A 57671-nucleotide genomic window follows, 5' to 3' on the forward strand; every position below is an offset into this window, starting at 1 on the left:
TCTAAGTCCAGGGTCTTCATGAGTGACTCGGCAGCTTCGCGGATCCTCTCAGGTTCCTCGACGCACATGGACATAAATTGTGTCCCCAATCGTTTGTTCTCGATCGCTCAGCTACCGGTCACTTACATGTATTAAAAGTTGCTGATATCGACACACTGGTGAATGGGGGTGGACTATTGAGGCCTTTCTTGAGGCCCATCGTAGTAGAGCTAGTCCAGGGAACGGCAGAGCTCAAACCGGAACGCGTACTCTCGTGTGTTTTTGGAGTCAAGGAAGACGAAGCAGAGCTGTACTTAAAACTGCTCGAAAACTCGGAGGAAGCACCATTTACCGTCGAGGACGTAGCCGAGATCATCAACAGGAGCAGGAGCACGGCTCAGAAGATGTTACAAAGCCTCGTTCGGGTTGGGATGGTAGAGCGGGAGCGCGAGACGTTGCCCGGAGGCGGTAGACGTTATCTGTACCGTCCCGCACCATGGGAGAAAGTAAAAGAACTCGGACTCGGAAACCTCAGGATAGTCCATGAGGAGGTAGAGAAGTGGTTCCGGGAATTCACACCGCACCGAGGGGGAAGATGAGATGTCCGAGGAGAGGAGACCGTTCAAAGCCGAGAAAGTCGAGACTAGGGACGGAGAGATACTCCTCAGATGCCCACGCTGCGGTGCGTTGTTCCGCGACCAGAAGTCGTACTCTAGGCACGTGAATAAGTCCCACCTGTACAAGAAGAACCGTCCGAAGCGGATACTCAAGAAAATGAAGCGTCGCGGGGACGCGTTAGTTCAGGACTGATGCTAACCTGTGATGGGGAACAGGCTGAGCGCCGAGGCCTCAGGCCCGTGACGAGAGAACCCGGAGCCGACTACACGCTACACACGTAACTCACCGCGCTTCCACAGCTCGATCACGCGCTTCACGATCTTTATGGTGCTGTCCAACGGACACCGTTCGTACTTCTCGATCCGACGAACCTCACAATCGACACCGACGCGTTCGGCCCAACGTTCGACTTCCTTCTCATCGATGTCCTGATCGGGTCCTAGGACGACGACATCCGGTTTCACCGCCTTCAGGGTGATGGAGAAGTCCCGTGGATGGCCTAAGATCGCTCGATCAACGGGTTTCAGCGCCGAAACCATCCGTACACGCTGTTCCTCCGGCACGATCGGGGTTCTCTTCAGGCGTTGCACGGTTTCGTCTCGGGCGACCACGACTACGAGTTCGCCGTCCTTTCCGGCTATTTTCCGGGCTTCCTCAAGGAACGCGGCGTGTCCTGGATGGAGGATATCGAACACACCTCCCGCAAGCACACGCTTACCCACGTGAATGCTCCCCCGGGTGCGACCGAAGTTTGATTAACTCCGAACTGCCGGGTGTCCTGACGGCGCGGGGTGTTAGTATTGGCCAGGGTGTTCATCCACCCTCCTAACAGTCTGATTCTCCACGATCTAGTCGAGAGGTTCGGGCACGAGCCGCTCTCACTACCGAAAGAGATAGGCAAGCGGGTACGGGACCCAGAGATCGACTCACCTCCGATGAACGTGACCCCGCAGGACGCGAAACGTGGTCTAAAGTACGCGGCCGTGGAGGTACCTTCGGGTGTCAGAGGCAGGATGGCTCTGATCGGTCCACTTATAGAGAAGGCCGACGCCGCCATCGTAGTCACGGGCATCGAAGACATCTCCTTCGGCTGCTTAGGCTGCGATAGAACGAACGAGTTCGTGACGTACCTAGTTCGACGTCAGGGTATACCGGTGCTGGAGCTGGAGTACCCGAGATCGGAAGAGGAAGCGAAAGTGTTCGTCCGTGAGATTCGAGACTTCTTGGAGTCGTTATAGGGGTGACCCCCGTTTGGCAGTCCATATCGCTCAACTCTCGTGCGGCACGGAGTACAGTGGTGTTCAACCCGAGATAGAGCGCGCTGCCGAACGGGTCGGAGCCGAGATCGTACTCCCCGAGGTAGACATCGATATCGTAGAGGAAGCTTGCGAGGAGGTAGGGTACACCCCGAAGAGCGCGAACTTGAGGGTACTCCTTGCCCGTGCTTACGCGCTCGCGAACGGGTACGCGGAAGCCGACGCAGCCATTATCCTTACATGCTTCAGGTGTGCCGAAGGTGCCCTCGTGCGTAACGAGGCCCGACGGTACCTTCAGGAGAACACCGATCTCCCCGTCGTCACCTACTCGTTCACTGAAGACCTCGACGCTAGCGAGTTACTCACGCGTATGGAGGCACTAGTCACGATAGTGGAGCGGAAGGGGCTGCTAGCCCGGAAGAGGCAGGAGGGGCTCACCCTCGGTATCGACTCTGGTTCCACCACCACCAAAGCCGTGGTGATGGAAGACGACGAGGTGATCGGAACCGGATGGGTGCGGACAACGAAAGTGGTCGAATCCGCGGAAAAGGCCGTGGAAAGAGCGTTAGAAGAGGCAGGATACGAGCTCAATGACATCGAGGCGATAGGCGTGACCGGATACGGCAGGTACACCCTCGGCCGCCACTTCGACGCCGACCTGGTGCAGGAGGAGCTCACTGTCAACTCTAAGGGAACGGTATACCTGGGTGATAAGCAGGAAGGTGGAGCGACCGTAATCGACGTTGGCGGGATGGATAACAAGGCGATCACCGTTTGGGACGGAATTCCGGATAACTTCACGATGGGCGGAGTGTGCGCGGGAGCGTCAGGCCGCTTCCTCGAAGTAGCCGCGGACCGTATCGGCGTGGACCTGGACGAGTTCGGTAAGATCGCTCTGGATGGAAATCCAGAAGCCGTGCGACTGGACAGTTACTGCATCGTATTCGGGATCCAGGACTTGGTGACCGCGCTGGCCGAGGGTGCGGATCCCGAGGATGCCGCCGCTGCCGCATGTCGGAGTGTCGCAGAGCAGATCTACGAGCAGCAACTCCAAGAGATCGACATCCGAGAGCCGGTGTTCTTCGTAGGAGGAGCCTCGCTAGTCGAAGGCATGGTGAAGGCGTTAGAGGACGTGATCGGCGTCGAAGTAGTTGTGCCCGAGTATCCCCAGTACATCGGGGCCGTCGGTGCCGCTCTCCTGGCCTCCAACTACGTGTGAGGGGATCTGGTTGTGTACGAACACATGGGAAAGAGGATCCTCGTAAGGGCGTCCGAAAAGGAAGCGGCCGAGCTGTATTACGATATCGCTAGGCACGCGGCCACCGATCTGGGACTGGCGAGGACGATCACCGCAGCCGTGTTCCACCTAGACATCGAAGCCCCGCTCTACGCCGCCGCAGTGCGAACGCGTCCCATGCTCAGGCCGGTGACGCTGGGAAAGGTCTCGCACCTTGAACTCGACGATGAAGAGGGCACTCTCAAGGTATCTGTCGCGGTGGAGCGCTACTTCCCCGATGTGATCCGAACGTTGCAGGATGTATTCGGAGAGGATCGGGTCCGGCACGAAGAGCGCCTCAAAATCACGGTCGAGCCACCCGAGGGGATGAGTTCAGAACATCTCGAAAAACTCGAAGAGCTCGTCGTCCACGATCCTCGGAAGAAGCTCGCCCATAGAGTGTACGACCTCATCGAACGGGTGAGACCGGAAGGGTTCCGAGTGGCCCGATACGCGCGCTTCGATCGGGACTTTCTATACCTGGCCAGTGAAGGCGTGCTCAAGGACGAGTGGACCGACTTACTTTTCGAGCTGCCGGGGGATCTAGATCGTGTCGGAGAGCGCCGGGGGCCGAGTGAGTGAGAGGATCGTGTCCGAACGACCACCCGTGTTACGTCGGTGAGCACGGGAAATTCGTTAAGGTGCACCTACCCGTGGGCGGACGGTGTAACATCCACTGCCGTTTCTGCGAATCCGGACTCGAGCACGAGGGAGTACGGGTGGATTATCCTGGGCGTACCGTCCGCACGATCACCGGAGGTGAGGCCAAGACGGTCCTCGAGAGGGTAAAAGAGCGCTGCGGACGCGTCGACGTCGTCGGGATCGCCGGACCCGGTGACCCACTGGCGAACTGGGAGGACGTGAAGGAGACCTTCGATATCGTCGCCGAAACAGTACCGGAGGCAAAACGCTGCCTGTCCACCAACGGCGTGTGGCTACCCGGGCTGATCGATGAGGTGACGGAGCTCGTGCACTCGGTAACGATAACCATCAACGCGCTGGATCCTGAAGCCGCAGCCGAGATCTACGATCGGGCACTGACACCCGAGGGCGAGGTGCTGACCGGTAAGGAAGCCGCCCGATGGATCGTCGACAGGCAGAAAGAAGCCATGGACGCGCTGGAGAAGGAGCGCTACATACTCAAGAAGGTCAACTTCGTGCTCGTCCCCGGTGTGAACGAGGATGAGGTCGAACGTGTCGCGAAGCGCGCCGCCGACGCAGGGTTTCACGCCATGAACGTAATCCCTCTCATCCCAGGCGGCGATATGAAGGATCACCGACCGCCGACGTGCCGGGAACTCTCGAAGGCACGGGACCTGGCTGAGGAACACATCACCGTGATGCGCCGATGTATGCAGTGTCGCGCCGACGTGATCCACTGCCGCGGCAGACCTCGGCTGATCTGGGAGATGCTAGAAGAGGAATGAATCCGGGGGTCACGAGCGTGTTCGAAACCGTGATCTATGAAGGGGGCGTGTATAAGGCCGATGAGATGCGCGACCTGGTCGAGGACCTCGGAGGGTTCATCCTGTCCGAGCACAAGATGCAGTTGGAAGTTCACATGGTTCTAGCCGTACCAGTCGATGACCTGGATGTCGTGGAGCGGAAGGCGGAGGAGCTCCTCGGAGAGATCAGGAGGATGCCGCTGGCTGGCACCGAGATCGCAGTCGTGGGAATGAGCCTGGCCCGTCATCATATGCCACATCCCGTGTGCGATATCGCCGAGTACCTCAGGCGCCACGGCGCCAAGTCCAACGTGATTGGATTGGCAAGAGGTTACGGACGCGAGCTGGCCCAGCTGCGCGCCCGAGAGAAACGCCTCCTTGAGGAACACGACTTGGTAATATTCGTCGTAGGGAACTTCAAAGACTGTATCGAGAAGTACAAGCTTCCGCTGGTACGACGGATAGAACGTGTGCCGGTCGTCGTAGTGGGAGGTCCGGAGGGGATCGACGCCGACGACGTGGTGTACGTAGGAGGAGTAGGTAGGAAGCCATACCGGTTCAGGAAGGGTCGCGAGATCACGAAGCTCGACGAGATCGTCGACGTCGTCTCGAAGATTATCGAAGAGCGACGACAGGAGTTGGCCGAGGACCCGCCCGCCGTCCCGCCGATGGTAGTGAAGGATCGGATCAACCGGGAGCTTAAGATCGAAGAGAGGTTCACCTCTCCCATGCCGATCACACTCCAGCTCGACGGTCTTCGGGTGAAGGCACCGTACGACGAGTGGGCGGACCGAGTGGCTGAGGTCAAGGTCTTCGGGTGGAAGCTCCGGGAAATCGCGGATATCAGGCAGTCTGAGATGGACGATCACATACTAGTGAAAATCAAACCTAAGAGCGCGGTGACCGGATGATCACACCACCCAGACGACGATGACCAACGACTCCCCCACTACCACGTGATCACCTAAGGGCTTTCCGAACACTGTTTTCCTGCAACCCAGGTAGTCTAGACGGTCACATAACTCGCGGACTTACACCACGACCGATCACGAGCCGATGGACCGTCGGTCTCCACACCATTCCACCTCGGAAGTATCCTACGTCACCAGCGCTAGATCGTCAGGCGGCCTCCCGCTGTTTCACCCTGTCGTATAGGCCTATCCGCTCCCGCCAGTAGCGACGAGCTTCTTTCTCACCCCTCCAGAGACGCACGATGTGAAGGCCGTACCAAGCCGGCCACGGAGCCAACACGTCCGCTAGGATGTCTCGAACTGTTCCGGGTAACCCTCTGAGCACGCTATCGATTATTACTCTTCCGCCACCTGGCCGCCCAAGCCGACGCAACGGATTGAACTCGACAGACCTTAGGATCGAGTGAATCCGACTGACTCCTTCTCTCACTATCTCCTCAAGCTTTCGGAGCACCTCCGCACGGTGCTTGGCGGACATTTGCGTGAGTCGCCTCAGCACCGGTACGAGGGCCCTACGGACCGCCTTAGCCACGAACCACTTCGCCTTCCTATGCTCCGACAACCTCGGGGCCGCGAGTCTGATTGTTTCGAGCCATTCTCGGAGAAACCGAACTGATTCGTTGTCTTCTCTGCCTAAGTAGATGGTGCGGCCACGCTCGCCCTTCCGCGGCTTCCACCTGGCCTCGTAGTACGGCCCATACACCTTCCCGTTCACCGACCGGTACGACGCACCCAAGAACGGGAGGATTCCACGCCTCAACGTTTCCATCAACACCCGGAACACCCGAATCAACTCCACAGGGTCCTTCGGGACCTCCATCGGGATACCCAACCGGACCGGGTCGAGTATCGGCGGTCCTCCAGGTCTGACGTTCATTCGATACCCCCCACTCCTGGCGCCGAGCGCATTTAAAATTCTTCCGATTACAGACGCACAATATTGGCGTTGAGCTTAAGTTTGTGCGAACGTCTAATTCTCCCAACAGAACCACCGGGACCGTCAGAACCACGGCATCCGTGTGTGGTGTGTGAGGGGAGTAAATGATTTAACTGACCCGGTCGAGTCCACGGTCAGACCAACGCTCGCACAAATGGGAATGGTTGGAGAGGAGGGCAAGAGGGAGGCTCCCACCGGTCGGGGGTCGAGGCCCATGAGCCGCGGCACCAAGGCCGGCATCTACCGAGATGTACTCGTTATTGAAGTTTTCCCCGGTGCAGTCCCTGACACCGGAACGCTCCGAGCCTTGAGCGATAGAGATCGTAGGCTACTCCTAGCAGCGGCCGGATACGACGTAACCGAGTTCTGGGCTAGGAGTTTCATAGGACTGCTCTTCGATCACCCGACGCCTCTCGTTAGGGCATCCGAGAGGCACGAGAAATTGCTACCGGAGGCGACGGTGGTAGCGGTCCGCGAGTTGTGCGATCGTATTGAGCCCGAGAAGCTACTGGAAATCCGTAACCGTGTGGCTTCAGGAGAGACTCCGAGGGAAGCCGTACGCCGTGTCCTCGGATCCAAGATGGCCGGAGCCGTTTCCAGACTGCTCGGACGTGTGATGGGTTACGTACAGTCCGACCCGCTCTCCGTGTCCATCACCCTCCAGGTGTTAGGCGCTATGATTGCAGCGGGTAAACGCCTTGAAGATGTGTCATCGGTCTTAGTCGTTATCCCGGACTTAGAGCACGTACGCATCGACGGATACCGGTTAGCACGTCGAGTTTACTCCAACCTCCTAAGGGCGATGAAGTCCCTCAGGCACCACTTCAACCCACGAGTTAGGGTGCGAGTGTACGTAGCCACTGGTGATAAATTGGAACACCCAGCAGGAAATTCTATAGAAGAAGAGCTGATCGAGGCGTACGAGGAGCTCTCAAGAAAGCCCACCGTTAGACGCTTCTTCCCGGAGCGTGGTTACTTCACCGAGGTGCCTTGGGACCGTGCGCTTGCCGAGTTTTTTGTGCGAGTCATCCGAAGGGAGCTTCACCGTAGATCTCTGAAGGTCGCCCGAGCCGCGAAGCGTGAGGGTACCTCGGGGAGAGAACTGTCTGAGGTGTACGGTAGGGAGTACGGCAAGTGGTTGAGTAGGTGGTTCAAACGAGGTCGTCGGTGGTTGAGTTTTCACAGACCTAGCCCGGCACTCTCCGATATCTCCTGCTACTTCGTAGCGTCAGAGGCGGGAGTGGAGGGTTATCACGAAAAGTTCCTGATAAAGATACTTAGGAAGGTCGTAAGGGAAGTCGTCGAACGTGGGGTAACGGGACGGCGACTTGTGCGAAGGATAGTCAGAAAGGTCGCCAGAGCCATGAGGAAGAACTTCAGGGTTAAAGGGGAAACACGTGAAAGTATCCTCCACATGGCTAAGCTACTCAGCGGTAGACGCAGATCCGCGTTAGGCGGTAAGACTCTACTAGAAGCGTTCGGAGCTCCTCCACCGAATTGAAAGTACCTTTGGGCGGTAACCCCCACAACCGCAGTGGTGGAGGTGCCGGTAATTGTTACGATTTCAATAACATTTGGGCACCGTAACGAAAAGACCTTTACCTACAGTTAATTTCAGATCTAGTATGCAACTTTCGCTAAATTAATTAATCTAATTTCGTTGAGCGAACAAAGGTGGTCGCAGACGGCCACGGCACCTCGGTAGTAGATAAGTAACCATATAGTAACCCTCTCTATTTGGTTTTCTATCCGCCGGATTACTGTCAAGAGTGTAAGGACTGCGGGTGCGAGAGGAATGGATGTGAAGACGCTAGTAAGAGAGTACTACGCCTCACTTCCCAAAGGGGTGTTGCGAGAGTTCGTAGAGGACCCAAAATCCCGCGAGTGGGCGTACACATTCATAAAGGGACAGGACATCGTGTTCACCCGAAAGCGAAGGCTGGATGAGGTCTCAGGGTTCTTAGAGCTGTACCATTCGACTGGGAAGTTCAAGAACCCGAAATCGTGGGAGGGACTTCTCGGCTGGGATCTGGTGATCGATGTGGACGCGGAGCTTCCGGAGGAACCCGAAGCATTCCTAAGATCACTGGGGACACTACTCAAGGATGTAGTGATAGCATGCGATGAGTTACGCCGGGCATTGGGATTCCCGCGACCGGACGTGGTTAATTTCTCTGGATCCAAGGGGTTTCACGTGAGGTACTTCGACGGTTCCGTGCGACGGTGGCTGAGGTGGGATCTACACGAGCGTCGGGGTATAGAGTCCGGAGAGATCATCCAGCGAGTAGGTCGTGGGATCGTGTGGTTGGCGCGTGAGGGTTTCGTGGCTGGGGACAGGGTGCGTGTACTCCGCGAGGGGCTCTTGGATGATTCGATGTACGATCTTAAGCGACTGATCCGGTGCGTCGGATCGATGAACGTCAAGTCGCTACTCCCCGCCGTACCGGTGTGGTCACGAGAGGAGGGTCGGTGGTCGGACTTCCGGGACGAGGTCCTAGGGATGGACGATTTGGAGCTGGGATGCCTGGTCGCCCACCGCGTGTTGGCCTGGCCCGGCCGCGGGGGATTGGGAGAAGTACTTTCCCGAGTACTCGACTTGGACACGGATGCGGATCCGGAGGATCCAAGCGACTTCATCGAGGTATGGGGGAACGTGATGTCGGTGCTGGGGGCGCTTAATCCGTGAGGTTCGTGGTACCGTTCGCGGATAGGAGGGACCGAAAGACCAGGCTGTCCTCGTGCATGGACGAGGAAATGCGTGAGAAGTTCGCGTTGGCGATGTTAAGGCACGTGGTAGATGTGCTCTCCAAGTTTGGCGAGGTAGAAGTAGTGACTCCGGACACACGTCTGTCGGTGCCTGGGGCGAAGGTACGATTGAGTAACGCGAGTCTCGACGAGCTACCGCTCCCGGACGGCGAATTCGGGCTGGTGATGTCGGATCTACCGTTGCTGTCCGAAGAAGACGTCGAGCGGGCGTTGGAAGGGTTGGAAGATGCGGATGTCGTTCTCTGTCCGTCCCGACGAGGTGGTACGAGTGGGGTGTTTGTCGGGGAGGGTGTGCGGTTCAGGCCGACGTTCGGTGGTGTGAGCTTCCCTAGGAACTTGAAACGGGCGGAAGAGCGAGGGATGGAAGTCACTGTGGTGAAATCGTTGGGGTTCTTCGCCGATGTGGACGAGCCGGAGGATCTGCTCGACGCAGCGCTGTTGGGGAAGGAGGAAGTGGCGAGGATCGCGCGCTCCGTCATCAACGTTTGACGGCACCTTTTGTGCGACTTTTATTAGAGAGTCCCGCGAGACGACACGCGCCGGAAGGGGGCCGGATTAAAGAAGTATGGAGCGCGCCTGGGCGGGGGGCTGCCATTGTTATCTCGGGAGGAAATCCTCGAGGTCCTCTCGGAGTACGATCTTAAGGATCTGTCCATAGCTACGCTCGGAAGCCATACCGCACTCCACATTCTAAAGGGCGCCAAAGAAGAAGGGTTGCGCTCCGTGGTAGTCTGCGAAGAAGGCCGCACAACACCTTATGAGCGACTCGGGGTCGCCGATGAGATCATCGTGGTGGAGAGCTTCCAAGACATGCTCGACGAGGAAGTTCAAGAGCGTCTTCGGGAGTTGAACGCTATCGTCGTGCCGCACGGGTCCTTCGTCGCTTACGTCGGCCTGGACGGGATAGAAAACGAGTTTTGCGTACCAATGTTCGGAAACAGACGGTTACTACGCTGGGAAAGCGAGCGTTATCTGGAGCGAAAGCTTTTGGAGCGGGCGGGTGTGAAGGTACCGAAGGTATTCGACTCACCTGAAGACATCGATCGCCCGGTCATCGTCAAGTTCCCCGGGGCCAGAGGGGGGCGTGGGTACTTCATCTGCTCCGACTCGGAAGAGTTCGAGGAGAAGGCGGAGCGGCTGATCGAAGACGGTGTTATCGACGAAGAAGATCTCGAGCAGGCACACATAGAGGAGTATGTGGTCGGGACCAACTTCTGCGTCCATTACTTCCGGTCGGTCGTGGAGGATACCGTCGAGGTCCTGGGGATGGATCGACGTTACGAGACCAACATCGACGGCCTCGTCCGGATGCCGGCGAGCGATCAACTGGAAGCGGGATTGGAACCTTCGTACGTCATCTCGGGTAACATCCCCGTGGTCGTGAGGGAGTCCCTACTGGTGCAGCTGTACGAGATGGGCGATCGCGTGGTACGTGCGTCCGAGGATATCGAGGAACCCGGCTTCATCGGGCCGTTCTGCCTCCAAACTCTGTGCACCGAGAACCTCGAGTTCTACGTCTTCGAGCTTTCCGCCAGGATAGACGGTGGTACCAACGTGACCTTCCTGCCGTACGCGTACCTGAAGTTCGGCGAAATCGTGACCATGGGTCGCAGGATAGCCAAGGAGGTACGCGAGGCTCGGGACAAGGGGCTCCTCGAAGACGTCGTAACCTGATCTCTCCGTGCGAAAACCGTTTTCCAAGTCGTCGGTACGGCCGCCGCCGGTGTTACCTTTCACCTAAACGTTCATCCTAAACGTTACGAGTATTATAACGTTGGGGGTGCTCGGATATGCTCCTGATAGTCGCTGGACACGATCCTACGGGAGCCGGTCTCAGGGCGGACGTGGTGACGGCCGGAGTCCTCGGGATACCAGCGATTTCTCTCCCGACGTTGCTATCGCTCCAGGATGAGGGCGTCGAGTTAGTCGAGCCCGTTGACTCGCAGTTCTTATCGGATTGCTTGGCTCGATACGTCCCGAGGTGCGAAGTCGTCAAAGTCGGGGCCGTCCCCACTTTAGAGATCTTCGAGATACTGGCGAAACGGCTCCGTAACCTGACGGTAGTATGGGATCCTGTGTTCAGAGCCGAGGCCGGAGGGGTGTTATCTGAAGCGACTCCTGAAGAGGCGTTGGAAACGTTCGGTGAGACGGTCGATATCATAACTCCCAATACGGAAGAGTTGAGCCAGCTGGTCGGTAGGAGGATACGCACTACGGTGGAGGCTGAGCTCGCAGCCCGTGAGCTGGTGGAGGAGTACAGCTTGACGGGCGTCCTCGTCACGGGGGGGCACTCCGCCGACAGACTCGATGTATGGGTGCCGGCCGAGGGGGACACCATCGCGTGGGAGATGCCTCCGGGTGAAGGCGCTCACGGATCCGGGTGCGTGCTCTCCACGGCTCTCGCGTGCTTCTTGGCCCGAGGGTTGGGCCCAGAGACTGCCGTAGAACGAGCCGTTCGGTTCGCGAGAGCGGCGGTCCGAAAGGCTCGAAACACGCCCTTCGGTCGTGTGGTAGATCCCGCCGCACAAATCAGACGTGACGCGGCGTTGGGGAGGGCAATGCAGCACGTGATCCGGGCACTCGAGATCATCGAGTCGGATCCGACCTTCGCGAGGGCAATTCCACAGGTTGGAATGAACGTAGCGGAAGTCTTCGATCCCTCAATGGGTCTCGAGGGTGTGATTGGACTTTCGGGTCGAATCGTCCTCGACGGTGATGAACCTAGCGTGGTCGGCTACCCGGTTCCGGGCGGTTCCAAGCACGTCGGCACCGTGGCTCTGACGGCCCATCGGCTTGATCCCTCGGTCCGGGCCGCGGTAAACGCTAGTTATAACGGGGAGTTCATCGAGAGGGCTCGTGATCTCGGGTTCGTGGTGTCTTCGTTCGACCGGTCGGAGGAGCCGGAGGAAATCGACTCCACGATGGAATGGGGTACCGAGGTAGCGTTTCGAAAATCGGACGACACCCCCGACGTTATCTACGACGAGGGCGATGTAGGCAAGGAACCGATGATACGCGTGCTCGGTAGGAGCGCCGTGGAGGCCGTGACCAAGCTGAGGATGTTGTTGGGGTGAGGTAAGTGGGTCGGTTCGAACGAATGCTGTACCTCGATACGATTTCTCGAAGCCATGCGGATTTCGCCAAGAGGGTGATCAGAAGGTTAGAGCCGAAGGTCGAGGTGAGGATAGAGTGTCTATCGAAGTACGAGCAGGAGGATGACGCACTGACGTACGACGGTCGTCTCAAGGACGAAAAACCCTGGAAGGAGTTCCTGCGACGGCTGAGGAGTGAGAGTTCGAATACTGTGGTGGCTACCGCGCTGAACGTGCCACCCGACGTGCCGGACGTGTCCCCGGATCCGACCGTGGTCGTCGGTGTGAACACAGGTGACCATCCCAAAACACTTGAAGTAGCTAGACTTGCGGACGTTGTCGTCGTCGGTCGTCGCCTGTACTCTCCCGGTACGGGCCCTCGCGAGTTCGATCGTGTACGTTCGGCGAAGCTTCGGGACGGTACGGTGATAGTGGATGTCGAGGATCTAGGCCTCAGATACGCCAGCGAAGCGGTGCCAGTGATCGCTGTTTTGGTGGCGGAGAACGGCGTTGAAGGGTTGGTTCGGGACCTCAAACGCAACCGCGTAAGGACCCTGGCAGAAGAAGCTCTCCGTGGTCTATCGCTCTCCCGGGTGTAAGATCGCACGACGGAAAAACAGCTTCATCCGGGGCTGCGAGGATCGGCGGCTGCTATGGGAGCGGCCTGGAGTTTTCCAGCGCCTTCCGTTACCCTTTGGATCGCGTAGGTCCGGCTGACCCGCCGGTGAGAGCTCTTTCGCCGATCACAAACCTCCGGAAACGTTATTCGTACCGTAACGTTTCGCGGTGTGGGGGGTCGCTTGCGTCGGTACACGATCCGCCCCGCGGACTTTGTCACCGTCGTGTCCTACTTCGAGGCCAAGGAACTGTTACGCGTCATAGAGAAGGGCGAAGAGGAAGCTGAAATCCGATTAGACCTGGGCTTGCGCTCTGGGAAAGTCTGGATTGACGGTGATGCAGTCATCGTCGAGGGCGTGGAGTTAACTCGGGACGACCTTGAGTCTATGACGGAGTGGAAGGGCGCTTACGGGCTGACTACCGATAGCATATACAAAATCGAGATCCGGGCCGAGCACTACTACAAACTCCTCCCGGTAAGACCCGGCGAAGCGCCGACTATCGAGATCGACGGCATCAGGATGCACCGCACTAAGTGGACTGATCCTTGGACCGATGCCGGCGTTAAGGTGGGTAGAATCGGGGTGTCCGGTGGGGATCGCGTCCTCGACATATGCACTGGATTAGGCTACACCGCACTGCGGGCCGTGGAACGCGGTGCGGATGTCATCTCCGTCGAAAAGGACAGGAACGTCCTCGAAATCGCCGGTGCGAACCCTTGGTCGCGAGGGTTAGAGGGGGTTGATATTCTGTTAGGTCCCGCGGAGGAAGTGGTTCCGTCCCTCGATGACGAATTCGACGCTATCGTCCACGACCCCCCTAGATTGGCTAGAGCCGGTGAACTGTACTCCGAGAATTTTTATCGCGAGTTACTGAGGCTTCTACGGCCCGGCGGCCGGCTCGTCCATTACGTCGGAGCTCCTGGGAGCCGGTATCGTGGGAAGGACGTGCTCGCTGGGGTATCCCGTCGTCTCACACGCGTGGGGTTCGAGGTGGTAGACGTGGACCGGAAGTGGGGGTTAATCACCGCTGAGAAACCCAGTGCTCGAGTGTAGGGGTGGGTAAGAACGTCCCACCACCGACCCGTCTGACGGCTTCCGCCGTCTCGGCGATCCCTGCGCGGAATAGGTGGGTTTCACAGTGGCAATCTGAGCATCCGAATCCTCGAATCCCGGACACCATACCCGACAGTGCTGCCGCCAGCTCACATTCACGGTCGCCTTCCATTATCCAAGCGCCCTCGACCTCCGGTCGTGCCTGGGAAAGCAAGTAATCGATATGCCAGTGTGGTTGCTCCGCTCCCTCCCGAGCCGATTTTAAGTGACGCCCAAGGCGACCCCTTAGCCCGGAGGGACCCCGTCCCATACCAGACCCGATGTAGGTCCAGCTCCCGGCCTCCACGATCACGTCTCCCAAGCTTCCTGCGTTCACCTCGACACGTCTGTTCACGCGGAAGACGAGAGCGTACGAACCGTGATCCGGCAGCACGGGGGAGTACCCCCAAATTGTCTGGCCACGGTCGTTTGGTCCTGGCGTTACTCGTGATCCTGGTGGGTGCGGTAGTAGCCAACGCGGGGAACCTGATGCACCCACTTTTAAGCAGAGACTCGCGCGCTCACGTGCTCAAGATCTGGTACACATACCACATGCTCGCCGACGGTCGATGGGACCCGTGGTGTCCGATGTGGTACTCGGGATTCCCGTACCTCACGTACTACGGGTCTTTGGGGTACCTAATCGGCGCCGCCGTAAACGCGGTGGTCAAGGATCCGGTACGGACGTTTGTTGTCTGCCTGGTTGCCGCCTCCGCGTTAATCGGAGTGGGCGTCTACGCGCTCGTTCGGGCTCGGGGGTACGCTAGAAAGATAGCCGTAATCTGCGCGCTTCTGGGCCTCACTTCCGGAGGGTTCATGAAAGCGCTGAACTGGGAGGGCGTTTACCCGACGATCCTATCCCTTGGGTTCGGGTTCCTGGCGCTTTCCTGCTATGAACGGTGGTTACGGGGTGAGAGGTGTCATCTGGCCTATGCGACGTTATTCCTGGTGCCCGCCTATTACTCCCATCCGCTCGGCGGTCTACTTTCCGGAGGATTAATCCTGACCCGTTGGGTCGCCGAAGCCCTGTTCCGGGAGGAGTTCCGAACTCCCGGGTTCCTGTTGCGATCCACGGCACCCGTTGTCGTCGGGTTCGCGATCGCGTTCCCGCACTACGCGGCAGCGATCTACTACAAGAGGTTCCTATCGGAGCTGTGGTTGTACCCGCCTGGTTCCGTTGCGGGAGTTCTGAAAGACCTGGCCGTGGGTGGCAAATGGTCCACCGGACTGCTCGTAACGGCGACCGGCATCGTGGGCGTCACCTACGAGATTCGACGTCGCACCGGGTTCGGCTTGTTCGCGCTGTTCTGGGGCGTGATCTCGATCGTGGTGGCCTTCGCCTTCGTTCTAGGGTACTGGAAGTATCTCCCCCTAGGTAAGAACATGCTCGCGGAGCGTTACACGACGGTCCTCATGCCGATGCTGCTAGCGGTGGCGGCGGCCCCAGTCGTTCGTCAATTGCTCCGGTCGATAAGAGCTGCTTGGGTGGTTCCTCTAGGAGTTGCGGGTTTGCTCCTCTCCGGTAGCATCGGGGCTCTGACGTACGTTCCTCCGGAGCCTCCACACGTCACTCCTTCGGCCGTGAAGTTATGGAAATGGATGAAGGACAGCTGGCCGGACGACTCGTACACCGCCCGTTGCGATGCTGACCCTTACACGCATCTTTTCGACGCGAGCGTCCCGATTTCACCGATGTACTCCGGACACCCGACGATCATGGGGTGGTTCTCTCAAGGAGATCCGATGTTCTTTTCCCTAGCTGCTCGCTGGGAGTGGGAGCTCGGTTGGGTATACGATACCAACGCACTCAAAACCTCGCTCTGGGCGACCAACACCCGGTACTTATTGACGAAATCCTCGCTGCTATCGAAGAAGTTGTCCCGGGAGCCGGGTTTCGTGCTACGGAAGAAGGCCGGTGACTACAGTGTGTTCGAGTTCTTAGGCCATGGTGGTTCCGCGTGCGTCGTCCCACACCCGATAGCGGTAGTGGATCGTCGCTTGGGCCTTAGGACCGAGAACGCGTATTACACTACGCTCCTCAACTTCGTCGCGACTCCCGGTAACCGGTACGTGTTCGTCGACGCCACGTTTCGCGACGCGAGGAAGTTCGACAGAGTGATCGTGAGACCTCTGACACCGGGCGACGTGGACCGGGCGGTGAAGTTAGCTCGTGAGGGTCGTAGGGTACTGCTCATCCTACCGGTCTTCGACCCTCGGGTCGCCCGTGCCGTTGAACGTCTCGGTGTCAAGGTAAGTCCGGCCAGTCCACCTTCTTTCGTTCCACTCAGGAAGTACCTGCCGTTCGCGTACCGAGTGGATGGCAGATGGTGGAAGGACGTGCGCGTCGGTCACGGGCTCGTCCGCGTATGTGGTGTGGACGTGGTATACTTCGTCATGCGATTCCACAGGCTCATCAAGGAGGTGCAAACCGAAGGGTACCGCATGCCTAGGTTACCGACGGATAAGGAGCGGAAATTCGTCAATGGGGTCTTGCGAGGGTTCGATTCCGGGAAACCCACTCGAGTTCACCTGGAGTACCGTGGTGATCCGACCATGATGCGAGTGCGTGGTAATGGTTGGGTGTACTTGAAGGTCAAGTACTTTCCCGCGTGGCGGTCTTCCGACGGTCCCGTTTATCCTGCCTCATGTGGACAGATGCTGGTGCGAGCCCACGGAGACACCATACTGAGGTACGAACTACCACAGCTCCTGTCCTACGGCTCTTACGCTGCGGCCGTACTAGGCATTCTGGCGCTCGGGGCGATGCTATTATGGATGTGATCAGGGCCGTGCTGGTTACACTGTCACTGCTGTACGGGATTGGATGGACGTCGACCGTGGTGAACTGGGGTATCCCACACGAGATGGTCCGGATGAGCGCAGGGATTTACCAGTCGACGGGAACCACCACGCAGCTGACGTTGAACCCGTACCGGGGAAGGGCGACCTTGACAGTGGCCTACGACCCCGCCGTTCTGGTAAAGTTAGGAGATCGAGGGAAACCTGTGCGCCTCTCACCGAGTTCGCTGCGTGTCGGTAGGGTCAAGGTGAAGTCGTACGGCGACGCGGTCGTGATTCACGGCCCGTGTTCCGTCCGTCCTTACGTATCTGCACACGGTGTCATGTACTCCTTCGATATCATCGATACACCCGGGTTCTCCGCATATTTCAACAGATCCGGTTACCTGGTGCTCGTCAGTCACGGTAGGACGACAAAGATACGCGTTCTTCCGCTGATGCCGCTGATCTGAGGGGTCTCAATCGTGCCCGAACTCCCCTACGTCGCAGTCCCCAAATACATGGCGGAACGCGCTAGAAGGGCACTGTCTAGGGAGGATCTTCTCGCCAGGAACGCCAAGGTGCGACGGGAGGAGGACATGGTGCTTTTTCCAGTACGCGATGTCAGACGTGCGTGCAGTGTGCTTGAGGAGCTCGGGGTACCTTACGAAGCTGGTGAAGCCGAGTTCGAACGGACCGTCGAACACCGGAGCGTAGAGGATGTCCTCGAGGACAGCCTCGGATGGTCCGTGCCCGTACCTTACGACGTGATCGGCGACGTGGCCGTGGTTCAGATTCCCGACGAGTTGCGTGGGCATGAACGCGAAGTCGGCCGAGCGATCATGAAGGTTCACCGACGGGTCAGGGCGGTCTTCGAGCGCGGTCCCGTCCGGGGGATCTTCCGCGTTCGAGACCTTCGCCGTATAGCCGGAAAGGGCCCCGCGATGACCGAACATCGAGAACACGGGTGCAGGTTCCGGGTCGATCTGGCTCGGTGCTACTTCAACCCGAGGCTGGCCACCGAGCGTCGGTTGCTCGCCGAGGACGTTGTGAAGGAAGGATCCACAGTACTCGATCTCTTCGCCGGCGTGGGCCCCATCACGGTGATCTTGAAACGGTTCGTCCCGAGCGTAGATGTCACCGCCTGCGAACTGAACCCCGTCGCATACAGGTATCTCCTGAAGAATCTCCGGTTGAATAGGGTCAAGGCGAGGGCTTTCCTGGGCGATGCACGCGAAGTGTCACGGCTGGTGGGGAAGTTCGACTACGTGATAATGAATGTACCCAAGATGGCGCATCGGTTCGTCGAAACCGCGGTACGGTGTGTACGGCCCGAAGGTAGGTTGATTTACTATCGGATCGTCCCGAACGCCGAAGAAGCGTTCGAAGAGCTCCGGAGGAAAATCGATAGACCAGTGGAACTCGAGTCTCACCGGGAAGTGAAGCCGTACTCTCCGGAGGAGTCGCTATACCGGCTTGTGGTCCGCGTTCACTGATTCAGACGCTTCCTCAGTTCGTGAAGCAGGATAGCCACGGCACCAACTTCACCCACGTTACGCTCCGTACCCACGTACACGGCCTCGTCACCGAGCTCGAGCTCCTGTTTCGTCAATCCCGGCCTGGCGCTACCGAAGACGAAACAGACCTCTTTCTCCCGAATCTCCTCGGCTACGGCGTCGAAGTCAAGTGGCTTCGCTCCACCGTGCTCGGCGTCCTCGGCCATGTACGTCACATCCGGGGAAAGCACCTCCAGTGCCTCCTTCAGATCCCGGAAGAACAGGAGCTCGATCCCGGCCTCCAGGCAGATCTTTTGAGCTTTGGGCACCCCTTCCTGGGCCGCACTACCGAGTGCTCTGCTGATAACGAACCGCTTCACTCCGAAACCGGCTACAGTCCTGGCTATCTCCTCCACTTTTCTGGGACTGTGCACGTTGTGGTACACTACAGTCACGGGAATCACATGGAAACCCCCAAATATTAAGTACGAGAGTGGACTCTGGGGGGTGGTCTTGTGAAGAAGGTGGTAGCGCTAGGCATAGTCATCGTGGCGGTCCTCGGCGGTGCGCTAGGATATTACTATTACACGACGACGTCTAACGTAGTCCGGATCGGTTATCAACCCAGTGACCACCATGCGGCTCTCTTCGTGGCCATGGCCAAGAAAATGTTCGAGAAGGAAGGAATCAAGGTGGAGACGTACGAGTTCAAGGCCGGACCGCCGGAGACGCAGGCGCTGGCGGCAGGTAAGATCGACGTCGCTTACATCGGGTGCGTTCCTGCGATCACGGCGTACTCCAAAGGTGTGCCGATCAAGATTGTGGCGGGAGTGAACCAAGAGGGTTCCGCGATCGTGGTGCGTAAGGATGAGGCCGGCGAGATCAAAGGCATCAAGGACTTGAAGGGTAAGCGGGTCGCGGAGCTCATGAAGGGATCCATCCAGGATTGTATGTTGAGAATCGCGCTGAAGCGGGCGGGCCTGGACCCCGATAAGGACGTGGATATCGTCGAGATGAAGACGGCCGACGCCGTGAACGCACTCGGGGCGAAGCAGATCGATGCGTTCATCGAGCCCGAGCCGGGTCCGGCGATGGCAGTCAAGAAGGGGTTCGGCGTCCGGCTCATGGACACAGGTAAGATATGGCCCCACCACCAGTGTTGCGTGCTCGTGATGCGGAAGGACTTCATCGAGCGCCATCCGGACCTCGCTAGGAAGGTACTTCGGGTCCACGTGATGGCCACGAAGTACGTGCAGGAGCATCCCGACGAGGCCGCCAAGATCACGGCGAATCAGCTAAAAGTGCCAGAGGAAGTGGAGAGAGAGGCGATGCAACACGTTCGCTACTCCGTGGACTTGGACGTGGATAGCATCAAGATGTTCGCCAGGTTCCTCAAGCAACTCGGTTACATCAAAAAACTACCGGACTGGTCCGATTTCATCGACCTGAAACTGCTCAAGGAGGTGGCCGGTTAAGTGATACGGAACTACGATGAGCGGCTCGAAACCCTGCTGAAGGTGTCGGCGCCGGTAGCCGTGCTCGCAATCTGGCAGGCTGTGAGCGGACTCGGTTTGATCAATCCGGTCCTCCTTCCCCCTCCCTCCCAAGTTTTCTCGGTGTTCGTCGATATGCCTGGGGAGATACTGAAACATGCGATAACCAGCCTCTACCGGGTGGCTGTCGGGTACTCGATCGCGGCGGTCGCGGGGGTCTCGCTGGGCGTCCTGATGGGGACGTACCGTACGGCTCACGCAGCGATGGACCTCCTGATCGAGATCGTCCGTCCGATACCGCCGATAGCGTGGATACCACTGGCCATCGTGTGGTTCGGGATCGGCGACCCGTCCGCGTTCTTCATCATCTTCGTGGGTTCGTTCTTCCCGATACTGATCAACACTATCTCCGGTATCAAGGGTGTCGACAGAATCTACATCGAGGCGGCCCTCAACCTGGGTGCTGACGACACTGCGCTGATCCGGCACGTACTGGTGCCCGGGGCGCTACCCAGCATCTTCACCGGCCTGCGGGTGGGACTGGGAGTCGGCTGGATGTGCGTCGTGGCTGCCGAGATGATCGCGGCGAAGTCCGGACTCGGATACATGATCATCGAGGCACAGCGTATACTGGCGACCGACCAGGTTATCGCGGGCATGATCACGATCGGTCTCTTGGGCCTCGTGATGGACCGCGGGTTCAGATACTTCGAGAGGAGGGCGCTCGCATGGAAGTGATCCTGAAGGTTGAAGACCTGCACAAGAGCTACGACGACCTGAAGGTGCTGGACGGCATCACGTTCGAGGCCTCGGAAGGTGAGTTCTTCGCGATCGTGGGTCCCAGCGGGTGCGGTAAGACTACTCTCCTCAAGATAATCGCCGGACTGGAGGACTACGACGCGGGCAAGGTTCTGGTGGATGGAAAGGAGGTTCGGGAGCCCGGACCCGACCGCGCTCTGGTCTTCCAAGAGTACGCCATCTTCCCGTGGAAAACCGTGTTGGAGAACGTCATGTTCGCCCCACTGATGCAAGGAAAGGACCCGGAGGAGGCTGAGCGCATCGCTCGGGAGTGCCTCAAGGTCGTCCCGGGACTCGAAGGGTTCGAGGACGCCTATCCCAAGCAACTTTCCGGCGGCATGAAGCAACGCGTCGCCATCGCCAGAGCACTTGCGGCCGAGCCCAGGATCCTGCTCATGGACGAGCCGTTCGCTGCCGTGGACGCCCAGACGCGCAACAAGATGCAGGAGGAGCTTCTGAAAATATGGGAGAGAACGGGGCGAACCATCCTCCTAGTGACGCATAACGTCGAGGAGGCGGTGTTCCTGGCCGACCGCGTGATGGTGCTCTCACCCAGGCCCGCCGAGGTAGTCGATATAGTCGATATCGACCTACCACGACCCAGGGACAGGACCGACCCGGAGTTCGTCGAGCTGCGGGCCCGAATACTCGACATGATCGGAAGCCGATGATGACGAGAGGGTTAGCCGAACCGTGACGAGCGTTTGCCGGTCCGAGGCTCTCAGGTTCTGGAAACGGCTGGGCTGCCCCTCGCTCACGTTCAACGCCCCAATGTCGGGTCACACGGGGCCAGATCTGGCGCCCGAGCTGGAGCGCCACGGCGTGGGGATGGTGATACTCGGCGGTTACCCCGGCGACGACGCCACTTACCGGGCCTCGAAGCTGGTGGCACGCCGACGGGACGAGTTCGCGGTGCCGCCCGACCGTCTGCCGGAAGAACTATCGCGCGTCGACGTGGAGGTACCGGTGGCCGTGAACGTAAGGTTCACGGATTCCCATGGGGCAGAGAAGCTCTCTGGTGAACTTGCGGACCTCGTGGATATCATCGAAATCAACACTCACTGTCGACAACCCGAGGTCGTCCGAGTGGGTGCGGGCGAGGCGCTGCTCGAGGATCGGACACGGCTGGTCGAGATAGTTGAAGCGGTTGCGGAGCACGATGTGTACGTCTCAGTGAAGCTTCGTGGACCACATCCAGCGTTCGAAGACGCGCTAGAGGCCCTGCGGGACTCGTCGGTGGACATCCTACACGTGGACGCCATGAAACCAGGCGAACCGACGTACGAGCTGGAGTACGTCCGGGCGGCGGCTCGGGTTGGGGTTCCGGTGATAGGAAACAACTCGATCCGCTCACCGAAAGACGTACGCGCCATGTTCGAGGCCGGCGCTTCCGCCGTGTCTATAGGCCGACCGATCCTAGAGGGAGATTGGGACGTCTTCGAACGACTCGCTCAGTATACCGCACTTGAAGAGTAGAGGAAGAAACGGTAGCGGGACACGTGACGCACCGCTCCCGGAATGGAGCGAAGGGGCAGGACTTGCCCGCACGTGAGGACGGTCGTTAACCCACGGCTCATAAGAGTCGCCGATTCAGGGTCGCTGTCCGACTGGCCATCCCTCCGATCGTGCGGTGAACCCGATTATTACTTACTCCGGAGGGTAGGCTCCGAGCACGCTAATGAGCTCAGTCCTCGGCTTGTACTCTCTCGCTTCCGCGTTCCATGACGTTGAAAGCCACCGTGACGTCCGCCTTCATCGCCACGCCGCAGTGCGGGCAGACGAACAATCCACGAGACCTGCAGCCTTCTTGTGGCTTCTCGCTACACAACTGGCATGATCGAAGTGTACAGTGGAACCTCCACCACTTTAATTCTAGAACTAGTTTGTCGGCGTTCTCGCTCTTAGATGCATGACTGGGTCGCCTGAGAAACCATCTTGAGAACTCGAGCCGGGTCCCACGGGCCTTCCCATGCTTAAACCCTATTCCGGTAAGATCGCTAACGACACTGCTGAATCCGGAGAAGTGGACAACGCCACGGTCCTGGTTGGCCAGAAAGGCTATCCCGAGTTCCCGACCCCGTGCGTGCTTTCAGTACCGAGGTGATTGACGGGAAACATCTGCGCCCGGTTAGCTGTGACATATAGGATCGCCGGGCTACAGTGCTCTTTGTTCGATTCGCAGTTGCTGTTTGCGTCCCGAGGTCAGACCCGTAATTCTAGTACACGCACTTAAAGGTCGGATCGGACTTCGAGTGCGACAGTTTTGATAACGTTATCACAGAAGAATGCGCGATGTTCCAGGTAATTTAACTCATTGTAAGCTGTAATACACATATTAGCCAAGAAGTCCAAATCAGATGATTTTTTCCATGATCAGTCAGTACTCTCGGTCTTACCGAGTGATATTCATATTTTGACTACGAAATTTAATTCCCTTTGATTATAATTTAGACCTTAAGTATTCTCCTACTATGTATGCGGTATGTGTCGTACTCGCGTCCATTGTTGAACGTATCGATAATCTTCGGCTCTCGGTTCACGATAGCGTATGAGAGAAAGTTTTTTAGCGTCGTAATACTCATCCGGGGCTGGGAGAGGTGCGGGGGCGCCCGAGCCTGGTCGAAGGGGCGGGACTTAAGATCCCGTGGCCGTAGGGCCGTCCCGGGTTCAAATCCCGGCCCCCGCACCAACCGGAAATCGTTACGAAGATAATAACGATTGCTCGGACTCTTGAAGCGACGTTCCCCGCGACCGTCCACGCCGTACGCCGACGTCGGGTCCGGAGGTAGTCGGGCGGTTTCCCGGGACTTCAAGGGCACCCGAGGAGCGGCGGGGGATCGTGACACCGTGACGGTTGGACGCGGCCGTTCCTTGGTATCCGTCCTGCGTACCCTACTGAGGATCCCCGCGGTGCGACGATCTCTGGCCGCGCTGTCATCGATCCTCCTGGTGTCTACGGTCGTCTTCCACTTCCTGGAGGGATGGCCGCTGCTGACCTGCCTGTACTTCACTGCGGCCACGATCACAACCGTGGGGTACGGCGACGTCGTTCCCACCACGGAAGTGGGTCGCCTGCTTTCCGTCGTCGTCATGTTCTCCGGGATCGGCGTGGCCTCGTACGCCCTGGGAGATATCATCCAGCTCGTCTTACGAGGGGAGCTCCCCTTGGCGATCAAGGAGGACGTTCTCCGGAGGAGGATAAAGGAGGTCGAGAACCACATCATCGTGTGCGGGTTCGGCAGGACGGGTAGCCGCGTCGCCAGGTTACTCTCGGAACGGTACAAGTTCGACATTGTGGTGGTGGATAAAGACGAGGAGGCCTACGAGCGAGCCGTGTACCAAGGGTTCCCCGCGGTCCTGGGCGACGCGACGAGGGAAAACACGCTACGAGAGGCCAACGTCGAGGGCGCCCGCGGCATAGTTGTGGCGACGGGTGACGACCGCACTAACGTCTTCGTGACTCTACTCGCGAAGAACTTCAGGCGGGATCTCCACGTCGTCGCCGTCGCCAACAGCCGTGAGGGCGCCAAGATGATGGAGCGTGCCGGGGCTGATGAGGTACTCTTCCTGTACGACTGCGCGTCCCGTCATATAGTGCGGGCGGCTCTCCCCCACGATGTTCAGAGTGACGGTGCGGCACTCCGTGGACGAGATCTCTGACGTCATGTGGATCATAATCGGCAACGGCGGTGTGGTGCAGTGCGTAGAGTACTACACTCCGCCGTTGAAGTCACCGATCCGTAGGGATGTCGTGATAAGCTCAATGGACGAGGTGATGAAGTTCATCAAAAGTCTAGAGAAGTACCCAGAAAGGAAGCGAACCCTGGAGGATCTCTACAAGGTCTCTGAGAACGTCCACACCTACTACGTCATCGTCCATAACGAAGAGGAGCGCGAGCGCATCCTCCGGGAGCTCGACCGACGCGGCTATCTCGTCGGTGTCGACCTCACCACCGACGAGATCTTCAAAGAGATCGAGCGGCTCCGAGGCGAGTGACTCCCGTGCCTACTACCGAGCTGCCCCCGCACTCCGTTGCCGGTCCTGTACTCACCGTCACGCTCCTCGGGCCCACTCTTCTGTAATCGTCTTCGATCGATGTTCAGGTGATGCTCAAGTCTCAGATTCTCCCCTATCTTTGAGATGTACTGTAAGTCTGGAATATCTATCATCTCGCAACGATTTACAAAAGGACGGCAGCGGATCCATCCGGGGTACAGGCGTATACCACAGCAGGACGTTCCGCTACCTGCCGATCCGGTGGAGCGAATTCGGTGCATGCGGATCCTTCGAAAGTGCACCGACGTGATGTCAAGCCGAGGCTGCGGAAGACGTGTTGTAAGGTTTCGGGTGGATGTGTGACCTGTACTACGTCGCGTATTTCGAGCGGACGAAGCGATACCGACGGGTTCGGCCAATCTACCTGTGGAATGGTAACTCGAGCGTGGAGTTCGTCGACTGGCCGAACAGCCGAGGGAGCGCGTGCTCAAACTCGCCCGAATCGCCGCCCGGCACCTTCGCACAGCGCTCGGGATATCACGCGAGGCTTGCGCCGTACGCCGACTGATCGTCCGGACCCAGGCACTCGCCTTCGACCTCGAGCCCGCGTGCTCGACTGGGCTACGGGGTCAGCTCGAGCGCGCCCAGAGATTCGTGAAGACCGTGCTCGGACTCTGGAAGGTCTGGAAAACGGTAAACTCCTATCTCTAGGCGATAGTGATGGGATGGCAAACGCCGGGCAACGTGTGGTCACCAGGTACCTCGGGAGCACGGTCACCACGTCCACCTGATAATTCGGCGTGGGGCTTCCGATTCTCAGCGGCCTCGGAAGCGGTGTGAAACGAGTGGGCCAGCGGATCGAGGGAACGGTGACTAGTTCTCCCTGGACCTCACGACGCTAGCTAAAAGACCGCGTCGACCGGATCAACTCCTCGGACGGACTCGACGTAACCTTAGGGGAGGGTTTAGCAGGACGCACTTGGGGACGTCCCACCAATCTCCGCCCATAGAGGGCACACCTCGTCCAGCACTCACTGAACGAGCCGTCGAAGACCTCCGGCCAGCGGTAAAGGCAGGCCCGTGCCGGCCGCTACGAGTCGGAGCCACAGAGTTCCAGCGGGAGCGCCCCCCATCACACCTTCCTCGACGTACATACTGGTGTAGGCGAGCTGGTCGAAGTAACACCGGTTGGCTACCATGGCGAGGCAGAGGATAAGCCGGAGGAGCGCGTCCTCGGGCTGTAGCCTCAGCGGGGTGATCAGGATGTTATCGACGAACGAGCGCGAGAGCTAGAGCGCGCCGTTCAGGACTCGCATGAGGCATCCGATGGGGAATCCTATTACGGTTCCATAACGTCATTTTCCGGTGGGAAAGCCTCAGGCGGCGGGTCCGGGTGAGGTGAGCGTCACTTCGTATTTCTTGGTTAGCTCCGTATGTGTCGGTGCCAATGCGAGCTCATTAAGAGCGTTCGGATTTCCTTCACAGTTCACTGCTGTCCCTGGCTCTCCCTCCGCAGCGACACTTCGGGCCACCCCCTTTCCTGGTCGTTCATCGGAGTTAGATCGGCGCAGAATGCCGTGGCAGTTGCTGCTCGGGAGACGTAGAGTCGATGTTAACGCTAAGAGACGTCACGATGTAACCGTCCTGGAAAACCCACCACGTCGCTGTGTTATGCCAACCTGCTAATCATCGGCTAGCCAGGCGACGGAAAAGTTATTAGTGGCTAGCTTCGTGGTTAATCGTTGGAGAAAGCCGGGGCGGCCGAGCCCGGTCTAAGGCGCGGGACTTGAGATCCCGTGGCCCGTATGGGCCGCCCGGGTTCAAATCCCGGCCCCGGCGCCAATTCGAAATTGTTATGAGTACCGTAACGTTATTCATACCGAGCTCGTGTGTCCCTAACGACTCTAACCCCATCGCCTTCCGTCACCCTCCCGATCGTCGTCAGATCGAACTCCTCAATCACGTCCTCTGGACCGCAGATCAAAAACTCGTAATCTTCTCCGCCCTCGAGCGCTAGATCCACCGGGTTCACACCCAACCTTCTCGCGATCTCCCTCACGCCTTCATCCACCGGTACTTCCCACGCGTAGATCTCGATCGCCACCCCGGATCGTCTCGCGATCGCTTCCGCCTCCGCCAGAAGTCCATCGCTAATGTCCGTGACAGCGACGCGATAGCCACTCCGTGCGAGCTCCACACCCACCTCCACTGGTGGTCTCGGTCGTGCGAACCGCTCGTACAACGTTTCCTCCAGTTTTAAACCGTTGAGTATGGCCCTCACGAACGCGTTGGGGCCGCCTAACGGCCCCGTGACTGCTACCAAGTCACCAGGGCGGGCGTTCGACATCAGCAGCGGTTCGCCTTTTAGCTTCCCCAAGCACGTACCCGAGAGGGCGAGCTCATCCCCTTCCACGATATCTCCACCTACCAGAGACGTCCCGAACTCCCGTAGTCCTTCGGATATTCCGAGTATGAGCTGCTCGACGTCCACCTCGTCGTCTAGGCAGACGGAGAACCCGAAAAAACTCGGTTCTCCTCCCATAGCGCCGACGTCGCTCACCACTGAAGCCACGAACTTCCAGCCCAGATCTCGGTCCTTGAGCTCCTTCGGCACGTGCCTAGATCGGGTCATAGCGTCGAAGTTGACGACGGTTCCGTCCGGGAGGACAGCAGCGTCGTCCTCCCCTGCTTCGACCCATGATCCCTCGGTGGGACACGCCTCCACGATGTGTTTGATCAATTCTTCTTCTTCCTTCGGCCGCCACGTCCGGGGTGACGGCCCCTTGAAGCCGGAGCTCAAGCGCGTCCCCCGCGAGGAGCTCGACTCGATAGCGGATGAAATGGCGAGGAAGTTCAGCTGCAAACGTGTAGCCCACGTTGTGAGATCTTTCCGTCTCATTAAGCTCGAGGGTAGATGGACGGAGTACTTCGTAATGAACCGGGTGGATTTCGACCCGGCCGATCTGCCCGAGCGCGCGGACCCGTTCCTGGTCGGTCGACCCTTCTGTGAGAGGTCGGCCCGAGGTGATCTGAGGATTCACGTCGAAGGTGCGCGCGAACTCACGCGTCACGTCGATGAAATAAAGACTTACGTGACGGAACGGGCGGCGGTGCTGTTCACCTACGGTCGAGACGTGCTCCCCGAGAGTATCGTCGAAATCCGTGGTCCGAAGGAACCCAGACTGGTCGCGGTGGTATATCGTGACGATCTTGGGGAGCATTGCGTCGGAGTGGGTCGCCTTCGGTTCTCCGAAGATGGTCGTCCCGTGGTGGATAACGTGATCGATCGTGGCTGGTATCTCCGGAGGGGAGGTTGAGATGCTTGCCATTAGCATGGACGTAGACAACGTTCCTGGTGCTCTTAAAGCGATCGCCGGCGTCATCGCGGACCACGGTGGTAACATAGTCCACATCCAGCAGGACTCCGAGGGCGAGCTGGCCCGCTTGTACATGGAGATCGAGGGTGTAGAGCGGCCCAAAGTACTCGTCTCCGAGCTGAGATCACTGGACGTCGTCCGAGAGGTCCGCGTGCTGAAGCCCCTGAAGGAGATATACGGCAAGCGCGTGATCGTGATGGGAGGAGGAGCTCAGGTCGCCGAAGTTGCCCGAGGCGCGATCACCGAGGCGGACCGTCATAACATCCGAGGTGAACGCATCAGCGTTGACACTATCCCGCTAGTCGGTGAGGAAAACCTGGCGGAAGCCGTCCGGGCCGTGGCCCGTCTGCCTAGGGTGGGAATCTTAGTTCTCGCGGGGTCCCTGATGGGGGGGAAGATCACGGAGGCAGTTCAAGAGCTCCGCGAGGAACACGGGATACCTGTGATATCCCTGAACATGGCTGGGAGCGTTCCCGAGGTTGCGGACCTCGTGGTGACGGACCCCGTTCAAGCCGGTGTCATGGCCGTCATGGCTATCTCCGACGCCGGGGTCTTCGACCTTTCCAGGGTTAGGGGTAGGAAGTTCTGACGGGGGTACTTCCATGCTCCTCGAGAAGTCCTTGGAGGAGGCGCCCGTGGTGAACCGTGACGGATACTGGTACTTCGTACATCCTATCACGGACGGTGTCCCGGAGCTCCCGCCCGAGTTACTCCGTGAAGTTGCGTACAGGATCGTCCGCGCCTTAAACAGCACAGACTTCGATAAGATCGTGTGTGTGGAGGCCATGGGGATCCACCTGGGAGCCCTTCTATCGGACATGTTGGACCGTCCGTTAGTGATAGTCAGGAAACGTGAGTACGGGTTAGACGGTGAGGTGGAGATCATCCAGGAGAAAGGGTACGGTGTGGAGAAGCTGTACCTGAACGGCGTGTCCGAAGGGGACAGAGTCGTGGTCGTGGACGACGTGATCAGTACAGGTGGAACTCTCGTCGGGTTAATCAACGCCCTCGACGACGTCGGGGCCGAGATCGAAGACGTGGTGGTCGTGGTGGCCAGGGGAGGTCTCGGCAGAGTTAAGGAGGAAACAGGGATCGACGTCAAGTACTTGGTTCGAGTGGAGGTGTCGGAGGACGGTGTGAGCGTGGTCGAGTCGTGCTATCGCTGATCTTTGAGGACGCGGATCCACTCCCCTTCCGCCTCCCTGGAGCTCCCGACGATCGCTATCAGTTCTCCCGAGTTCCTCTCCCGCTCGAGCTTTCCGGAGACCTCGATAACCTCTCCCTCGAACGCTTGACCCACGTAGGTGTGTGTATAACTCCTCACTTCGGTCACTCCGTACCCTTTCTCGGTGTCCGACTCTACCACTTCGACCTTCCATCGCGCGGGGTAGTCAAACGCCAACGAATCGTCGAGGACTTCGCAGACTAGTCGAACGTTCTCTTCGACGGTCTCGAACTCTTCCCACCTGACGTCGGAGAGTTCCGATTCGTCGCGTACGAGCAACACGTCACACACCCGATCGCCGATGACCACCCTATTCCCCTTACGCAGTTCGTGCCGTAGGAACTCCTCGAAGTCGAGCTCTGGGGATCTCCTCCGGTATACGCGCTCCCAGTGATCGTAGTCCAGCGCCCTCAGAAGATCCCGACCCTCGCCGGTCTCCTGGATCCGTAAGATCGCATCACGTACCGCGAGGAACTCCTGAACACCGTAGACGACCACATCCAGGTCCGATTCGGCCGGATCGTGGAGTTCAGGTAACAGCGATCCTGTGACCCCGAACTGGGACTCCGGTACTCCGGAGTCCTCGGCGAGTTCCAGCACGGCTCTAGCGGCCATCTCTTCTAGATCGTCCTTCGGTTCTTCTAAGATCCTATCCATACGATCCCTCGGGTGTAAGTGTTCCACTACATCCTCCGATGGCACCACTTGATCGTAGAAGTCCCCCCTGACCTTCCGGACGTACTCCGGGTGTCGCTCCTTGAGGATTTCGAACGATTCCTCGAAGCTTACTTTACGATACCTTTCACCTGTAGGTCTGCGAATCCTATCTCCCTCTGGATCCCTCACGTACCGCATCAGCGCCAGGAAACCGTCCTCCGGATGGACGTAAGATATCACCGAGAACACGGCATCCTCCGTTACGAGGAAGTCGCGCAGCATCGGGTACAAGGGGGACACCCCGCTGATCGAGGAGTGTGTTGAAGGTGCTGAGCTGCGAGTGGTCCGATTGGAACCCGGCGAGCGATTCCCGGAGAGTGTTAACACGAACAGGTGGAGGAACTCCGTCGTGGTTTCAGGTAAGGGGAGCGTCCGCGCGCTCCGGTGGAGGTTGGGGGACACTCCAGTCTTCGAGACTCGCGGGAAGTTCGAGCTGATCTCACTTGAAGGGCTGCTGTTCGACGACGGTTCCTATCACCTGCACGCGTCGGTATCTGACGAGAACGGGCACATACTATCTGGGCATGTCAAGGGATTCGAGGTCTACACCACCGTGGAGTTGGTACTACTCAGACTGAGTGCGCGCCTCGAGCGTGAACATGACCTTCACACCGGGCATATGGAGTTAGCCCGCGTTATTCCGTCAGCACGCGACACCCGCGCTCGGTAATCATCACGGTATGTTCCCACTGGGCAACCGGTTCCCCGTTCACCTCGACGAGCTCTGGGTAGGCTTTCACGGCTCCAAGCTTACTCAGTCTTATCAGTTCGAACTTCATTCTTGTGGCTTCCTTCACCCAACGTCGAGCGAAAGGCAGTGACTTCCGATCCTCGTATATTCGGTGCAGATCTAAGCGAGACCGTTGATTGGGGTTCCGCACCGAGAAAATCTCGACGGTCGAGCCGGGTCTCACGTCCCCTTTTCCGTCCTCAGTGGTCACGAACGGTTCGACTGCCAGTACCATCCCCTCCTCGAGCTTGTCTTTGTATCCCGGCAGATCGTCGTTGGGGATAGAAACGCCGGCGTGTAGGTTCCACGGTTCGATCTGATGACCTGTGAGTCCGATAACCGGCTTGAAGCCGTAGTCTCGACACACCTCGCCGATGGCCCTTCCGACTTCGCGACACTCGGCGCCCGGTCGAATCATCGCTATGGCCGCTTCTAGGGCCTCGCGGGCGACCTCCGCCAACCGTTCTCCTAGGTCGTTGTCGAAGGACAACGTGATCGCCGCGTCTCCGATGGCACCGTTGACGTGAGCACCTATGTCGATTTTCAGGATGTCCCCTGGTGATATCTCGATTTCATCATCCGGGCTCGGCGTGTAATGAGCCGCCACCTCGTTAAGCGACAGGTTTACCGGAAATGCCGGTTCTGCACCTTGATCCCTCACGCAATCCTCGAGGTATTCGGCTATTTCCAGCAGCTTGTCTCCAACGTCGACCTCCCGGGCAGCCCTACGTAGAACCCTTTTGACCACCTTTCCGGCTTCCCGGAACTCATCGTTCACGTCCAGTCCCCCGGGGGGGAGACGCCCCGTGGAAACGGTTAGAGTATCCGTGCTGGATATAGTGCGACGCATCGCGGACGTCGCGGCCCTAAGCGTTTTCGAGGTGATCAGGGATAGTTCCCTCGACGTACTCGGATGCACGGTGTTCAACATCGAGCTCGCGCGACGACTGATAAACAAGGGCTTGGACGTCCGGCTGGTCTCTTCGGAAGTGGACGGTCTGAAGGGCTTGCCAGTGGTCGAGGAGCCTGCGTCCGATACGCTGCTACTGATCGAGCCGCTGACTTTCTACTCAGAATACCGTCTGCTTCGGTCTCACGTCCTCGTTCTTATGTTCAAGTACGAGAACCCCGGATTCAGGGAGTGTTTACGTGACCTGGATCACACGATGCTGCTACCCGAGGTCGGAGGGCAACCTTTACCTGATCTTCACACGGCATTCTTGGCGGTGCTTCAGGAGGCTGTGAGATCCGCCTCTGAAGGGCACCATGTTGTGGGGCTCCGGGTCTCCGACACTTCGGATTACTTCATCCCTAATTCAGATCCGGAAGAGGTGAGGCGACGCGATGACGCGATCGTAGTAAGGGCCATACCTCCCTACCGGTTGAGGGAAGGTAGGGTTTGGGAAGCCGTAGCTCGGGCGATCGATCAAGTACGATTCAGGAGGGTGTCCCGGTGCTTCCAGAAGTAGGCGCCCACCCCTCCGAGACAAACTGCTGGGACCGACAGATGGAAAAGACCGTTCAGAAGGTCCCGCCCGGCGAGACACGCTAAGAATATTATGGCGAGTGCTAAGCCGTCTCCCTCTCCGGGGCAGATTACGTGAGTTACGGCTAGAAACACGGCGGCTACGATGCACATCCACTCGGGGTAATAGTACGCCGCGGGTGCTAGGGATACCAAAAACACGACACGTAGCCACCGCTTACTACGGAGGTTCAACTGGAACTTCTTCACCCCTTCTCTTCAGCTCCTCGAAGAGTTCTTCCAGCAGCTTCCCCAGCCTCTGTCCCAATCCCTCCGCTTTCGGTAGTTCTGAGCTGATAGCCCTGGCGATAACGTAAGCTAGCAGGAACACGGCACACTTGTGCTGTAGTTTTGTTTTGTGTAGATGGCCCGGTTTCACGTTGAACTCATCGTACAACTTTACGTCGTCTTCCCTAGTTTTCCCTTCCATTTTTAGATACTCCAGAACATAGTAAAGAACCGAGTGGAGGAGGAAGAATTCGTCCTTTTTCATCTGGGGTGCACCCCGTTAAATGTACCCTCGTTTATCCTCTTGGTGGTAGTATGAATCTGTTGTATCACCCTGAATAACACGCTGTTGCGCGGCCGGTGAGGAGAGCGAGCATGTAGCTACATCTCGTCTCAGGCCTTCCTCTAGTGAGCCGTACTCCTCTATAATCTGATCCTCGACGGGCTTCGCCTTCTTAATGGCGGCCCGAACGTGCTTAGGTTCAATGTACTTCGCTCCCTTCATCACCGCGAGATCTCCCGCCAACCTCACGACCCCGGACAAGTCACGGAGCCGTAGAGTTAGGGCGTCTCTCTCACCATCTATCACTCTGGCGCGTCGTTGCGCCTCCTTCACGATCTCTTCGACGGCCTCTCTGGTGGCGTGCGGGATCCGTCCATCCCGCTCCACTTCTTGGGCGACGAACTGTGCCAACTTGGCCCGGTTCTCTTCGGTATCCGGCATCGTGGTTTTCATCAGGACTTCGTATCCTTCACCTTGGATACGCGATCGTAGCGGTGATAATATCATTGGAAGGTCCTGGATGTTGCACGCCCCTACGAGAATGAAATCGCATGGGACGCCTTCCACGCGTACCGCCGCGCCTGATGACTGTGGGTTTTTACCGGTGATCGGGTACTCCTTTTCCTGCATCGCCGTGAGCAGGTGTTGCTGGAGGGGACCCAACTGTGCTAGTTCGTCGATGAACAGGACGCCTTCATGGGCTTCGTGTACAGCCCCCGGGATTACTCGCTTATACGGAGGCTCACCAAGCTGCTCATCGCCTCCCCAGGGACAGTGTTTTACGTCTCCCAATAGCTCCGTTTCACTAGCACCAGTAGCTTGGACGAACGGTTTCCTATCGAGAGGCACCAGTACTTTTTTCTCCTCCTCGGAGTCGGGCTTGACGACCCGGATTCTGTCACCCACGCGTTCGTAGATCACCGCCACTTGGCGGCTCGTAGCCCGGTCGTATTGGGTGGCCCGATAGGTACGAGCGGAGTACTTCTGTGATCCACACCGAGGACAGTATCGACAGTCACAGTCCGGATCGCTGTATTCCCCACAGCTCGGGCATCGGAATCCGAGCTGTTCGGCGACCGGCTCAGGGACATCCTCGGGCGACAGTAGTGTGTCCGAGTCTTCCTTCTCGACCTCGTCTCGCGTACGGACCTTCACGATGGGACGTTCCGGGTTAGCTGGGTTGTGGTACACCTCGATCTGCTCACGGGGTTTGGGCAGCAGCTCGGCAATTCCCTGAGCTATCATGCTCTTACCAACGCCCGGAGGACCGACGAGAAGAAGGTGCCTACGCTGCTTCGCGGCGAGCTTAGCGTACTCCACGGCGTGGTCTTGGCCTATCACCATGTCCAGCGGGTTGTCGGGAATCTTTATGTCGGCCGTCGTCTCGATATCATCCAGGGTGAAGTCCTCCTTCACGGGGTTGATAAGGTCTTTCTCATCACGCTCATTCTCGGAGCTCTTCTCATCTTTGCCAGAGTCTTTTTTCCGAAGCAATTTATCTAGCAAGCCCGAGGAAAGCACATTGTGCGGCATATGAAACCACCTCAGACTCGGGATTAGACTAGTGCTAAGACATCGTGATGATCTTAACACCTTTCTTGATCTCAGGATCGAGATCTCCTTCTTTCACGCCCACTACGTACTTCACACCCTTCTCTCGGGCTGCTTCGACGAGTCGACGCGTAATCACACCGTCAAGAACTACAGCCCGTACGCCGTCTTCGGATTTCAGTTTCTCAACCAACTCATCGAGTTCCACCTCTTTAACCGGCTCTAGACCCTCATCGAGGAGCTCCGCGCGGAACGTGCCTTTGAGATGCTTCAACCTGTCAAGCAATCGGCGCTCTTGGGGGTCACGTTTCGGTCGCTCCTTCTTACGTAGTCGACCTCGTCTCTTGGGTCTCTTCTTGGGTTTTGGCTTCTTCTTGCCCTTCTCCCTCTCCTTGTCCTTGTGGCGCTCACTGACCTCCTTGAGGTACTCCTCTACCGGGACCTTCCTCTCGAGCGCCCGTTTGATCTCCTTCCTGGTCAGCTCCTCCACTTCCTTGCCCTTCGGTGCCTTCGCGACGTAGTCTACGTCGGCTACTTGGAGTAATTCCTTTAGGATCAGCTCGCCGCCGCGGTCCCCGTCGACGAACGCCGTCACGGTCTTCTCCTTGGAAAGTTCTACGATTGCCTCCGGTACGTTAGTGCCCTCCACCGCGATCACGTTTTTAATCCCGCACCGGAGCAGGTTCGCTACGTCCGCCCTCCCTTCCACCACTATGATCGCGTCCGAATCTTCCACGTTCGGTCCGGCCGGTAGTCCTTTGTACTCCTCGACTTCGACGTCCTCTACGGCCTCTTTCACCTTCTGCACGAGCTCACTGCTGTCCGGAGTCACTTCGCTCACCATTTCACGCAGAATCTCGCGAGCTCTGCGGATCATCCGATTCCGCTTCTCTTTCCGGATATCGTCTATTGACACCACCTCCACTTCGGCCCGACACGGGCCGATCCTATCGACTTGCTCCAACGCAGCGGCTACCAGGGCGGTCTCCACACGATCCAGGCTCGACGGGACTATGATTTCACCTACGGTTTTTCCATTCTCGTTCCGCAGCTTGACGTCAATACGACCTATACGGCCCGTTTTTAATAACCGACGCAGGTCGAGGTCGTCGCCTAATAGTCCCTCAGTCTGGCCGAAGATAGCACCCACGACGTCCGGACGTTCCACGTAACCGTTAGCACGTAGTTTGGCCCGGATGACGTATTTGACGGCCCCGTTACCGTAATCGGTGCGCCCTTCCGACAATGCTATCCCTCCCTCGCGCGATCGTGAGGAGTGAAGGATAAGCGCTAACTCGGTTTCCTAGCACCCCCCCGTCGTTCGAGTAATAATAAGGTTGCTTCAAGCCGGAGCGGAAGGGGCGTTATAGTGGCGAGGAGGTGAGTATACCGAGTGCATCGTCCGTGGCGTCCATGGAAGCCTCCGGGTCTTCTTCTAACTCGGTCATCGCGCGGATAGCGTCCACGTTCTCGGGTACGACGTCGGCCTCCTGGTGCACGGCCTGCATGTAGTAGAGCACGCCGTCCTCCACGTTGATGGACTCTTCCCAAACTAGTATCTCATACAGGTCGTACCGCTTCCTACCGAGGTCACGTCCCAACTCGATCAACTCGGCCGTGGAACCGAGCCCCTCCCCGTGTGGTACCACCCAGATCCTTCTCGCCTCCTTGAACGCGTCGATGACGTCGTCCGACGTGACTTCTTCCTCCAGCTCCACCCTGACAACGTGCATGTGCATGAGTGTCGTCGGCACCTTCACGGCCGCTGTCGTAATGTCGATGTCCGGCATTACGGTCCTGACGTCCGGCCCGTGGTGGGACGGCACAGTTACCGGGTTCGGCACGATGGCGTTGATCGGCCCCTTCTTCACCTGGTGCGGATCGGCCGCCCGGCGTACGATCGTCACGTAGACGCGTCCGAGCTCGAACTCCTCCCTCAGAGTCCCTAGCGTGCGGCATAGGGCCGTGGTGTTGCACGACACGCACCGAACGTAGTCGGCACCTACGGCCTCTTCGTAGTTACACTGAGCGACGAACGACACCTCGGCGACTTCCGCCTCCTCGCCACCTTGGAAGATCGCCTTAACCCCGGCTTTCTCATACAGCGTCTCCTTGTTCCGGGCTCCGATGCCTTCGGGGGTGCAGTCCACGACGACATCAAGCCCGTAGTCATCTGCGTTCAGCACCACGTCTTCCACTGTACCCTCAATCTCGATTCCTGCATCCTCGAACTTCTCAACTCGGTCTTCCGGCACGAACAGCGGGTAACCGTACTCCTCGACGGCCAACCGGGCCAGGTAATCCGGCGACGTTTTGACTACCCCGAGCACCTCCATGTCATGCTGAGCGTCGACAGCATCGGCGACTCTTTTGCCGATAGTTCCGTACCCGTTGATCAACACGCTAACGTCGGCCAAGACCCGCCTCCCCCCACGCGCTGCCCGTAACTGGGGGCTTAAATTAGCGCCGTTCGGACCCCGAGTGGCGGATAATAAGGCGGTGGGAATGTACCTCCCGCGATTAACACTCCCAGGTCACCGGTCACCGGACTGGCTCATCCCTTCTCCTGGGAGGACCCTCGCGCGGGAGGATATCCCCGCCTGTCCCGCGTCGGGGTTGACCGTCCGGTCATCCCCGGTCCTCACGACCGTGTCCCGGAGGGACCGTGCGACGCGGGTGTACCCCGGGTCTCGACCCCGGGCTTCACGGCCTAGGGTATCCTCCCCGCTCCACCCGGGTCGGCGGGGGCCCCGGGGCGGGGACGGCGGGGGATTCCCGGGGGAGAACGTGAATGTGGGTTACCTTGAAGGTTACTCCGGTTGCTTCCCCTAGCGTGTATGGATTGATAACTGAGGGGGAACGCGCTGTCGTAGATCGTAATCTCATGGTCTGATCACGAGTTTCGGAAACTCCGTGGTTTCTTTTCCCTCCAGAGTCTCATGCCGGCACATCGATTTTAGTTGGATCCGGAACTTCCAGGTCCAACTCCTCGGCCAGCTCCTTGTACCGGTTCCTGATCGTGACTTCGGTAACTCCAGAAATCTTCGCAACCTCGGGCTGTGTCCGGCGGCACGTTCGGAGCTTCTCGTTGAGCTCGCGTTCGAGTTTCTTCTTCTCTTCCTCCGACTCGGCTTCCTTCATCTTCTCACGGTACTCTTCTATATACTCCTTAGCCTTGAGGAGTCCGGCTAAGTACAGAGCCGCGCCCGCCAGTCCGGCCGGATTACGGCTCACGGTCAGGCCTTTCTTCTCGGCCTTCTCCAGGATCTCACGGGCCAGCATTTCGACATCCTCAGAGACACCTAGCTCGGTCGCGAATCGGGATAGGTACTGCTTTGGATCCGGAGCGGGCATACGCTCGTTCAGGTGCCGGAGTAGGACCCGGTGCGTTCGGTTGATGTCTTTGGGTGTGATCCCGAACAGTTTCGCAATCTCCTTAATAGTACGGGGGTGCTTACGCTTCTTACACGCCATGAACAGTGCGGCCGCGGCCGTGTTCTCGATCGACCTACCTCGGACTAGATCCTTCTCCACGGCCTTCCGATATATCCGGATCGCTTCATCCACGATTGACCGTGGGATGTTAGCCTGTGAGCATACCCTCTCAATGAGTTCCACAGCGGATCGGATGTTCCTGCTGACCGGATCGTTCGAAATCCACCTATCCCACCTCTTCAGACGCCTGAACCGCCAGTCAACGAGACGACGACCATGAGTGTCGCGGTCGTCGATGATCGTGTCCCCTAACCTATGCGGATGACGTTCTGAGATGGGTGCACCCGTACGCTCACGCTGCGCGCGCTGATCCGCGTTGAAGGCCCTCCACTCGGGCCCGTAGTCGATCAGATAGTCGACGACGGTACCACAGTCCCGACAGACCAGCTCCCCATGCTTCTCGTCACGCTCCAGGTTCGCACTTCCACACTTCGGGCACACCCGGTGCTCCGACTCGGTGTAGACCATGGCAGCCTCACCCCCCTTACGCCGGGAAACGGCCCGGTTGGCTTTTCGGGAAAGATTTTAAGTAGATTACTCCCTAGTGCGCGGGCACAGCCCAACCGCTAGCACGGCCAACGAGCAGACCAAGGCCAGCCGGTACGTCAGCGGCGTATCCAATCCCAACAGCTTCACTATCACAGTCACCGCGACGATTGCACCGACGGAGTGTGCAGTCGCCTTAACCCATCGTTCGTCGATCTCACCTTCTCCGGACTTGAGCGCGGGCAGGCCCTTGCGTATCACCACGTAGCAAGCTAACCCCAATATCACGGCCTCCACGATCGGCGCCGCCAAGTACTCCTCGATCATTGTTCCGGTCATGACAGCTCCCCCTTCACGACCTCAACGAACCGATCGTAACCGAAACGCTCCGCGTCCTCCGTCAGAAGATTGAAGCGCAAGGTTCTATCCACGCGCTCGTAACCCAGGGCGGTTATGGTCATAATCCCGTACCGTCGCAGTAACCTGAGCCCGATCTCCACTTCCCGCTCCACTCCGTGGAACACCAGACCAGCACCCGTCCGTTCCACGTCGAGCTCATCCTTGAGCCGCTCGTACACGCGTTCAAGCTCCTTTAACCGTGCTTCTAGTGAGCTAAACTCGAACTCTTCCAAGGCCCTCTTCACGGCCGCGAGCGTCGGTCCGTCGACCGTCCAACCGTATCCTTCGCAGACCCGCCGTACGTCCTCCACGAGGTCGTCCCGTCCGATCAATATGCCGGCACGTGGCCCGTCCATCAGCTTGTCACAACTCGTCACCACCAGGTCGAACCCGTACCTCGGACCCGGCTTCTGGCCGTGCAATCGACGTACTCGGTCGCCCGAGGCGTCGTCCAGCAACGTCACGGCCTCCGCGGAGGCGACTTCCCTCAGAGTATCTTCGCTTACAACGTTCCAACGTACATCGCAACCCGTCACGACCACGAGATCGAACCCGTTGAGGTCGGATTTCTCCGACTCTTCGACCTCTTCGTACTCAGCTCCCGCCAACCTACAGCCTTCCTCCACACACGGGTGGGCTTCACCGCCCTCGGGTAGTACGTGCAATACACTTCTCGGCTCGAGTGCCAGGATCGTCGCGATGACGGCCGCCGTCGTCCTAGGGACTACCATAACTTCGTACTCCGGGGCATCGAAGTGCTCCCGACAGAGCTCCCGGATCTCCGGTAGGATCAGCGCTTCCGACAAGTAGGTACGGAACTCGTCCGAGGCCGCGTCAACCTTCGGTCGCGACGCTAACCCGGTGAAGTCGTAGAGTGGGTCGCCCCGCGAGATCCTCTCCCTGATTATCTCCAACGCCCGATCCCTAACCCTCATCGTCCGAACACCCGCCGCAAGCTGGCTTCCAATATCTCACACCGATCCGACCCCACCACACCGCAGTACCCACAACCTGGACACCCCCGACGGAAACCCCGAGCCGCCTCATCCGGGAGTACCTCCCGCCACCGCCCGAGAACGCGCTCTCCCCACCGTAGCGACTCCTCACTAGCGACCTTTCGGATCTCGCCTTCGGGACGTAACCACCTCCAAACGTGGTACCTGAGCCAATCGCGCGGCAGCCCGTGCCTCTCACGGTATCGTCCGAGCGTCTCCACCCACTCCTCCCAAAGTTCTGGGTGTACGCGCTCCGAGAGCCTGAAGTCCCCGACTTTGCTCGCCGGGCACATGTAACACCCTATCCTATCGAAACCCTCGTCGTAAAGCGGGTTGTACGGCAAGTTACGAGAGTACAAGCACAGCCAGATGTCCAAGGACGACCAATCGAAGATAGGGGCCACGTTCACCTGTCCTGGCACCGCGTCGCTATCCCACACCCTACCCCGCTCGGATCGGGCCTCGGACTCGTACTTCCGGATACCTACCAGCGTGTAACACCTTCGGTCGAACTCGGAACGAACGTACCTCGTGACGGGTGCGAGCTTCGCGGCCAGCGTGCACCACCTGTTGTCCCGGGAAGGGGGTAACAGCTCCTCCGTCACCCGGTGGAACATCTCCGGATCTCCTTCGACCACCTCCACGTCGATACCCACTGCCTCGGCGGCCCGCTCCGCTACCTCCACGGTCTCCGGTAACTCCATGCCCGTGTCCACGAAGAGCGCGCGCTCCACCCCCGCCTCCGCTGCCACGAGTAAGGTGACCAGACTGTCCTTGCCGCCCGAGAACGAGGCGAAGGTCCGGGACGGGCTCACGTTCTCCCGGACGAACTCCACTGCCTCTTCCAACCGCTCAGAAACGTACTCCTCGTGCGCCTTCGCCACGTCCTCAAAGTCCCTACCACGGAAGTACGTCGAATACCCCTCTACGGTACCCCTCACGTTCACGGCTAGCCCGCGGCTCCGGCGGACCATTTCGCTCCCCGACATCTCGGCCCGACCGAAGGCTACCGGACGGTCCCCGTGTTCGATCACCACCCACTCTCCCGGCTCGACATCGTCCGCGGACGTCACGCCCGGCGCGAACAGGTTCTTCCCCTCCCTTACCGCCTTCGCGGCCCCACGGTCCACCTCGATCGATTTTCCACCCAACTCGTGGAGACGTCTCGCCCCCTCCGGCTTGAGCACGATCGTCCATCTGTCCTCCCACAAATCGTACCGCAGCGCCAGTACCGGCTCGGCGGCGACGATCTCGTCCAGGTAATCGAGATCCGGAGCACGATTCGCGAGGAGTAGCTCGTCATCACGCACGAGATTTGCCGGTAACCCCTCATCCTCCAACACCTCGCGGATCAGCTCCAAGTAACCGGGACCTACCGGTCGGAGCTCCGCAGGAGGGGTCACGCGCAGCGGGTCCGTACTTCTATCACACTCCGGACACCGGCGTAGCAGTGTGACGAGCTCGCATTCTCGGCACACGTACGCCGGGGCCCTATCCGGAAGCTTCTCCATCCCAGTACCCCCGGTAAGCTTCCGCGAACCCCCCCACACCTAGCCGGTTAACCGCCGCCTCGGTCGCGTTCAGGGCCCGCTCGAGCTTCCCGCGCCACGTGCCTTCCAGACGCTCCACAGCCGCGAGTTCCGCCCGCAGTCTGTCCAAAATCACACCCAGCCGCTCGGGATCGGTGGATCCTTCCACGGGGCGCCGGAGCGTCCTCTTCAGGTTCAGAACGTCACGAACGTCCTCGGCCCGCAGCTCCACCCCTTCCCGTTCAAGCTCCTCGACCACCCGATCCGCCCACTCGGGGCTCATTGGAACTCCCTCGCGGTCCAGCCGCGTCGAGACCCTACCCACGACCTTGTGTGCCTCTCGAAACGTCATATCCGCCCGCTCCGCCACGAGCTCCGCCAGGTCGACGGCTGCCGCATGCGATCCCAGAACGGTACCCCGGGCCGCCTCCTCGTCCACTTCCAGTCCCTCGACTACCTTACGGAGCACCCGCACGCACAGCTCGAACCGGTTCACGGAGTCCCACAGTAGGCCGTTCAACACCTGGAGGTCCCTGTTGTAGAACATCGGAAGCTTACCGTGGACGGCGTCCCCGAGACCCTTCAGTCCCGCGACGACGGTCAGCTCGGCCCGGACGAGCTCCAGCGCGTCCGGGTTCTTCTTGTGCGGCATCACCGAGCTCGTCGACGACAACTCGTCCGGGGGTTCCACTACCCCGAGCTCGTCGGAGCACATCTGTACCAGGTCCCCGGCCAACCTGGTCAGCTCCGAAGCTGTGGTGGCCAGTCTCCCGAGGAACTCCAAGATCGGTCCCCTCAACGCTGTGGCCTCACCGCAGTGCTGCGCCGGTCTCCGGAAGCCCAGCAGCGCGGCCTCCCGGTACCTGTCCACCGGGACCGTCGATCCCGAGAACGCGGAGCACCCCAGCGGGCACTCGTCCATCCCCGGGACCCTGAGCAATCCCCGGGCGGAACGCGCGACCGACGCCGCGTAGGTAGACATCCAGAACCCGATCGTGCACGGCTGCGCCCGCTTCAGGTGGGTGTACCCAGCGATAGGCACCTCAGCGTGCTCTCGGGCTAAGTCCAGCAGCGCCCTTCCGAGCCCGACTAGCTCGCGCGACAGGTCCAGCGCGCGCTCCCTCAGCCGCATCCGTACGCTCGTCGCCACCTGATCGTTCCTGCTCCTGCCGAGCTGCAGCCATCCGGCTTCCTCGCCGACCACCTCGTGTAGCTTCGACTCTACGGCCTCGTGGACGTCCTCTGCGTCCTGGGGCAGCCGGTCGGGACCCTCCTCGAGAACCGTTACGAGACCCTCAACGATTTCCGCAGCGGTCGAACGATCTATCCTCCCGGCTTCCCACAGCGACACCGCGTGGACCACCGAGTTCCACACGTCGCAATGGAAGATCTCCCGGTCCTGCTCCAGCGACGATGACAGTTCAGCGAAGTCAGGGTCGCGGCCGCCGGAGACGCGACCGCCCCGGTAGAACGGTCTCCCCAGTGCCAATCTCGTCACACCCACCACTGGGGTCAGTGGGGGTAACTCCGGTCATCCCGGTGGAGATGGGCACATACGTCGCGGCTGGCGTGCACGTCGTTCCCTTACAGTTAAAAGGTAACCGGTCGGGCTGCGCCGCGTAGCCGTAAGCGGGGGGGAAACGATACTGATATTCCCGCTGGCACTCCTCCTCACGCTGATCCTCGCACTGGGCTTCACAGGCCTCCCGCTCAACGCCCCACCCCAGCTCAGTGCGGACGTGCCCGATACGTATCCCTGGGTCGGCGTATACCTTCCGAACGTGGAGGTCACGTACGTCAACAACTGGGACCCGAACCTCAACCCGGAACACATCGAGGACTGGAAGCGCATCGCCAGAGAAATCCTCGGCGACCCGAAGTCCTGGTGGGAGCAGTATACTGCCGGTACACCGCTGGACGAGCTCGTCTACGAGGCCGCCAAGAAGATCGAGTACTGGGTGTCACCCTACGATGACGTCGACCCGCACGGCATCAAGTACCAGTACTACTACAACACGAGGTACGGCGCCTGGAAGACATTGCAGCTCGGTCGCGGTAACTGCTGCGACCACGCCCATGTCATGGTCGCCCTATGCAGGGCGTCCGGCATCGCTATCAGGTACCGTCACGAGGTCACCCGGTTCCCGTGCTGGGGCACGTGCGACCACGTCTGCGTTGAGGTAGGACTACCCGAGAACATCGTCGACGGTAAGTCCCAGGACGTGAAGTGGGTCCGCATGGACCCCACCAACCCCAACTCGCGGTGCATCCGGCTGAAGGCCACGTACCCGAACCTCCCCTTCTAAGCTATCTATCTCCGTGAACCGAAACGACGATATAATCCGGGTGGCCATCACCAGGCCCGCGAGAGTGGGTCGGCGTGGGCGATGTAGTTGACGTTCGTCACACCCCGGATCTCCCCGACGGAATCTGACATCGAGGTCGAGTCGTGGAAGGAGATCGAAGAGATAGTATCATCCCTGAGCTCCGGGCTAGTTCGCATTACCACCCGCGATCACGATGACATTTACGATTGCTTCTTCATTGTCGAAGGGGGCGCCGTAATCGGAGCCTACCTCTCGCGCATCCACGCCGAGGAGCTCTCGGCCGAAGAAGCCGTTCGGACCATCCGTGACGTGGTGAACTCCGTCGGCTTCGCGCTCCTCGACGTGTACGATCTCGAACCGGAGCTCCTGGAGCTCATCAAACGCGTGAACGACGAGTGTCTACTCGAAGAACCCTTCACACCGACCGAAGTTGAGGAAGTCGCACCCGAGGTTGAGGAGCCCGAGCGGGATGAGCTCCTGGAGAAGTTGGGCATCGATCTCGACGCGATATACGAGTCCGTGGAGGCCGTGCTCGAGGACTACTTCGAGGAGGAAGATCCCTTCGAGGAGTTCAAGCGCATGCTCCGGGCCCTCGGAGCCCAGGACGCCCGCGTGTACCTGCGCGTGAAGGTGTCCGAAGGTGTCGATGAGAGGATGCTCGAAGAGATCCGACGCGACCTCGAACACGCCCTGTCCGAGTTCTCGATCGACGGCGTCGAGATCACCCCATCACTTAAGGAGAAGGAGACGGTCACCCTCCGCATCCGCGATATCATGAAACGCATTCGGGGAGGGTAGACCTTGGTGAGCGTGAACGAGAACGCCCTGCCCCTGGTGGAGCGGATGATCGAGCGCGCCGAGCTCCTGAACGTCGAGGTCCAGGAGCTCGAGAACGGAACCACCGTGATCGACTGCGGTGTCAAGACCGCCGGAGGATTCGATGCCGGTATCCTCTTCTCCGAGGTGTGCATGGGCGGCCTGGCCACCGTCGAACTGACGGAGTTCGAGCACGACGGTCTGTGCCTGCCCGCCGTGCAGGTGACCACGGACCACCCGGCGGTGTCCACGCTCGCCGCCCAGAAGGCAGGGTGGCAGGTCCAGGTAGGCGACTACTTCGCCATGGGCTCCGGACCCGCCCGAGCCCTGGCGCTCAAGCCGAAGGAGACCTACGAGGAGATCGACTACTCGGACGACGCCGACGTCGCCATCCTGTGCCTGGAGTCCTCCGAGCTGCCGGATGAGGACGTCGCCGAGCACGTGGCGGACGAGTGCGGAGTCGACCCAGAGAACCTCTACCTCCTCGTGGCTCCGACCGCGTCGATCGTGGGTTCCGTCCAGGTGTCCGCCCGTGTGGTCGAGACGGGGCTTTACAAGCTCCTCGAGGTCCTCGAATACGACGTGACCCGCGTGAAGTACGCGACCGGAACGGCGCCCATAGCACCCATCGCCGCCGACGACGGTGAGGCTATGGGGCGTACTAACGACTGCATCCTCTACGGTGGAACCGTGTACTTGTACGTCGAGGGCGACGACGAGTTGCCGGAGATAGTCGAGGAACTCCCCTCCAAAGCCAGCGAGGACTACGGGAACCCATTCATGAAGATCTTCGAGGAGGCTGACTACGACTTCTACAAGATCGATCCCGGAGTGTTCGCACCCGCGCGGGTGGTCGTCAACGACCTGTCAACCGGCAAGACGTACACGGCAGGTGAGATCAACGTGGACGTGCTGAAAGAATCGTTCGACATCTGATTCCCCACACCACCATCCCTAACGTTACGTAGTCCATTACGTAAACGTTATAGTCGAGCACTGTCAAGGGCGGTGTGGGGAGGAGGGCCCGCAGTTCAGCCCGGCAGAACGCCGGCCTTACGAGCCGGTGGTCCCGGGTTCAAATCCCGGCGGGCCCACCACCGCTAATTGTTACGTACTTCATAACGTTTTCAGAGAATGTCGTGGGGACGGATCTCGCCGCTAGTCCATCCTTCAGGGTGAGAAAATTTAATATATGACCCACCAGCACAAGGGGATGGTCGCGGAGGATGGGACCCCGGGCAACCCCTGGGGGAACATACCCCAGGGGCCCCGGGGTCGACACAAGCCCCCCTAATGCCGACCCCCCCGGGCGGGGGCTATCCGGCCCCGCCGGGTCGGCTAAGCCGTCGGGTGGATGCCTCGGCTCGGGCGCCGAGGAAGGCCGTGGCAAGCTGCGATAAGCCCGGGCGAGGCGCATGCAGCCGTGGAACCCGGGATCGCCGAATGGGACCTCCCGCCGGGGCCGAAAGGTCCCGGCACTCCGGGGGGAAACCCCGGCCCTCGTGGCCGGGGGAGTACCCCCGGAGGGGGAACCCGCCGAACTGAAACATCTTAGTAGGCGGAGGAAAAGAAAGCAACATGCGATGCCGTGAGTAGGGGCGACCGAAAACGGCAGAGGGCAAACTGAACACCCGCCCGAAAGGGCGGGTGGATGTGGGGTTGCAGGCCCGGGCCGCCTATGCGGCCGTCTCCCCCGGAACGGCCGAAGTGCCCTGGAACGGGCCGCCGGAGAGGGTGACAGCCCCGTAGGCCGCCGGGGGACGGCCGCTGGCCCGGGCCTGAGTACCGTCGGTTGGATATCCGGCGGGAATCTGGGGGACATCGGCCCCCAACCCTAAATACGTCCCGAGTCCGATAGCGAACAAGTACCGTGAGGGAAAGGTGAAAAGAACCCCGGAAGGGGAGTGAAAAGAGCCTGAAACCCGACGGCGATAGTCTGCCGGGGCCCGCAAGGGATGAAGCCCCCCGAAGGAAACCCCGGTGACGGGGGAGTACGAGGGGGGCCGACCGGGGTCCCGGCGTTCGTTTTGAAACACGAGGCGGGGAGTCCGCGGCCGCGGCGAGTCTAAGGGGTTCAAACCCCGAAGGCGTAGGGAAACCGACACGCCCGCAGCCCGGCCTAGCGGCCGGGCCAGGGGCGGGGTCCTAATAGGGCCCGCAGCCGCGGCCGCGGGACCCGAAACCGGCCGATCTAGCCCGGGGCAGGGTGAAGCGGCCCTAAAGGGCCGTGGAGGCCCGCTAGGGGTGCTGTAGTGCAAAACGCTCCCGTGACCCCGGGCTAGGGGTGAAAGGCCAATCGAGGCCGGAGACAGCTGGTTCCCCCCGAAACGGCCCGCAGGTCGGCCCGGCCGGAGGTAGGTGGCGGGGTAGAGCACTGATTCCCCGGTTAGGGGCCGAGAGGCCCCGCCGGGGAGTCAAACTCCGAACCCGCCACCGCCGTAGAAGGCCGGAGTTGGGGCCGGCGGGTAAGCCGCCGGTCCGAGAGGGGAATAACCCAGACCGGGGTTAAGGCCCCAAAGTGCCGGCTAAGTGTTAAATAGAAAGGGTGTCCCCGGCCGAAGACAGCGGGGAGGTAGGCTTAGAAGCAGCCATCCTTTAAAGAGTGCGTAACAGCTCACCCGTCGAGGTCGGGGGCCCCGAAAATGGACGGGGCTGAAGCCGGCCGCCGAGACCCCGGGGCCGCGGGCCGATGGCCCGCGGGCCGGTAGGGGGGCGCCCCGGCGGCCCAGAAGCCGGGCCGTGAGGTCCGGTGGAGCCGTCGGGGACGAGAATCCCGCCGGTAGTAGCAGCAAAGCGGGGTGAGAATCCCCGCCGCCGGAGGGGCCAGGGTTCCTCGGCAATGTTCGTCAGCCGAGGGTAAGTCGGCCCTAAGGCCGGCGGTAACACCGACCGGCCGAAAGGGAAACGGGTTAATATTCCCGTACCGCGGGGGTACGCCCGGCAACGGGAAGCCCGGCGGCCGACGCCTCGGGGTAGGCCGGGCGGGGCTGTCGCCCCGTCCAACCGGTGAAGGCCGGGGAGTCCCGTAATGGGGAGAACCGGCCGAAGCCGGGAAGGGCCGCCCGTTGTGGGCGGTCCGGCCGATCCCCGGGGCCCGTGAAAAGGCCGCCGGGAAGGATCCCCCGCGACCGTACCGAGAACCGACACAGGTGCCCCTGGGTGAGAAGCCTAAGGCGCGGCGGGGTAACCCGGCCGAGGGAAATCGGCAAATTGGCCCCGTAACTTCGGGAGAAGGGGTGCCCGCGGCCCTGACCCCGAGGGTCGAACCTCGGGGGAGGGGCCGCGGGTCGCAGTGACTAGGGGGGGCCGACTGTTTAATAAAAACATAGGTCCCGGCTAGCCCGAAAGGGCTGGTACCGGGGCCGACGCCTGCCCAGTGCCGGTACGTGAAGCCCGGGTACAACCGGGTGAAGCGCCGGTAAACGGCGGGGGTAACTATAACCCTCTTAAGGTAGCGAAATGCCTTGCCGGTTAAGTACCGGCTTGCATGAATGGCGTAACGAGCCCCCCACTGTCCCCGGCCGGGACCCGGTGAACCCGCCATCCCCGTGCAGAGGCGGGGGACCCCCGGCGGGAAGCGAAGACCCCGTGGAGCTTTACCGCAGCCTGCCGTTGGGGCACGGCCGCGGGTGTATAGCGTAGGTGGGAGCCGTTACTCAGGGGCGGCCGCCAGGCCGTTCCCGAGGCACCCATGGAACACCACCCTCCCGCGGCTGTGCCCCTAACCCGGGCCGAGAAGGCCCGGGGACAGCGGTTGGTGGGCGGTTTGGCTGGGGCGGCACGCCCCCGAGAAGGCATCGGGGGCGCCCAAAGGTCGGCTCAGGCGGGTCAGAAATCCGCCGTAGAGTGCAAGGGCAAAAGCCGGCCTGACTGGGTCCCGCACAATAAGGGACCCAGGCGGGAAACCGTGGCCTAGCGAACCCCGGTGCCGCCCCGGTGGCGGCCCGGGATGACAGAAAAGCTACCCCGGGGATAACAGGGTGGTCGCGGGCAAGAGCCCACATCGACCCCGCGGCTTGCTACCTCGATGTCGGCTCTCCCCATCCTGGCGGTGCAGCAGCCGCCAAGGGTGGGGTTGTTCGCCCATTAAAGGGGAACGTGAGCTGGGTTTAGACCGTCGTGAGACAGGTCGGTCGCTATCTGCCGGGGGTGTTGGCCGCCTGAGGGGAAGGACCGCCTAGTACGAGAGGAACGGCGGTCCGCGGCCTCTGGTGGACCGGCTGTCCGACAGGGCAAGCCGGGTAGCTACGCCGTATCCGATAAGGGCTGAAAGCATCCAGGCCCGAAGCGGTCCCCGAAAATAGGCGGCCGTTGAGGCCTCGGGTAAAAGACCCGGTTGATGGGGCGGGGGTGTAAGGCCCGAGGGGCCGTTCGGCCCCGAGGGCCTAAGCCCACCGCTCCCAATCGGCCGATGGACCCGGCGGGGCCGAGCCAAACCCGTCCGGGGGGTCGGCTAGGTCCAGGTGGATTCTCGGGAATCCGGCGTCCTGGTCGGAGTGGTCCTGTCGGTTGATCGCCTCGGACCGCTTCGGTGCCGACCATACGGCCGCCTAGGTGAATCGTTACGAATTTCATAACATTATTTTTTCAGGTTTAAAATTAACTGTTCGTTTTCGAAACTAATGTTTTCTTATTTTCCATATAGATGTGTTGAAAATGCTAACACATATCAACTTGCAATACAATCGGACATTCGGGGAATCGCCCATGGCCCTTTGGCTAGATGTCCCCGTAGTCCCGACCGATTCGTTCTACCGGAAGTTGTTCGAGGCCGTGTGGCGAATCCTTGGTGATCGGGCCCGTGGGATAGCTTCTGAGCGGCTTCCGGCCCTCCGTCGCTGCTACACGGCATCGCCCAGCTCCAGTACGTTCCTTTCCGGGGACGTACCCGGTATCCGACTGTTAGATGAGTTCAGACTCGGTGAACTCCTGGAAGAGGTCCTCTCGGAGACTGTATCGGGTGAGCTCGGCCGCCGACTTTGGGGCTCGCTGGTAGTCAGCGTGGTAGAGCGAGGAGACGTAGCCGGTCTGGAAGTCATGAGGAGGTCGATCGAAGCCCTGAGAGCTGTCGACGTGACGCCCTGGTTGGACGTGCTCGCGCTGGACGTGCTGGTGGCACTGGTGGAGGACGTCGGTGAGGACGTCCTCGTGGATTCACTCCATCTGGTCGCGGAGAGACTGGACGTCGACGAGGATAGGATGCTTCGTGTCTCCCCGTTGGCGTTGGAGTTTGCAGGGTATTGCTTCGAGATGATCCTGCTGGGCTACGTGGTGGCGTATCGGAAACCCGAGGAAATCGAGGTGGTCTCCTGTGACGTCTTCACGGTAGAGGACGTACGGCGGGATATCGAGAGGAGGATTTCGGAGGTTAAGTCCGGAGACCTGGAGCTAGCGGCTGAGGTGATCGAAAAGGTATTGGCGCCGTATCTGCGAGTGGTTACCGACGTTAGGGGTTACCTGGAGGAGGTCCGGTCGATGGATCCTTCCATCGTGCTTGAGGTCGACGGGTTCTCGGTGTCGATCGCTCCCGAAGAGCTAGATCCTGAGTGGGACAGACACGTTCATGAGGCGATCGAGAAGCTGACGGGTTCGGATGGCAAGGCCCGAAGGGTTTTTAATTAAGCCAGGGTCGCCGGTCATTGGGAGCTTGCGGGGGCGCCCGAGCCTGGTCAAAGGGGCGGGAATGAGGATCCCGTGGCCGTAGGGCCGTCCCGGGTTCAAATCCCGGCCCCCGCACCACCCTGGAACGTTACGGGGGTGATAACGTTCTCCCGACGGCGGCTCGGACCCGGGGGTCCCCTCCTTGCGGGGTTCCCCCCGGGCGTCATCCCGCCGGCACGTTCAGGCGAGTGGTCCTAGTTCCTTCGCCCGCTCGTGCATCTCCTTAACGGCGGCGACGAACTTGTCGGCCTCAGCTGAGCTCATGAAGTACATCTCGACGCGCTCCGGCTCGATGCCGAGCTCCTCTAGTAGCTTCTTGGCCGCTTGCACTCGACGCTCGCACTTCAGGTTCCCGTCCTCGTAGCTGCACTCTTCCTTCTTTCATCCGGCTACGAAGACCGTCCACGCGCCCTTAGCGAGCGCTGTCAGGATGTGCTCGATGCCGACTCGACCAGTGCACGGCACCCTCACGATCCTGACACTGCTGGGGTACTGTGACCTTCCAGTACCCGCTAGGTCGGCGGCACCGTAACCTCACTCGTAGCAGCAGAAGGCTACGACGACCGGCTCCTCGGACATTGTCATCACCCGATTGTCACCGCTCCGCCCGTTTTAAATCGGTTACCATCCCGAGGGGTCGATCGGGGAGATCCACGTGAGAAGAGTAGAGATGGAGGGTGTCCCGGAAGTTCTGGGAACCGTCTGTCCACCTCCATCGAAGAGCGGGTCACACCGGGTATTGACCGCCGCCGCGTTATGTGAAGGGAGTACCGAGCTCCGGAACGTGTTGAATGCGGAAGACGTGCGCGCGACGCTTCGACTTTGTCGAAAATTGGGGGCTGAAATAGACGTCGACGGTGGGGAGCGGCTCGAGGTGACGGTTTCCGGGTTCGGGGATTCTCCGCGTGTGCCCGAGGACGTCGTAGACTGCGGGAACTCGGGGACTACGTTAAGGTTTGGGTGTGGGCTGGCGGGGCTCGTCGGTGGAATAGTGGTCCTGACAGGGGACGATTCCCTCAGGTCCCGTCCCGTCGGGGACCTCCTGGCGGCGCTCCGCTCCCTGGGTGTGGACGCACGTGGGAGGGTCTGGCGGGGTGAGGAGTATCCTCCGGTGGTGATCTCGGGGCACCCGCTTCGGGAACGCGTCGCGGTGTACGGGGACGTCAGCTCCCAGTTCGTGAGCGCGCTCCTCTTCCTGGGCGCCGGGCTCGGTACGCTCCGCGTGGACGTGGTGGGGGGCCTGCGCTCCCGCCCATACGTGGACATGACCGTCGAGACGCTGGAACGGTTCGGGGTCTCGGTGGTACGGGAAGGTCCCTCGTTCGAGGTGGAAGGGCGGCCTCGCTCACCCGGGGAGCTGCGGGTCGAGAACGATTGGAGTTCCGCGGGGTACTTCGTCGCGCTCGGCGCGATAGGTGGCGAGGTGAGAATCGAGGGGGTGGACCTCGGCTCTTCGCACCCGGATTGCAGGATCGTGGAGATCGCGCGCGAGATGGGGGCCGAGGTCCGTAGGATCGATGGCGGGATCGTCGTGCGTTCGACAGGTCGACTGGAAGGGGTCGAGGTGGATCTCTCCAACTCGCCCGACCTAGTCCCGACTGTGGCGGCTATGGCGTGCTTTGCGGATGGAGTCACGAGGATCGAGAACGTGGGTCATCTGCGGTACAAAGAAGTGGATAGACTTCGGGCGCTCGCAGCGGAGCTACCTAAGTTCGGGGTGGAGGTCAGGGAGGGGGAGGACTGGCTGGAGATCGTGGGTGGAGAGCCGGTCGGAGCACGGGTCGATTCCAGGGGTGATCATCGGATGGCGATGGCACTGGCGGTGGTGGGTGCTTTCGCACGTGGTAAAACGGTCGTCGAGCGCGCGGACGCGGTGTCCATCTCCTACCCGAGGTTCTGGGAGGATCTGGCGTCGATCGGGGTGCCGGTTCGCTCAGTGTAGGTTCGAGTGTCGGATCTCGAAGGCGCACGCGTTCACCAGCTCGCCGGCGCGAACCGCGCACTTGGTCTCCCTCACCTTGTGCGGCTCTCGACCGAAGGCTGTGAGCGTCTCGTGGATGAATCCTCTGGTGACATCGCACATGGGCTCGTAGCCGCGTGGGAAGCCGGCGCACTCCGGACAGGGGGCCGCGACCACCACGTCCTCGTTCAGGTCGTAGTTGGTTCCTAACACCCCTTCGACGCACGTTAGGAATTCTCGGATCGACAGTACGTGGTACACGCGGAGGAGGGCACGGGCGTACGTCCTGCCAGCCCAGAACAGTATTGCGGGTGCCTCGAAGTCGAGAGACTTCCGGACTGGGTACCATGTCGCGATCTTGAGCGCCGCGATCTCCTCGGGCTCGTACCTAGTCGCTGCGCGGGCTATTTCCGCCAGCGCGTCCTCGTCCAGCCATCTGAGGTCCGGGACAACGAGTTTGGGCTCATGCCTAACGACGAAAGTGCAGACCCCGTCACCGGCAGCCCTACACCGGGTCTCGGCCACGGTGACCGGACGACCGATCTCGAGGTGGTAAGCTTCGGTGATGAATCCCCTGGTCAAGTGACACACCGGCCCGTCGATCCCGCGGAGTCCCGCGCACTCCGGGCACTCCCGAACTGTGACGGTGTCCCTCTCCACCTCGACCTCCGCCCCGAAGACCTCGGCGAACGCGCACAGAACCGACTCCAGATCGTCTCCTCCTAGGATCCTGACCAGACGACGTCCCGCCTCGAAGAGGACGGCGGCTCCGGTCTCCCTGGCGACCTCGAGGAGAGCGGTGAGCCGGTCGTAGGTGAGGAACTCGTAAGGTGCGAACGCTTCGGCTGTCGCCTCAGCTCCTCGGAGCAAGGTTTCCTCGGTGAGGTCCACCTCGACTCCCCGGAAACTGTATTCCGGAATCCTTTACCTGGGTTTCGCCCGTCCCGATTTTTAAGTGGTAGACGCGGTGCCGACGTAGGGGAGTCCCGTGAACACGTTCGGCCATCTGTTTCGAGTCACGACCTGGGGCGAGTCCCACGGCCCGGCACTGGGCACGGTCGTGGACGGGTGTCCCGCGGGACTACCGCTCTCCGAGGACGACGTGCAGCGTGAGCTGGATCGGAGGCGCCCCGGACAGTCGGAGGTCTCGACACCGCGCTCGGAGCGGGATAGGGTGGAGATACTGTCGGGCGTCCACGAGGGGCGCACTCTCGGGACTCCGATCAGCATGATCGTGTGGAACGAGGACGTGGATTACTCGAAGTACGAGCCGATCCGAACCCGGCCGCGTCCGGGCCACGCCGACGTCACGTACCGGTGGAAGTACGGGCACGTGGACTACCGGGGCGGTGGGAGGGCTTCGGGCCGCACGACTGTGGGCGTCGTGATGGGTGGCGCTGTGGCCAAGAAGTTGCTCCGTGAGGCGCCCTCGGATGACCCTCTGGGTATCGAGATCGTGGGTCACGTGGTGAGGGTAGGCTCCGTCGAGGCGGATCCCGGTGACCTATCCGCGGAGGAGATCATGGAGTACGCCGAGTCGAACCCGATTAGATGCGCGGATCCGGACGCCGCCGAGGAGATGCTCGGAGAGATCGAAAGTGCGCGCGAGAACGGGGACTCCGTCGGCGGGACGATCGAGGTGATCGCGGAGAACGTGCCGCCGGGCCTGGGTGACCCGGTCTTCGGGCGGCTGGATGGGGAGCTGGCGGGGGCTCTGATGAACGTACCCGCGGTGAAGGCGGTGGAGGTAGGGTCCGGTGTTCGATGCTCTAGGATGCACGGATCCGAGCACAACGACCCGATCCGGTGGGACGGACATCCCGTCGTGGATGGCGACAACTCGGGAGGAGTACTCGGGGGGATCTCCCACGGCGGTAGACTGGTCGTCCGGGTGCACGTTAAACCCACTCCGTCCGTGTCCGTTTCCCAGCGCACCGTCGATCTGGAGTCCGAGGAGGAAGTAGAAATAGAGGTGGAGGGTCGACACGACCCCTGCATATGTCCGAGGGCTGTACCAGTTGTGGAGTCTGTCGTGGCGATCGTGCTGGCCGACGCCGTCCTCAGGGCAGGGTACGTGAACCCGGACAGTGTTGAGCTCCCGGCTGCGTCCGTGGGAGATCGATGGAAGATGATGAAACGACACCTATAGCCCCCTGAGCTCGAACTGGAACTCGCACCGACCGAATAGCTCACCGGTCACGGCCGCATACTCGGTCTCCCCACGCGCTCGACCTCATTGCTGAAGGCACCCAAGGTCTCGTTGAGTGCGATCATGATCGGGGCGGCGTCCGCGAGGTGAAACTTGAGCGTGTACTTACGCTAATTTGAAGGCCCTCCTCCGGCCCGTGCTCCGACGCCGCGCGGGTCGTCCCCCGGAGTGCCCTCTCATCCGGCCTGTCGGGCTACGGAACCGCCAGCCCTCAAGGTTCCGTCCCGATCCGGAACTCGCAGACGTCGTCACATGTGACGCGGCGTCGGACCCTGTCTACCAGTCTCGAGCTCATAGGCGCCAGCAATCAGGCCTCTGAAATGACAAAATGGCCCGCGGAGCTTTCGGGCCACCGGCGTGCTCCGGTCAGTCCTTCACGGTCACTACATCCTAATCCTAGTCCACTTCGCATCCTGTGAGGTCCGCGAACGTGGTCAGCGTCGACCTCAGGTCGTCACTGAGCTCCCGCCCCAGTAGGCGCTCTGCCCCCGAAAAACGTCACTGCACCCTGACCCCGGCTACTTCCATCAGCGCTATCATGAACATGACTAGCCAGTCACGGCCAGACCGTTTTATCGGATAGTCTCCGTGGCCGATTCCGCACCCCGACATAGCTTCTCCTCCGTCGGCAACTCCGACCTCACGGAAATTGGTTTCCGGTTAGGATTTAACAGGGTCTGGTCCGCCGGAAGAGCCTACAAACCTGTCGCTGTGTGAACGGGGTGTAGATCTTGGAGAAGCTCGTCCTGCTACCGGGTCCGGTGATGGTGCACGAGGACGTCCTCCTCAGATCGGCGAAACAGGTCATGAACCACCGTAGCGAGGAGTTCGAAGAGATACTCGCGGAGTGCGTGGAGCTGTCCAGGTACCTGTTCCAGACGAATGGCAACGTTGCCATCATCACAGGTTCTGGCACTGCGGCCATGGAGGCAGCGATCTACAGCCTCCTCGAGCCCGGTGAGGAAGTCGTCGCGGTGGTCAACGGAAAGTTCGGCGAGCGGTTCGCGGACATCGCCGAGCGTCGTGGCGTCGAGGTGCATCGGGTGGAGTTCGAGTGGGGCGAAGCCGCGGACCCCGAGCGCGTGGAGGAAGTCCTCGCGGACTCGCAAGCAGAGGTCGTCACCCTCGTACACAACGAGACCTCGACAACAGTGCTCAACCCGGCCGAGGAGATCGCTAGGATCTGCCGCGAGTACGATGCGCTGTTCGTCGTGGACGCGATATCATCGTTGGGCGGCGTCGAGTTCAGAATGGACGACTGGGGCGTCGACGTCTGCATCACCGGTTCGCAAAAGGTCCTGGGTTGCCCACCGGGTCTTGCCCTCGTGGCCGTCAACGACAGGGCTCTGGAGGTCATGGAGGAGAAGGACGCGGGCAGCTACTACCTGGATATCCCCAAGTACCTCGAGTACTTCGAGAAGGATCCGAAGCAGACTCCGTACACGCCCGCCGTGAACGCCTTCTACGCCCTGCACGAGGCCCTGAAGAGGCTGAAAGAGGAGGGGCTCGAGGTCCGTTGGAAGCGCTACCGTCTCATGCAAAGGATCGTCCGGGAGGGGATCCGGGCACTCGGGCTCGAGCTGTTCGTCGAGGACGACGAGATATCCTCACCGACCGTGACTGGAGTCACTTACCCCGAGGGCGTGGACGATAGAGAGTTCAGGGGTATCTTACGGGACCGCTACGACGTGGTCGTCGCTGGCGGACAGGACCACTTGGCGGGTAAGATATTCAGGATCGGACACATGGGCGAAGTCCGGATCCGTGACATGATCACAGCGGTGACTTGTATCGGCCTCGGTATGCGCGAGCTCGGCGTCGATGTGGACGTAGGTGCCGCCGCCGAGGCCATGGCCGACGTGTTGTCAGAAGTATCGTAACGGCCACCGCTCGGTGCCGGTGTCCTCCTCCAGCGCCCTCACACCGTCTATTACATTCCCGTTCAACACTATCGTTACAGAGAATATCACCGTCCCCGGGAGTACCTCGGCCGGTGCGCCTCGACGTACCGGTCTCGCTCCCGCACCTCTTCCGGCTCCTAAGATGGCTCCGGCTGTCGGTCCCACCTGATCCAACCGCTCGGTTGTGGCTATCAGGATGGGATCGTCCGTCTCCGGTCCAACGTAGCCCACGCCCGGAATCTCCACAGGCTCTTGAACGGGTCCCCCGCCGACGTCGTAGCACAGACCCTCCGCGGCTCTTCGACACACTTCGGCAACCTCGGCCACTCGGTTCTCCGCAGCGTACGTATCGAACAGCGTCACGACCACGTCCTGGTACTCGGACTCCGGACAGGCCGCCTCGGCGTAGGACGGCCCCTCACCTGCGCCCTCTGGGGACTCCGAAACCCCCATAACGTCCTTGCCACCGTACCCCTTAAAGAGGTCGAAAACGGCGGCATTCACGTCCTCCAGTGCTTCCTCCTCGACGACGTACACGACCGCGAGATCGTCCCCACACACCGGACCCAGAACCACGTACATCAGCTCGTCCCGGAACCTCAGCTGTAGTTCCTCCAGATCGCGCTCAACGCGCCGCACCAGTCCTCGGGACACGCGTACGTCGTCCTCGGAAAGATCCGCGGAGAACGCGACGGCCCGGAGTCCCACGCACAGCACCCCCGGGGGAAGCTCCCCCTTGGTTACCGTGCTCGAGGAGGATGATCCCCACGCGGTTAAACACGTCGTCCGCGCTCTCCGCGCCGGGAAACTCGTCGCCATCCCGTGTGACACCGTCTACTCTCTGAGCTGTGACGCTACGAACTCCGAGGCCGTTCGCCGTCTCTACACAGCGAAGGAGCGTCCCATGGATAAGCCCGTCAGCGTCGCCGTTCACTCGCCCGAGAAGGCCTTGGAGCTCCTGGAGCCCGTACCCAGACTCGAAGCAGCCTTGGAGACGCTGACCCCGGGTCCGATCACCATCGTTGCGCCCAGAAAACCCGGCGTGGTCGCGCCCGAGGTCGCGGCGGGTAAGCGTACCCTCGGGGTTAGGATCCCGGACCACCCTTTCTTCCTGCGCGTAGTCCGAAGGTTCGGAGAACCGATCGTCACCACTTCCGCCAACATCTCCGGTCGGCCCGCCCCGACCGATCCTGACGAGGTCTTCGAACAGCTCGGCGACCGCTTGGACGTCCTGGTCGAGGGCGAGTGCCGCTTCGGAGAACCATCCACCGTGGTCGAACTCACGCCCGAGGGTAATATCGACATACTCCGGGAGGGCGCCATGCCTAAAGAGGAGGTACTGGAGACACTCAGGGGGACGACCTCAGGTGCCTGAGAAAGGCCTCAAACCCCTCCTCACAGGCTTCCGCGAGGCCGTTCTCGACTTGACCGACGGTGAGGGCGTCCTCGTGTATTCCGGATGTGCCGGCACGTGCACACCGTTCGCGGAACTTCTCGCGTTCACGCTGCGGGAGACCGACCTCGAGCAGTACTACTCGATAGATCTCCGCCGCGAGTACCTGCGAATGGAGCTGCGCGACCACGGCTACACCGTCACCGACGAGCGGGAGGAGCTCGAGAGCGCGGACGTCGTCGTCCTCCTC

The 57671-nt window shown here is 60.3% G+C and carries 59 protein-coding genes, 4 tRNA genes and 1 rRNA gene (2 of these 64 only partly in view); 43 read left to right on the forward strand and 21 right to left on the reverse strand.

The features are described from left to right. Positions 1-74 carry the beginning of a DUF169 domain-containing protein gene (locus tag BW921_RS04575; RefSeq protein ID WP_148688755.1) on the reverse strand. Its footprint begins 634 nt before the window's first position, so only the first 74 of its 708 coding nucleotides appear in the window; its start codon is at positions 72-74; its stop codon lies beyond the left edge, outside the window. 102 nt (positions 75-176) lie between these two features. Between BW921_RS04575 and BW921_RS04580 the strand changes: the two genes are divergently transcribed. Both BW921_RS04580 and BW921_RS04585 read left to right on the forward strand, forming a co-directional pair. Next, positions 177-578, forward strand: coding sequence for a helix-turn-helix domain-containing protein (locus BW921_RS04580; protein ID WP_168168749.1), 402 nt, complete (start codon positions 177-179; stop codon positions 576-578). Position 579: 1 nt separating this feature from the next. Beyond that, positions 580-789: a hypothetical protein gene (locus BW921_RS04585; RefSeq protein WP_088335736.1), complete on the forward strand. Its 210-nt coding sequence runs from the start codon at positions 580-582 to the stop codon at positions 787-789. Positions 790-866: 77 nt separating this feature from the next. Here BW921_RS04585 and BW921_RS04590 read toward each other — a convergent pair whose 3' ends face one another. Next, entirely contained in the window at positions 867-1319 is a 453-nt protein-coding gene (locus tag BW921_RS04590) for an adenylyltransferase/cytidyltransferase family protein (RefSeq protein WP_088335737.1), read from the reverse strand. 78 nt (positions 1320-1397) lie between these two features. On the opposite strand from BW921_RS04590, the gene BW921_RS04595 reads away from it, so the two are divergent. Genes BW921_RS04595 through BW921_RS04615 form a run of 5 tightly spaced genes read left to right on the forward strand, consistent with a single transcriptional unit; the run spans position 1398 to position 5485 of the window. Beyond that, a complete protein-coding gene (locus BW921_RS04595) occupies positions 1398-1835 on the forward strand; it encodes a methanogenesis marker 5 protein (RefSeq protein WP_168168750.1) in 438 nt (145 codons plus the stop codon). A gap of 13 nt (positions 1836-1848) precedes the next feature. Beyond that, positions 1849-3072, forward strand: coding sequence for a methanogenesis marker 15 protein (locus BW921_RS04600; RefSeq protein WP_148688758.1), 1224 nt, complete (start codon positions 1849-1851; stop codon positions 3070-3072). Between the two features lie 12 nt (positions 3073-3084). Next, complete coding sequence (locus BW921_RS04605; protein WP_148688759.1) at positions 3085-3711, forward strand: methanogenesis marker 17 protein; 627 nt, start codon at positions 3085-3087, stop codon at positions 3709-3711. After that, a complete protein-coding gene (locus tag BW921_RS04610) occupies positions 3708-4556 on the forward strand; it encodes a radical SAM protein (protein WP_148688760.1) in 849 nt (282 codons plus the stop codon). Before BW921_RS04605 ends, BW921_RS04610 begins: the two co-directional genes overlap by 4 nt. Positions 4557-4573: 17 nt before the next feature. Continuing rightward, entirely contained in the window at positions 4574-5485 is a 912-nt protein-coding gene (locus BW921_RS04615) for a methanogenesis marker 7 protein (protein WP_148688761.1), read from the forward strand. Positions 5486-5693: 208 nt separating this feature from the next. On the opposite strand, the gene BW921_RS04620 is transcribed toward BW921_RS04615, so the two are convergent. After that, a complete protein-coding gene (locus BW921_RS04620) occupies positions 5694-6422 on the reverse strand; it encodes a DUF1678 family protein (protein ID WP_148688762.1) in 729 nt (242 codons plus the stop codon). Between the two features lie 274 nt (positions 6423-6696). Here BW921_RS04620 and BW921_RS04625 point away from each other — a divergent pair, with 274 nt between their 5' ends. The 7 genes from BW921_RS04625 (at position 6697) to BW921_RS04655 (ending at position 14013) form a co-directional block, all read left to right on the forward strand. After that, positions 6697-7983 (forward strand): hypothetical protein, encoded by a 1287-nt coding sequence (locus BW921_RS04625; RefSeq protein WP_148688763.1) that lies wholly within the window; start codon positions 6697-6699, stop codon positions 7981-7983. Between the two features lie 294 nt (positions 7984-8277). Further along, positions 8278-9168, forward strand: a complete 891-nt coding sequence (locus BW921_RS04630; RefSeq protein WP_148688764.1) for a hypothetical protein — start codon at positions 8278-8280, stop codon at positions 9166-9168. Further along, the gene (gene cofC, locus BW921_RS04635) at positions 9165-9737 is read left to right on the forward strand and encodes a 2-phospho-L-lactate guanylyltransferase (protein WP_148688765.1); all 573 of its coding nucleotides are present in this window, start codon (positions 9165-9167) and stop codon (positions 9735-9737) included. Before BW921_RS04630 ends, cofC begins: the two co-directional genes overlap by 4 nt. A 105-nt stretch (positions 9738-9842) precedes the next feature. Then, on the forward strand, positions 9843-10922 hold the full coding sequence (locus BW921_RS04640) for a formate--phosphoribosylaminoimidazolecarboxamide ligase (protein WP_148688766.1): 1080 nt from the start codon (positions 9843-9845) through the stop codon (positions 10920-10922). 116 nt (positions 10923-11038) lie between these two features. Beyond that, on the forward strand, positions 11039-12322 hold the full coding sequence (locus BW921_RS04645) for a thiamine-phosphate synthase family protein (protein WP_148688767.1): 1284 nt from the start codon (positions 11039-11041) through the stop codon (positions 12320-12322). Between the two features lie 5 nt (positions 12323-12327). Then, complete coding sequence (locus BW921_RS04650; RefSeq protein WP_088335749.1) at positions 12328-12939, forward strand: hypothetical protein; 612 nt, start codon at positions 12328-12330, stop codon at positions 12937-12939. A 201-nt stretch (positions 12940-13140) separates the two neighbouring features. Beyond that, positions 13141-14013, forward strand: a complete 873-nt coding sequence (locus BW921_RS04655) for a methyltransferase domain-containing protein (protein ID WP_148688768.1) — start codon at positions 13141-13143, stop codon at positions 14011-14013. Here BW921_RS04655 and BW921_RS04660 read toward each other — a convergent pair. After that, positions 13982-14446, reverse strand: a complete 465-nt coding sequence (locus BW921_RS04660; RefSeq protein ID WP_148688769.1) for a DUF123 domain-containing protein — start codon at positions 14444-14446, stop codon at positions 13982-13984. The two genes, BW921_RS04655 and BW921_RS04660, sit on opposite strands and share 32 nt — an antisense overlap. Before the next feature lie 17 nt (positions 14447-14463). Here BW921_RS04660 and BW921_RS04665 point away from each other — a divergent pair, with 17 nt between their 5' ends. Genes BW921_RS04665 through BW921_RS04675 form a run of 3 tightly spaced genes read left to right on the forward strand, consistent with a single transcriptional unit; the run spans position 14464 to position 18326 of the window. After that, positions 14464-16833 (forward strand): 6-pyruvoyl-tetrahydropterin synthase-related protein, encoded by a 2370-nt coding sequence (locus BW921_RS04665; RefSeq protein WP_168168751.1) that lies wholly within the window; start codon positions 14464-14466, stop codon positions 16831-16833. Continuing rightward, the gene (locus BW921_RS04670) at positions 16824-17303 is read left to right on the forward strand and encodes a hypothetical protein (protein WP_148688771.1); all 480 of its coding nucleotides are present in this window, start codon (positions 16824-16826) and stop codon (positions 17301-17303) included. The genes BW921_RS04665 and BW921_RS04670 overlap by 10 nt, the downstream gene beginning before the upstream one ends. Positions 17304-17315: 12 nt before the next feature. Next, positions 17316-18326, forward strand: coding sequence for a class I SAM-dependent methyltransferase family protein (locus tag BW921_RS04675; RefSeq protein WP_148688772.1), 1011 nt, complete (start codon positions 17316-17318; stop codon positions 18324-18326). Here the strand turns inward: BW921_RS04675 and BW921_RS04680 are convergent. Further along, positions 18320-18790, reverse strand: a complete 471-nt coding sequence (locus tag BW921_RS04680; protein WP_168168752.1) for a RecB-family nuclease — start codon at positions 18788-18790, stop codon at positions 18320-18322. The two genes, BW921_RS04675 and BW921_RS04680, sit on opposite strands and share 7 nt — an antisense overlap. A 51-nt stretch (positions 18791-18841) precedes the next feature. Between BW921_RS04680 and BW921_RS04685 the strand changes: the two genes are divergently transcribed. The 4 genes from BW921_RS04685 to BW921_RS04700 are packed head-to-tail and all read left to right on the forward strand — an operon-like array spanning position 18842 to position 22093. After that, the gene (locus tag BW921_RS04685; protein ID WP_168168753.1) at positions 18842-19801 is read left to right on the forward strand and encodes an aliphatic sulfonate ABC transporter substrate-binding protein; all 960 of its coding nucleotides are present in this window, start codon (positions 18842-18844) and stop codon (positions 19799-19801) included. Then, positions 19802-20557, forward strand: a complete 756-nt coding sequence (locus tag BW921_RS04690; RefSeq protein ID WP_148688775.1) for an ABC transporter permease — start codon at positions 19802-19804, stop codon at positions 20555-20557. It abuts the gene before it with no gap. Further along, positions 20548-21288, forward strand: a complete 741-nt coding sequence (locus BW921_RS04695) for an ABC transporter ATP-binding protein (protein WP_148688776.1) — start codon at positions 20548-20550, stop codon at positions 21286-21288. The genes BW921_RS04690 and BW921_RS04695 overlap by 10 nt, the downstream gene beginning before the upstream one ends. 22 nt (positions 21289-21310) lie before the next feature. Beyond that, positions 21311-22093, forward strand: a complete 783-nt coding sequence (locus BW921_RS04700) for a tRNA-dihydrouridine synthase (protein WP_148688777.1) — start codon at positions 21311-21313, stop codon at positions 22091-22093. Between the two features lie 208 nt (positions 22094-22301). Here BW921_RS04700 and BW921_RS07780 read toward each other — a convergent pair whose 3' ends face one another. After that, complete coding sequence (locus tag BW921_RS07780; protein ID WP_168168754.1) at positions 22302-22445, reverse strand: transposase; 144 nt, start codon at positions 22443-22445, stop codon at positions 22302-22304. Positions 22446-23216: 771 nt separating this feature from the next. Here BW921_RS07780 and BW921_RS04710 point away from each other — a divergent pair. From BW921_RS04710 to BW921_RS04730, 5 genes are all read left to right on the forward strand, one after another. Then, positions 23217-23306, forward strand: a tRNA-Leu gene (locus BW921_RS04710). A 158-nt stretch (positions 23307-23464) separates the two neighbouring features. After that, positions 23465-24277, forward strand: coding sequence for a TrkA family potassium uptake protein (locus BW921_RS04715; protein WP_168168755.1), 813 nt, complete (start codon positions 23465-23467; stop codon positions 24275-24277). Then, positions 24261-24614, forward strand: coding sequence for a 3H domain-containing protein (locus BW921_RS04720; RefSeq protein WP_168168756.1), 354 nt, complete (start codon positions 24261-24263; stop codon positions 24612-24614). The genes BW921_RS04715 and BW921_RS04720 overlap by 17 nt, the downstream gene beginning before the upstream one ends. Before the next feature lie 483 nt (positions 24615-25097). Beyond that, complete coding sequence (locus BW921_RS04725; RefSeq protein WP_148688781.1) at positions 25098-25325, forward strand: hypothetical protein; 228 nt, start codon at positions 25098-25100, stop codon at positions 25323-25325. A 1040-nt stretch (positions 25326-26365) separates the two neighbouring features. Continuing rightward, positions 26366-26456 (forward strand) — tRNA-Ser (locus tag BW921_RS04730). Between the two features lie 28 nt (positions 26457-26484). Here the strand turns inward: BW921_RS04730 and thiL are convergent. Next, a complete protein-coding gene (gene thiL / locus BW921_RS04735) occupies positions 26485-27414 on the reverse strand; it encodes a thiamine-phosphate kinase (protein WP_168168757.1) in 930 nt (309 codons plus the stop codon). Here thiL and BW921_RS04740 point away from each other — a divergent pair. Genes BW921_RS04740 through hpt form a run of 3 tightly spaced genes read left to right on the forward strand, consistent with a single transcriptional unit; the run spans position 27398 to position 29157 of the window. Next, positions 27398-27931 carry a PUA domain-containing protein gene (locus BW921_RS04740; protein ID WP_157666002.1) on the forward strand — a complete coding sequence of 178 codons (534 nt, stop codon included), beginning with the start codon at positions 27398-27400 and terminating at the stop codon, positions 27929-27931. The genes thiL and BW921_RS04740 overlap by 17 nt on opposite strands. A gap of 1 nt (position 27932) precedes the next feature. Then, positions 27933-28580, forward strand: coding sequence for a DUF5612 domain-containing protein (locus BW921_RS04745; RefSeq protein WP_148688784.1), 648 nt, complete (start codon positions 27933-27935; stop codon positions 28578-28580). Positions 28581-28593: 13 nt separating this feature from the next. Further along, the gene (hpt, locus tag BW921_RS04750; RefSeq protein WP_088335765.1) at positions 28594-29157 is read left to right on the forward strand and encodes a hypoxanthine/guanine phosphoribosyltransferase; all 564 of its coding nucleotides are present in this window, start codon (positions 28594-28596) and stop codon (positions 29155-29157) included. Here hpt and BW921_RS04755 read toward each other — a convergent pair. Further along, a complete protein-coding gene (locus BW921_RS04755; RefSeq protein ID WP_148688785.1) occupies positions 29148-30164 on the reverse strand; it encodes a DNA polymerase subunit beta in 1017 nt (338 codons plus the stop codon). The genes hpt and BW921_RS04755 overlap by 10 nt on opposite strands. Before the next feature lie 58 nt (positions 30165-30222). Here BW921_RS04755 and BW921_RS04760 point away from each other — a divergent pair, with 58 nt between their 5' ends. Next, positions 30223-30603, forward strand: coding sequence for a PPC domain-containing DNA-binding protein (locus tag BW921_RS04760; RefSeq protein ID WP_168168758.1), 381 nt, complete (start codon positions 30223-30225; stop codon positions 30601-30603). Here the strand turns inward: BW921_RS04760 and map are convergent. Further along, the gene (gene map / locus BW921_RS04765) at positions 30569-31441 is read right to left on the reverse strand and encodes a type II methionyl aminopeptidase (RefSeq protein WP_168168759.1); all 873 of its coding nucleotides are present in this window, start codon (positions 31439-31441) and stop codon (positions 30569-30571) included. The two genes, BW921_RS04760 and map, sit on opposite strands and share 35 nt — an antisense overlap. Positions 31442-31469: 28 nt before the next feature. On the opposite strand from map, the gene BW921_RS04770 reads away from it, so the two are divergent. After that, entirely contained in the window at positions 31470-32132 is a 663-nt protein-coding gene (locus BW921_RS04770) for a hypothetical protein (protein WP_168168760.1), read from the forward strand. Between the two features lie 237 nt (positions 32133-32369). Here BW921_RS04770 and BW921_RS04780 read toward each other — a convergent pair whose 3' ends face one another. The 9 genes from BW921_RS04780 to argH all read right to left on the reverse strand — a co-directional run bounded on the left by BW921_RS04780 (position 32370) and on the right by argH (position 42643). After that, entirely contained in the window at positions 32370-32681 is a 312-nt protein-coding gene (locus BW921_RS04780) for a UPF0058 family protein (RefSeq protein WP_088335770.1), read from the reverse strand. Positions 32682-32696: 15 nt separating this feature from the next. Further along, positions 32697-34232, reverse strand: coding sequence for a Lon protease family protein (locus BW921_RS04785; RefSeq protein ID WP_236953721.1), 1536 nt, complete (start codon positions 34230-34232; stop codon positions 32697-32699). Positions 34233-34266: 34 nt separating this feature from the next. Then, complete coding sequence (gene dnaG / locus BW921_RS04790; protein WP_148688790.1) at positions 34267-35496, reverse strand: DNA primase DnaG; 1230 nt, start codon at positions 35494-35496, stop codon at positions 34267-34269. A gap of 118 nt (positions 35497-35614) precedes the next feature. After that, complete coding sequence (locus BW921_RS04795; RefSeq protein ID WP_148688791.1) at positions 35615-36667, reverse strand: type II glyceraldehyde-3-phosphate dehydrogenase; 1053 nt, start codon at positions 36665-36667, stop codon at positions 35615-35617. Positions 36668-37187: 520 nt separating this feature from the next. After that, positions 37188-38213, reverse strand: coding sequence for a transcription initiation factor IIB family protein (locus tag BW921_RS04800; protein ID WP_148688792.1), 1026 nt, complete (start codon positions 38211-38213; stop codon positions 37188-37190). A gap of 66 nt (positions 38214-38279) precedes the next feature. Then, positions 38280-38570 (reverse strand): hypothetical protein, encoded by a 291-nt coding sequence (locus BW921_RS04805; RefSeq protein WP_148688793.1) that lies wholly within the window; start codon positions 38568-38570, stop codon positions 38280-38282. Next, the gene (locus tag BW921_RS04810) at positions 38567-39565 is read right to left on the reverse strand and encodes a TIGR03576 family pyridoxal phosphate-dependent enzyme (protein ID WP_148688794.1); all 999 of its coding nucleotides are present in this window, start codon (positions 39563-39565) and stop codon (positions 38567-38569) included. Before BW921_RS04810 ends, BW921_RS04805 begins: the two co-directional genes overlap by 4 nt. Then, positions 39562-41136, reverse strand: coding sequence for a phosphoadenosine phosphosulfate reductase family protein (locus BW921_RS04815; RefSeq protein ID WP_148688795.1), 1575 nt, complete (start codon positions 41134-41136; stop codon positions 39562-39564). The genes BW921_RS04810 and BW921_RS04815 overlap by 4 nt, the downstream gene beginning before the upstream one ends. Then, positions 41117-42643 (reverse strand): argininosuccinate lyase, encoded by a 1527-nt coding sequence (gene argH / locus BW921_RS04820; RefSeq protein WP_168168761.1) that lies wholly within the window; start codon positions 42641-42643, stop codon positions 41117-41119. The genes BW921_RS04815 and argH overlap by 20 nt, the downstream gene beginning before the upstream one ends. A 292-nt stretch (positions 42644-42935) precedes the next feature. On the opposite strand from argH, the gene BW921_RS04825 reads away from it, so the two are divergent. The 7 genes from BW921_RS04825 to BW921_RS04855 all read left to right on the forward strand — a co-directional run bounded on the left by BW921_RS04825 (position 42936) and on the right by BW921_RS04855 (position 50036). Further along, the gene (locus BW921_RS04825) at positions 42936-43460 is read left to right on the forward strand and encodes a transglutaminase family protein (protein ID WP_198324558.1); all 525 of its coding nucleotides are present in this window, start codon (positions 42936-42938) and stop codon (positions 43458-43460) included. Positions 43461-43547: 87 nt separating this feature from the next. Beyond that, on the forward strand, positions 43548-44279 hold the full coding sequence (locus tag BW921_RS04830; protein ID WP_148688798.1) for a DUF2226 domain-containing protein: 732 nt from the start codon (positions 43548-43550) through the stop codon (positions 44277-44279). A gap of 3 nt (positions 44280-44282) precedes the next feature. Beyond that, positions 44283-45233, forward strand: a complete 951-nt coding sequence (mch, locus tag BW921_RS04835; RefSeq protein WP_088335780.1) for a methenyltetrahydromethanopterin cyclohydrolase — start codon at positions 44283-44285, stop codon at positions 45231-45233. Positions 45234-45317: 84 nt separating this feature from the next. After that, positions 45318-45394 (forward strand) — tRNA-Val (locus BW921_RS04840). A 229-nt stretch (positions 45395-45623) separates the two neighbouring features. Continuing rightward, positions 45624-48721 (forward strand): 23S ribosomal RNA (locus tag BW921_RS04845). A 283-nt stretch (positions 48722-49004) separates the two neighbouring features. After that, positions 49005-49919: a hypothetical protein gene (locus BW921_RS04850; RefSeq protein WP_148688799.1), complete on the forward strand. Its 915-nt coding sequence runs from the start codon at positions 49005-49007 to the stop codon at positions 49917-49919. A gap of 27 nt (positions 49920-49946) precedes the next feature. Then, positions 49947-50036 (forward strand) — tRNA-Leu (locus BW921_RS04855). A gap of 102 nt (positions 50037-50138) precedes the next feature. Here BW921_RS04855 and BW921_RS04860 read toward each other — a convergent pair. Continuing rightward, on the reverse strand, positions 50139-50537 hold the full coding sequence (locus BW921_RS04860; RefSeq protein ID WP_157666008.1) for a hydrogenase iron-sulfur subunit: 399 nt from the start codon (positions 50535-50537) through the stop codon (positions 50139-50141). A gap of 76 nt (positions 50538-50613) precedes the next feature. Between BW921_RS04860 and aroA the strand changes: the two genes are divergently transcribed. Continuing rightward, positions 50614-51900, forward strand: coding sequence for a 3-phosphoshikimate 1-carboxyvinyltransferase (aroA, locus tag BW921_RS04865; protein WP_148688800.1), 1287 nt, complete (start codon positions 50614-50616; stop codon positions 51898-51900). Here aroA and BW921_RS04870 read toward each other — a convergent pair. Beyond that, complete coding sequence (locus tag BW921_RS04870) at positions 51892-52809, reverse strand: V4R domain-containing protein (protein WP_148688801.1); 918 nt, start codon at positions 52807-52809, stop codon at positions 51892-51894. The two genes, aroA and BW921_RS04870, sit on opposite strands and share 9 nt — an antisense overlap. Positions 52810-52906: 97 nt before the next feature. Here BW921_RS04870 and aroC point away from each other — a divergent pair, with 97 nt between their 5' ends. Together aroC and BW921_RS04880 are read left to right on the forward strand one after the other, a co-directional pair. Next, complete coding sequence (aroC, locus tag BW921_RS04875) at positions 52907-54067, forward strand: chorismate synthase (RefSeq protein ID WP_148688802.1); 1161 nt, start codon at positions 52907-52909, stop codon at positions 54065-54067. A gap of 791 nt (positions 54068-54858) precedes the next feature. Beyond that, a complete protein-coding gene (locus BW921_RS04880) occupies positions 54859-56007 on the forward strand; it encodes an alanine--glyoxylate aminotransferase family protein (RefSeq protein ID WP_148688803.1) in 1149 nt (382 codons plus the stop codon). On the opposite strand, the gene BW921_RS07785 is transcribed toward BW921_RS04880, so the two are convergent. Then, complete coding sequence (locus tag BW921_RS07785; RefSeq protein ID WP_168168762.1) at positions 55993-56736, reverse strand: hypothetical protein; 744 nt, start codon at positions 56734-56736, stop codon at positions 55993-55995. The two genes, BW921_RS04880 and BW921_RS07785, sit on opposite strands and share 15 nt — an antisense overlap. 37 nt (positions 56737-56773) lie before the next feature. Between BW921_RS07785 and BW921_RS04885 the strand changes: the two genes are divergently transcribed. Then, complete coding sequence (locus tag BW921_RS04885; RefSeq protein WP_232452945.1) at positions 56774-57403, forward strand: L-threonylcarbamoyladenylate synthase; 630 nt, start codon at positions 56774-56776, stop codon at positions 57401-57403. After that, a protein-coding gene (locus BW921_RS04890) for a DUF2124 family protein (protein ID WP_168168763.1) crosses the window boundary here: on the forward strand, positions 57396-57671 show its 5' portion. The gene runs 183 nt beyond the window's last position; 276 of the gene's 459 nt are visible here — the first part of the coding sequence; it begins with the start codon at positions 57396-57398; its stop codon lies beyond the right edge, outside the window. Before BW921_RS04885 ends, BW921_RS04890 begins: the two co-directional genes overlap by 8 nt.

Source organism: Methanopyrus sp. SNP6, assembly GCF_002201895.1.
In the GTDB taxonomy this organism is placed as follows: Archaea; JAADCQ01; Methanopyri; order Methanopyrales; family Methanopyraceae; genus Methanopyrus.

Bases quoted from the DNA above. Each gene is read 5' to 3' on its own strand.
- BW921_RS04585 (WP_088335736.1), top strand. From the start codon at position 580: ATGTCCGAGGAGAGGAGACCGTTCAAAGCCGAGAAAGTCGAGACTAGG.
- BW921_RS04620 (WP_148688762.1), bottom strand. From the start codon at position 6,422: ATGAACGTCAGACCTGGAGGACCGCCGATACTCGACCCGGTCCGGTTG.
- BW921_RS04625 (WP_148688763.1), top strand. From the start codon at position 6,697: ATGAGCCGCGGCACCAAGGCCGGCATCTACCGAGATGTACTCGTTATT.
- BW921_RS04630 (WP_148688764.1), top strand. From the start codon at position 8,278: ATGGATGTGAAGACGCTAGTAAGAGAGTACTACGCCTCACTTCCCAAA.
- BW921_RS04645 (WP_148688767.1), top strand. From the start codon at position 11,039: ATGCTCCTGATAGTCGCTGGACACGATCCTACGGGAGCCGGTCTCAGG.
- BW921_RS04670 (WP_148688771.1), top strand. From the start codon at position 16,824: ATGGATGTGATCAGGGCCGTGCTGGTTACACTGTCACTGCTGTACGGG.
- BW921_RS04695 (WP_148688776.1), top strand. From the start codon at position 20,548: ATGGAAGTGATCCTGAAGGTTGAAGACCTGCACAAGAGCTACGACGAC.
- BW921_RS04745 (WP_148688784.1), top strand. From the start codon at position 27,933: ATGCTTGCCATTAGCATGGACGTAGACAACGTTCCTGGTGCTCTTAAA.
- hpt (WP_088335765.1), top strand. From the start codon at position 28,594: ATGCTCCTCGAGAAGTCCTTGGAGGAGGCGCCCGTGGTGAACCGTGAC.
- BW921_RS04780 (WP_088335770.1), bottom strand. From the start codon at position 32,681: ATGAAAAAGGACGAATTCTTCCTCCTCCACTCGGTTCTTTACTATGTT.
- BW921_RS04785 (WP_236953721.1), bottom strand. From the start codon at position 34,232: ATGCCGCACAATGTGCTTTCCTCGGGCTTGCTAGATAAATTGCTTCGG.
- BW921_RS04800 (WP_148688792.1), bottom strand. From the start codon at position 38,213: ATGGTCTACACCGAGTCGGAGCACCGGGTGTGCCCGAAGTGTGGAAGT.
- BW921_RS04805 (WP_148688793.1), bottom strand. From the start codon at position 38,570: ATGACCGGAACAATGATCGAGGAGTACTTGGCGGCGCCGATCGTGGAG.
- BW921_RS04810 (WP_148688794.1), bottom strand. From the start codon at position 39,565: ATGAGGGTTAGGGATCGGGCGTTGGAGATAATCAGGGAGAGGATCTCG.
- BW921_RS04815 (WP_148688795.1), bottom strand. From the start codon at position 41,136: ATGGAGAAGCTTCCGGATAGGGCCCCGGCGTACGTGTGCCGAGAATGC.
- BW921_RS04850 (WP_148688799.1), top strand. From the start codon at position 49,005: ATGGCCCTTTGGCTAGATGTCCCCGTAGTCCCGACCGATTCGTTCTAC.